Consider the following 55300-nt stretch of genomic DNA (forward strand, 5'->3'; position numbering starts at 1 on the left):
TCACGGTTCCCGCCTGCTTCGGCCGCCTGAGCGCATCGCCGCCCGCTTCCTCCCGATCGATCATCCTTCATCGTCGGCACCGCCTGCGGGGTCAAGCGCCCTGCGGCATGGCGGCGGTTGCCCGCCGCCGAACAGCCGTCCTATGAAGCAGCATGACGACGATGGCCCCGACGGGCACGCCTCCGGATGCGATCCTGCTCGACCTGCGCGGCCTGAAATGCCCGCTGCCGGTGCTGCGGGTGCGCAAGGCGCTGATCGCCGCGCGGGCCGGCGCGCTCCTCGTCGTGGAATGCACCGACCCGATGGCGGCGATCGACCTGCCGAACCTCGTGCGCGAGACCGGTGACATCGTCGAGTTACAGGGGGATGCGGACGGCGTCCTCGTCTTCCATATCCGCAAGGCGGCCTAGCCGCGAGCCAACGGAGTCCAACGACGTGACCGTCTCCCAAGCCGATGTCCTGCGGGCCCTCCAACTGGTGAAGCTGCCGGCGAGCGGGCAATCGCTCGCCGCCTCCGGCCGCATCGGCGACATCCTCGTCGATGGCGGCAAGGTGATCTTCGCGATCGGCATCGACGCAACCGAGGCCGCAGCGATGGAGCCGGTGCGCAAGGCGGCCGAAAGCGCCGTCGGCGGCCTGCCAGGCGTGACGCAGGTTCTGGTCGGGCTGACCGCCGACAAGGCCGGCCCCTCGGCCGGGATGCAGGCCCGCCAGCAGGCGCAGCGCCCCGGACCGGGCGGACCGCCCAAGCCTGCCGGCGTGCCGGGCGTGAAGCAGATCATCGCGGTCGCCAGCGGCAAGGGCGGCGTCGGCAAGTCGACCACCGCCGCCAATCTCGCCGTGGCGCTCTCGACGCTCGGCCTCAAGGTCGGCGTGCTCGATTCCGACATCTACGGGCCGTCCATGCCGAAGGTCTTCGGCATCACCGGCAAGCCGCAGATCGTCTCGGGCCGGACGCTGGCGCCGATGGAGGCCTATGGGCTCAAGGTGATGTCGATCGGCTTCCTCGTCGATGAGGAGACGCCGATGATCTGGCGCGGGCCGATGGTGATCTCGGCCATCACCCAGATGCTGCGCGAGGTCGCCTGGGGTGATCTCGACGTGCTCGTCGTCGACATGCCGCCCGGCACCGGCGACGCCCAGCTCACCATGGCCCAGCAGGTGCCGCTGGCCGGGGCCGTCATCGTCTCGACGCCGCAGGACCTCGCCCTGCTCGATGCGCGCCGCGGCGTCGCAATGTTCAGGAAGGTCGCGGTGCCGATCCTCGGTCTCGTCGAGAACATGAGCTATTTCACCTGCCCGGCCTGCGGGCACCGCTCCGACATCTTCGCCCATGGCGGCGCCCGGCACGAGGCCGAGCGGCTCGGCATCCCCTTCCTCGGCGAGATTCCGCTGGCCATGCCGATCCGCGAGACCTCCGACGGCGGTCGTCCGATCGTCGCGAGCGATCCGTCGAGCGCGCATGCAAAAGCCTATGTCGCGCTGGCGCGGCAGGTGCAGGCCAGCCTCGGCGGCGCGGTCCGGGCAGCCCCGCGCATCGTCATCGAGTAGCCCGCGCCGAAAGCCAACGGCCGCTTGACAGGCAGTCCGATTTGTTCTTTTTTTGTTCTAGATTGAAGGACAAGCCCATGGCCATTCATCGCGCCCGCCATATCGGGATCGGCATCGAGCGGCCGGTGGAGGAGGTCTATGCCTTCCTCGCCGAGCCCGCGAATTTCCCGCGCTGGGCCGAAGGCCTCGGCCATAGCTTCGTGCCGGTCGAAGGCATGACGTGGCGCGCCGAGACGCCGATGGGCCCGATGCGCATCCTGTTCAGCGAGCCGAACAACCACGGCGTGCTCGACCATGCCGTCCTCCCCGAGCACGGACCGGCCATGCACAATCCGATGCGGGTCGTCGCCAATGGCGACGGGGCCGAAATCGTGTTCACGCTGTTCCAGCGCGACGGCATGTCCGACGATGAGATGGCGCGGGACGCGGCCATGGTGACCCGCGACCTCGCGGCGCTGAAGGCGCTGCTGGAAGGCTAGGCGGACGTCAGGATGCGCCTGCCGCCAGCCGCTCGGCTTCGGCAAGCTCCTCCGGCGTGTTGATGTTAAAGAAGGGATCGATCGGCTCGATCACCCATTCAGCGACGGCAACGCCATGGCCTTGCGTCCAGCGGCCGAGCCGGCGCTCGCCTTCGGCCAGCGTCCGACGCAGATCCTCCCGCAGCGCGACCGGCCAGAGGCCGATGGCGTGATGCTGTCGTCCGCCCGAGGCGGCGCAGGCGAGCGGCGTGCCGGCGGCGGCCCTTGCCTGGTGCAGGCGCGCGGCGAGATCGCCGGGGATGAACGGCGTATCGGCGGCGACGCTGAGCAGCCACCCGGCTTGCGGCCGATGAGTTGCGGTCCAGTCGAGCCCGGCGAGGATACCCGCGAGGGGGCCGGCGAAATCGGGCACGGAATCGGCGACGACCGGCAGGCCGAAGCCGGCAAGCCGCACCGGATCGCCATTAGCGTTCAGGACGAGATCGTCGCATTGGCCGCGCAGGCGATCGATGACATGGGCGAGGATCGGGCGGCCGGCGAGCGGCTTCAGTGCCTTGTCGCCACCGCCCATCCGCCGGGCAAGACCGCCCGCGAGGATCAGGCCGATCGTCGGCGCCCCAGCCATCGGGTCGATCAGGCCGCGACGGCCGTCACGGCCTGCACCCAGCGCTCCACCGCGTCTTCATCGACAGGCAGTTCGAGCCAGTCGTCACCGGCGAAATCGCGCCAGGCCGGCAGGAAATCGCGGCGCACGGCGATCAGAAGCGGCAGGCCCGCGAGCGACACCCCCGCGATCTCCTGGCGCAACCCCTCGCCCGCCGCCTCCTGCTTGCCGAAGCGGTTGACGATGACGAGATCGGCGCGCCCGGCCAAGGCGTCGGAAAAGGCGACGGCGGCGGCGGCGAGCCCGGACGCATCGAGATGGCAGCCCGAAGCGCCAGCCCCGAGATCCTGGCTGATCGGAAAACGCCGGCCACTGGCGACATCCTCCAGCGACATCGCCATGCAACGGTCGTCACAGGTCGCGTCATTATGCTGGACGACGCCGCCGAGACGCAGGCCCTGCCGCTTCAGCCTGTCGACGAGCCCGTGCATGAAGGCATCGATCGGAAAACCGCTCGCGAAGGGGATGGCTGCCAGCATGGTCATGCCGGTTTTTCTCACGAACGCCGCCGCTTCGCCAGAGCCCCGGCGTCGCATCGCTTGTGCGCTGCAAGGACGCCAGCGGAGACCATCATGCTCCGCGCCTCCGATTTGACGACGTCAAAACAGCTTGCAGTGTTGCGCCGCACCTACAGTCGGGCGCCGTTCCGCCCGCTAGGGTGGCAGCGGCTCATCCCGGGCGGCCGGGCAGGCCGAGAGGCTGTCAGGACCCCGCCGGAACGCATGATCCGCAACAATGCCCAAGCCCCGCTCGACCCGGCGACCGATGCCGCGCTGCTGCTGCGGCGCATCGGCTTCGGCACGCTGGCGCTCGTCCTGCCCCTGGCCGCGCTGGTTTCGCGCCGGGCCGCCGTCGTGCTGGTGCCGATCGGCATCGCGCTGCTGATCATCGCGACGCTGATCGAGGAGCCGCGCAAGTTCGTCGGCACGCTCCGCGCGCTTCTGGTCAGCCGCCCCGGCATGATCCTGCTCGGCCTGATCGCCTGGGCCTTCCTGTCGCTGATCTGGAGCCCGTTTCCGGGCGCCGCCGTCGAGAAGGCCGGCAATCTCATGCTGGCAGCCGTGCTCGGTTTCGTCGGCCTCTCCGCCCTGCCCGAGCGGATGCGCTCCTCGAATCTCAATCTCGTCGCGCTCGGCACCGGCAGCGCCGGCATCTTCGCGCTCGGGCTGATCGCTGTGGCGGCACTGCGCCATGCCGAGACGCCGCCCGGCGCTGTCGAGCGCGGCGTCTCGATCATCCTGATCATGGCCTGGCCGGCGCTGGCCTGGTTGCTCTCGCGCGAGCGCGGTCTCAGCGCGCTCGGCCTCGCGCTGGTCGTGACGCTGCTGGCGCTGACCCGCTTCGAGGACGGCGAGACGATCGCCATGATCTTCGGTGCCGTCGCCTTCGGCGCAGTCACCGCCAATCCGGAGCGCGCCACGAAGATCATCGCGGCGATCGTCGCCGGGCTGATGCTGTTCGCGCCAATCCTGCCTTTCCTGATGGCACCGCTGGTCGCGATCCTGCCCGACAGCGCCGACGACTTCGCGCAGATGCTCTCGATCTGGGCCGACGTCATCCGCCAGTCGCCGATCGAGCTGATCACCGGGCACGGGCTCGACACCGTCGTGCGCGGCCAGATGAACGGCACCCTGCCCCAGCCCGCGCCCGCGACCCTGCTGTTCGAAACCTGGTACGAACTCGGGCTGGTCGGAGCAGCAGCCGCCGCCGCCTGCCTCTATTTCGCGATCCGCGCTGCCGGGCGCATGACCGGCGCCCTGGCGGCCGGTGGCGTCGCCGCCTTCACCACGGCCTTCGCGCTCAGCGTCTTCGGCTTCGCGCCGCTGCTGCCCTGGTGGTTGATGACGCTCACCGCCGTGATGCTGCTGTTCGGCGCCATCGCGCGGGGCCAGTATCGCACCGACCGCCCGGCCGTGCCGCTACCGACGCGCCCGGTCAACCATACGCGCCCCAAGGCGAGCCCGCCGCCGGCTCCCTGACGGCAGCCTCGCTCGCCCCCCAGCGGCTCAGCCGGCGCTTGACGGCCGGGCATCCGCCGCGCTCTCGTGCCGCCGAGCCGGAATCGCCGCGGCAGAGGACCACAGCGCCATGACTTTCGACGTCACCGCATTCGACGTCACCCTTGCCGACGTCCAGGCCGCCGCCGCGCGCATCGCCGGCAAGGTCCGCCGCACGCCGACCTATTACAGCGCGGGGCTGTCCGCGCGGCTCGGCGTCGAGACCTGGGTGAAGGTCGAGAGCCTGCAGCTCGGCGGCTCGTTCAAGGTTCGCGGCTGCTACAACAAGCTGATGGGGCTCAGCGACGCCGAACTGGCGCGCGGCGTCGTCACCGTCTCGGGCGGGAACCATGCGATCGCCGTGTCGCTGGTCGCGCGCGCCGTCGGCACGCGGGCGCTGGTGCTGATGCCGAAGGCGACGCCGGCCCTCAACATCCGCCTGACCGAGGAGGCCGGCGGGCAGGTCGAACTCTGCGAGGATTCCGTCGCGGCCTTCGCCAAGGCGGAGGACTACGCCGCGCAAGGCATGACGAATGTCCATTCCTACGATGACCCGGCCATTATCGCCGGCCATGGCACGCTCGGCCTCGAACTGGCGGCCGATGCCGGCGGGCGGCTCGACCATGTCTTTATCTCGATCGGTGGCGGCGGTTTCTCGGCGGGTGTCGGCACCGCGCTCAAGGGCCTCGACCCGGCCGTGCGCCTGCACGGCGTCGAGACGGAGGGCGCAACGACGATGACGCAGGCTCTGGCGGCCGGCGAACCTGTCGCGATCCGGCCGACCTCGATCGCCCGCACGCTCGGCGCCCCCTTCGCGACGAAGCGCACCATGGCGGCGGCCCGGCAATTCCTCGAGGAGATCATCGTGGTGCCCGACGCCGAGGCCGTCCGCGAGCTCGTCTGGGTGCTCCAGAACGGGCGGGTGCTGCTGGAACCGGCAGCGGCCTGCGTGGTCGCCGCCGCTCTGGCGCGCAAGGACAGCTTCCGGCCGGGCGAGCGCGTCTGCCTCGTGCTCTGCGGCTCGAATGTCGCGCTTGAGGATATCGAGGGCTGGCGCAAGAGCTTCGGCGTCTGAACGCCTGTCCGGAACCGGCTATGAACGACCGATCGATCCCGACACTGCAGACGCAGCGTCTCGTGCTGCGCCCGATGACTGAGGCTGATTTTCCCGCCTATGCCGCCTTCCTCGCTTCGCCGCGTGCGGCGGGGCTCGGCGGGCCATTGTCACAGCGGCAGGCCTGGGGGCTGTTCTGCCACGACATCGCCTGCTGGACGCTGTTCGGCCATGGCGGGCTGATGATCGACCGGCGCGCGGACGGCCTCTGCATCGGGCAGGTCGGCATCAGCCATGGCCCGCTCTTTCCTGAGAAGGAGCTGGGCTGGCTGCTCTATGAAGGCCATGAGGGTCAGGGCTACGCGACCGAGGCCGCCATCGCGCTGCGCGACTGGGCGGGACAGGCGCTCGGAGTTGCCGAGCTGGTCAGCTATATCGCGCCGAACAACGCAGGCTCGGCCGCCGTGGCGGAGCGGCTCGGCGCCGTCCGCGACCTCGTGGCCGACAGACCCGACCCGAACGATCTGGTCTATCGGCACAGGCTCGTCGCCGCGCCCCGCTAAAGCGCGCGGCGGACTTCGTCAGTTACTGTTGCGGGCGAGCCGGGCGTAGCGGCTGCGCTTGCTGGCGGAAGCGTAACGGCTGCGCTTGTGGCCGTACCAGGACAGCTCGCGCTCGCCGACATCGGCATGGACCAGACCGTTGGAATAGGTACCGACACCGCCGACATTGTCGATCGCGCGTGCGGCGGCGGCTGCCTTGCGCGAAGAGGTCGCCATTGGCCGGAAATCGATCGCCCGGCCGCTATAGTGCTGCGAGTGGCGGGCGTGGCGGCCCCCGCAGGTCGAGGTGATCTGGATCGGGCCGATCTTCGCGACGAGCTCGGCGATCATCGCCTTCGTCTCAGGCTTGAGGCAGCCGAGACCTTTGACCTGCGGCTGAAAGGAAATTTTCTCGGGCGTGACATCAGCCAGGGCGGCCGCAGGCAAGAAACCACACAGTAACGCAAGCAACGACAAGCGACGCATCATCTACCAGACTTGTAAGGAGGAATTGGAATGGATCAGGCCAGATAATCTCGATGGCCCGAGCGGATGCCGCCTCCGCTAATCGTCAAGCAAGGCCAAATCATGGCTGCAGCCTTTCCAGATTATTTCACTACCGTTACCCAGATCGCTCCGCACCCCTCGCAGATCGTCAGTGACCTTCCGATATGGCCACAGCCATTCCGCCAAGGCCCATCCCCTGCGCGCCACCGGCTTGGACAGGCGATGCGAGGCTGGGCTAGCCTGCGCGACGGCACCCGCTTTCTGCGCGGTCGCCCCATGCCATCTCAGAGGATACGATGCCCAAGACCGACATCATCGCGGCGCTCACCCCGGAAATCACCGCGATCCGCCGCGACATCCATCGCCACCCCGAGCTGATGTACGACGTCCACCGGACTGCCGGCCTCGTCGCCGACAAGCTCCGCGAATGGGGCGTCGACGAAGTCGCCACCGGCGTGGGCCAGACCGGCGTGGTCGGCGTCATCAAGGGCAAGGGCCAGGATTCCGGCCGGGTCATCGCCATGCGTGCCGACATGGACGCACTGCCGATCCATGAGGAAACCAATCTCCCGCACCGCTCGACCGTGCCCGGCAAGATGCATGCATGCGGCCATGACGGCCATACCGCCATGCTGCTCGGCGCCGCCAAGTACCTGAGCGAGACCCGCGATTTCGACGGCACCGCCGTGCTGATCTTCCAGCCGGCGGAAGAAGGCGGCGCCGGCGCCAAGGCGATGATCGACGACGGGCTGATCACCCGCTTCGGCATCCAGGAAGTCTACGGCATGCACAACAAGCCGGGCGTGCCCGTCGGCAAGTTCGAGATCCGCAAGGGCCCCGCGATGGCCGCGGCCGACCAGCTCCACATCAAGATCGAGGGCCTCGGCGGCCACGCCGCCGCGCCGCATCGCGTCAACGACCCGATCGTCGCCTCCTGCGCGCTCGTCTCGGCGCTGCAGACGGTCGCCTCGCGCAATGCCGACCCGCTCGAGTCGATCGTCGTCTCGGTGACCGCGCTGAATGCCGGCGAGGCCTTCAACGTCATTCCGCAGACCGCGGAGATCAAGGGCTCGGTGCGCACGCTGACGCCGGAGACCCGCGACCTCGCGGAGAAGCGCATCGCCGAGATCGTCGAGGGCGTGATGAAGGCCTTCGGCATGAAGTACCAGCTCAACTACCGCCGCGGCTATCCGGTGACCTTCAACCATGCCGGCCAGACCGACTTCGCCACCAGCGTGACGAAGGAGGCCTTCGGCTCGGACTCGATCAACACCGAGGTGCCGCCGACCATGGGCTCCGAGGACTTCTCCTACATGCTGGAGGAGCGCCCCGGCGCCTTCATCAATATCGGCAACGGCGACTCCGCTGGCCTGCACAACCCGGCCTACGAGTTCAACGATGCGGCGATCCCGGTGGGCGTGAACTACTGGGCGAGCCTCATCGAGATCGCCATGCCGCAGCGCAGCTGACGGCGAGGCGATGAGCGACATCGATTGTCTGGTGATCGGGGCCGGCGTCGTCGGCCTCGCGGTTGCCCGTGAGCTGGCGCTGGCCGGACGCGAGGTCGTCATCGCCGAAGCCACTGAGGGCATCGGCACCCAGACCTCGGCCCGCAATTCCGAGGTCATCCATGCCGGTATCTATTATCCGCCCGGCTCGCTGAAGGCCCGCGTCTGCGTCGCGGGCCGTGAGCTGCTCTATCGTTACCTTGGAGAGCGCGGCCTGCCGCACAAGGCCTGCGGCAAGCTGATCGTCGCCACCTCCGAGGCGCAGAAGCCGGCGCTGGAGACGATCATGACCCGCGCCAAGGCTTCGGGCGTCGATACGCTGCGCTGGCTCTCCAGCGCCGAGGCCAAGGCGATGGAGCCGGAGGTCCGCTGCGAGATTGCCCTGCTCTCACCCGAAACCGGTGTGGTCGACAGCCACGCTTTGATGCTCTCGCTGCTCGGCGAATGCGAGGCGGCAGGCGGCTCGCTCGCGCTGAATACGCCGATCACCGGTTGGCGGCGCGAGGCTGATGGATTCAGCGTCGATTTCGGCGGGGACGATCCGGCTACCTATAGCGTGCGGACCATGGTCAATTCGGCCGGCCATGGCGCGCCGAAGCTGCTCGGCCTGCTCGACGGCTTCCCGCCTGAGCATGTGCCGGTGCAGCACTATGCCAAGGGCAATTACTTCGCACTGACGGGCAAGCAACCCTTCCGCCATCTCGTCTATCCCGTGCCGGAGGCGGCCGGTCTCGGCATCCACGCCACGATCGACATGGGCGGGCGGGTCAAGTTCGGGCCCGATGTCGAATGGGTCGAGCACGATCAGGACCTTGTGGTCGATCCGGCGCGGGCAGAAAAATTCTACGCGGCGATCCGCACCTATTGGCCGGCACTGCCGGATGGCGCGCTGGTCGCGGATTACGCGGGCATCCGGCCGAAGCTGCATGGGCCGAGCGAGCCGATGCCGGATTTCCGCATCGACGGGCCGGAGGTGCATGGCGTGCCGGATCTGGTCAACCTGCTCGGCATCGAGAGCCCGGGCCTGACGAGTTCGCTGGCGATCGCGGAAATGGTGCGGGAGAAGCTGTCATAGGGTGTCATCCCATGCGCGCTGCAGCGTGAAACGCTGCTGCGCAGACACGGGACCGTGTGACGAGAGGGCGCCTTATTCTGAGAACGATCCCGTGTCTGCGCAGCGGCATTCGCATGCCGCAGCGCGCACGGGATGACACTCCTTCGCTCTCGCGCCTCGCTTGTTTTCCCGCGCTTACGCCCGCGCCTTCAGGAAAGCCTCCTTCGCCTCGCGCGCCAGCGTCTCGATCCGCTTCCAGTCCCCCGCGGCGATCGCATCGGCCGGAACCAGCCAGGAGCCGCCGACACAGATGACCTGCGGCAGGGCGAGATAGTCGCTGAGGTTCTTCAGGCCGACGCCACCGGTCGGGCAGAAAGTCATCTGCGGGAACGGGCCGGAGAGCGCCTTCAGGGCCGGTGGGCCACCGGCCTGCTCGGCCGGGAAGAATTTCGCGGTGGTGCGGCCGGCAGCGACCGCGCGCATGCAGTCGGACGCCGTGGCGACGCCCGGCAGCCAGGGCAGGCCGGCCTTGCGCAGGGCCTCGTCGACGCTCTCGCTGAAACCGGGGCTGACCACGGCCTGCGCGCCGGCATCCTTGACCTGCTGGGCCTGTGCCGGCGTCACGACCGTACCCGCCACGGCCAGCGCCTTCGGCACCGATTTCGCGATGGCCGCAAGGGCTTCCATCGCGGCCGGGCGGCGCAGCGTGACCTCGACGACATCGATGCCCCCGGCAACCAGTGCATGGGCGAGGTCGACGGCGCGCGAGGCGTCCTCGATCACCACGACGGGGATCACGCCGCAGCTCTTCAACCGGGCAATCGCGGCAGTCTCGTCCATGGTCTCGTCTTTCAATCGATTTGAGCAGGAAATCCGGCTCTACTCCTTCGCCCAGTAGACGTCGAGCCCTCGCGGGCTGCCGAGCAGAAGATCGACCGGCAAAGGCCTGTGCTCGCGTTCCGCAGCCGCCTGAAGCACCGCCTCCTTGGCGGCGCCCGAGACGAGCAGGCTCGCCCAGCCGGCGCCGAGCAGGCGCGCGGGCGAGAGCGAGAGCCGCGGCGGCAGGCCCGGCGGGCGCGCGACGACGATGCCGCTATCGGGCACGGCGTTGAAGGTCGCTTCCGCACCCGGAAAGAGCGAGGCGATATGGCCGTCCGCGCCCATGCCGCTGACGAGCAGGTCGATCCCGGGCAGTTCCGCGAGCTTCGCGCAGAGCAATGCGGCGGCGGCCTCGATGTCGCTGCCATGTTCGTGGAACGACAGGAAGGCCGCGCGCCCCTTGGCCAGCGGCGCGAATTGCGCCCGGATCATGCGCTCGTTCGAAGCGGCATCATCGGCCGCGACGAAGCGCTCGTCGGTCGGCAGCAGCGTGACCTGTTCCCATGGCAAGTCATGCCGGCCGAGCGCGGTGAGGAAGCCCGCCGGGGTCGAGCCGCCGGGCACGGCAAGAAGCGCCCTGCCCTGCCCTGCGAGCAAGTCCTTCAGCCGGACCGCGACAGCCTCCGCCAGCGCCTCCGACGCATCGGCCAGCGTGGCGAAGCGGTGCCAGGCGAGCGGGCCGGCCATCAGACCAGATCCGGATCGGCCCAGGAGCGGCCGTCGCGCTCGATCAGGCCGATCGCCTGCGACGGGCCCCAGGAGCCGGCGGCATAGCGATGCGGATGCGGGTAGTAGTCCTGCCAGCCGGCGATGATCGGATCGACCCAGGTCCAGGCCTGCTCGACCTCGTCGCGATGCATGAACAGCGTCTGGTCGCCGCGGATCACGTCGGTCAGGAGGCGCTCATAGGCATCCGGCGTGCGTTCGTCGAAGGCGGTGGAATAGCGCAGGTCGAGCTGGCGCGGCACGATCTTGAGCCGGCCGGAGCCCGGCACCTTCATCATGAGCTGAAGCTGCACGCCGTCGTTCGGCTGCAGGCGGATGAAGAGGCGGTTGGCGTCGAGCCGGTCGCAGGAGCCGCCGCCGAAGATCGAATGCGGCACGGGTTTAAAGGTGACGGCGATCTCGGAATAGCGCTGCGCCATGCGCTTGCCGGTGCGCAGGTAGATCGGCACGCCGGCCCAGCGCCAGTTGTCGACCTCGCAGCGGATGGCGACGAAGGTCTCGGTGTTCGAGCCGTGACCGAGTTCCTCGGAATAGCCACGCACGCGCTGGCCGTCGATCTGCCCGGCCCCGTACTGGCCCCGCACCGTGTAGCGCTGGACATCCGGCCCGACGATGGGGCGCAGCGCCTTCAGAACCTTGATCTTCTCCTCGCGGACGGCGCCGGCCTCCAGCATGTTCGGCGGCTCGATGGCGAAGAGGGTCAGCAATTGCATGAGATGATTCTGGACCATGTCGCGCATATGCCCGGACTTGTCGTAATAGCCGGCGCGCTGCTCCAGCCCGACCGTCTCGGCCACCGTGATCTGAACATGGTCGATATCGCGGCTCGACCATGAGCGCTCGAACAGCGTGTTGGCGAAGCGCAGGACGAGCAGGTTCTGCACCGTCTCCTTGCCGAGATAATGATCGATCCGGTAGGTACGGCTTTCCGGCAGGATGCGCGCGACGGCATCGTTGATCGCCCGCGCCGAGGCGAGATCGCGGCCGAGCGGCTTCTCCAGGATGACGCGCGAGGTCGGCGTCAAAATCTCGGCCTTGGCGAGGTTCTCGCAGATCGGAATGAAGAGATCGGGCGGCGTCGAGAGGTAGAAGGAGCGCACGCGCTCGCTCTCGCCGAGCGCCTGCTTCAGCGCGCCGTAGGTCTCCGGCTTCACCGCATCGAGCATCACCATGGTCAGGCGGCGCAGGAAGGGCTCGACCTGATCCTTCGGGATGCCCTCCTCGTCGAGGCGCTTGGCGATCTGCCTGGGCAGGCCCTCGACATCCTCCTCCTTGCGGACGATGGCGAGGATGCGGCTCTCGCCGGGCAGGACGCCCTCGCGATTGCGCTGGGCCAGCGCCGGAAAGAGCTTGCGCAGGGCAAGGTCGCCACTCGCACCGAAGATCACGAGATCGAAGGGCGGAACCGGCGTCCGCTCGGGGGCGGTCTCAGGCCGAAGCGCGTTGTCCACGATGGCGTCCATCAATCCAGTAACTCCGTCAGGCGGTGCCGGTTCGCTGGGGCATTCCCGACGCGTCATCCCGGGCTTGCCCCGGGATCCATCGTAGAACGCATCGCCCTATGATGGATCCCGGATCGGCGCCGCTTCGCGGCTTGTCCGGGATGACGGCGCGGTCCCCCCATCAGAACCACAAATCTAGCGTAAGGCTGCGACCAGAGTGAGACGGTTTTGCCGCGCTGCAAAGAGGGGGCGGCGCAGAGCCGCTCCCCTCGCAGTTCAGCCCGCGCGCCTAAAGCCCGCGCTCGCGGTCAGCAATTGCTGGGCATAGGCCGTCTGCGGCTGGCGCGCGGCCAGGGTCTCGACCGTCATCTCCTCGACGGCGCGGCCGAACTGCATGACGAGCAGGCGCTCGCACATATGGCCGACCACCGAGAGATCGTGGCTGACGAGGATATAGGTCAGCTTGCGCTCCTGCCGCAGCGCCGCGAGCAGGTTCAGCACCTCCGCCTGGATCGAGACGTCGAGCGCCGAGGTCGGCTCGTCCAGCAGCAGGATCGAGGGTTCGAGCACGAGGGCACGCGCGATCGCGACACGCTGGCGCTGACCGCCCGAGAGCTGGTGCGGATAGCGGAAGCGGAACGAGGCCGGCAGGCCGACATCGGAGAGCGCCTTGCCGATGCGGGCCTCGGCATTGTCGAGACCGTGGATGGCGAGCGGCTCGGCCAATGTATCGTCGACCGTCTTCTTGGGGTGCAGCGAGCCGTAAGGGTCCTGGAAGACCATCTGGACGTTGCGATAGAAGGCCTTGTCGCGGGCCTTGGGCTGCACGGCGCCCTCGATCGCGACGGTGCCGCTCCATTCCCGGTTGAGGCCGGAGAGCACGCGCAGCACGGTCGACTTGCCCGAACCGGACTCGCCGACGAGGCCGTAGCTCTCGCCCTTGCGGACTTCGAAAGAGAGGTCCTTCACGACATGGGAGTCGCCGAAGGAGACGTTGAGCTTGTCGACGGAGATCGCTGTGTTCGTCATGCCAGCCACGCCGGGTCACGGTTGAGGGTGGCGAGCTTCGCCCGCGGATGGCCGAGATCCGGCAGGCATTCGAGCAGGCCGAGCGTATAGGGATGGCGGCGGCTGCGGGCCGCCGGATCGGCGAGTTCGGCCGCCGGCAGCGTCTCCATGACCTTGCCGCCATACATGACGATGACGCGATCGCAGAAGGACTGCACCAGATGCAGGTCGTGGCTGATGAAGATCAGCCCCATGCCGCGCTCGGTCACGAGATCGTCGAGAATCTTGAGGATTTGAAGCTGGACGGTGACGTCCAGCGCCGAGGTCGGTTCGTCGGCGATCAGGACCTCGGGCTCGGCGATCAGCATCATCGCGATCATGACGCGCTGGCCCATGCCGCCCGAAACCTCGTGCGGATAGAGGTCGTAGACGCGGGCGGGCTCGCGGATCTGCACCTGCTCCAGCATGGCGAGGCTGCGCTCGCGCGCCTCCTTCGCCCCGGCCTTGCGGTGGATGCGATAGGCCTCGGCGATCTGGCTGCCGACGGTCTCGACCGGGTTCAGCGAGAATTTCGGGTCCTGCATCACCATGGAGATATGGCGGCCGCGGAGCTTGCGGCGCGCGCCCTTGTCCATGGCCGTCAGGTCCTGGCCGCGGAAGCGCATGCGGTCGGCGCTGACGACGCCGGGATGCGGGATCAGGTCGAGGATGGCGCGGCCGGTCATCGACTTGCCCGAGCCGGATTCGCCGACGATGCCGAGCCGCTCGCGGCCGAGCGTGAAGGAGAGGCCGCGCACGGCCCGGACGATGCCGGTCGGCGTGTGGAAATCGACCTTGAGATTGTCGACTTCGAGAAGAGGCTGCTCGCTCGCCATCGGCTTACCTCGCATCCATGACGTCGCGGAGCCCGTCGCCGAGCAGGTTGAAGCCGAGCGCGACGATGCAGATCGCGACGCCGGGGAAGGTCGCGACCCACCACTGGTCGAATATCTGCTCGCGGCCGGCCGAGATCATCGCACCCCATTCCGGCATGGGCGGCTGCGCGCCGAGACCGAGGAAGCCGAGACCGGCAGCGGTCAGGATGATGCCTGCCATGTCGAAAGTGGTGCGCACGATCAGCGAGGACATGCACATCGGCACGACATGCTTCCAGATGATGCGCGCCTGCGAGGCGCCCTGCAGGCGCATCGCAGCGATATAGTCCTGATTGCGGATCACCATCGTCTCGGCGCGGGCGACGCGGGCATAGGGCGGCCAGGTCGTGATCGCGATGGCGATGATGGCGTTGACGATGCCGGGGCCGAGCGCCGCAACGAAGGCCAGCGCCAGGACGAGACGCGGGAAGGCGAGGAAGACGTCGGTGATGCGCATCAGCAGACGGTCGACCCAGCCGCCGTAATAGCCGGAGATCGCGCCGATCAGCAGGCCGAAGGGGCCGACCGTGACGACGACCAGCAGCACGATGACCAGCGTGATCCGCGTGCCGTAGACGATGCGGCTGAAGATATCGCGGCCGAGCGCGTCGGTGCCGAACCAATTCGTCGCCGAGGGCGGCATGAGGCGCTTGTCGAGCGCCTGGGCGATCGGGTCGAAGGGCGCGATCAGAGGTGCGAAGGCAGCGATCAGCAGCAGCAGGACGATGATGGCGAGGCCCGCCACCGCCATCGGATTGCGCTTGAAGGCAAGCCATTGCCGGTAGAGCTGGCCGAGGCGGGCCTGACGGCGCGACTCCGGGCTGTCGCTAATCAGCCAGGCATGCAGTCCGGCGGAGGAGGTGTCACTCATAAGTCCGCCTCCTCAGCGCACGCGCGGATCGGCCAGGCGGCCGATGATGTCGGTCAGGAGATTGACCGCGATGAAGACGACGCCGACCACCAGCGTGCCGCCGAGAACCGCATTCATGTCGGCGTTGAGCAGCGCGTTGGTGAGGTAGCGGCCGAGGCCCGGCCAGGCGAAGATCGTCTCGGTCAGCACCGAGCCCTCCAGCAGATGCATGTAGGAGAGCGCGATCACGGTGAAGAGCGGCACGGCGGCGTTGCGCAGCGCATGGCGCCAGATCACGGCGGTCTCGGAGACGCCCTTCACGCGGGCGGCGATGACGTATTGCTGCTGCAGCTCGGTGATCATGAAGCTGCGCGTCATCCGGCTGATATAGGCGACCGAGAGCAGGCCGAGCACGAGCGCCGGCAGGATCAGGTGCGAGAAAGCGTCCCAGAACGCCTCCCACTCGCCCTCCAGCGCGGCGTCGATCATGATGACGCCGGTGCGGGTGGTGACGATGTCCTGCCAGACGACCGAGATGCGCCCCGGGCCGGAGACCCAGCCGAGCTTGGCATAGAACAGCAAGAGCGCCATCAGGCCGATCCAGAAGACCGGGACGGAATAGCCGACAAGGCCGACGACGCGGGCGACCTGATCCTGCCAGCGCCCCTGGTTGACGGCGGCGAGGATGCCGAGCGGCACGCCGATGAGGACGCCGATCAGCGTGCCGAGCGTCGCGAGCTCCAGCGTCGCCGGGAAGACGCGCTTGATGTCCTCGGTGACCGGGTTCGAGGTCAGCACGGAGGTGCCGAGATTCCCGGTGAAGACCTTGCCGATATAGATGGCGAATTGCTGCCAGAGCGGCTTGTCGAGGCCGAGCTCGATGCGCGCCGCCTCATAGGTCTCGGGCTTGGCGTTGTCGCCGACGACCGCGAGCACCGGGTCGATCGGGATGACGCGGGCGATGAAGAAGGTGACCAGCAGCAGGCCGAACATGGTGATGACCACGGTCGTCAGCTCGCGCGAGAGCGCGCGGCCCCAGCGCCGCAGCCTGCCCGGCGCGGCGGCCTTGCCTGTGGGAGCTTGCGTCACGGCTGTCATGACCCGCCTCCGTTTCCAGTGTTTTTCGTCGGAGCGCCGGAACAGGTCACCGGCGTTTCACGCCGTGCCGAATTCGGGCCATGTCCGGGATGAGCATGAAAGGAAGCCCGCCGCGACCTTTCGGGATCGCGGCGGGCTCCTGAGCCGGAAGGCTCAGTTCTTGACGATGGTGGCGTAGCGGTTGGTGTCGGAGCTCGGTCCGATGACCCAGCCGTTCACGTTCTTGCGCTCGGCCGAGACCTCGATCTGCTGGAACATGATCACGAAGGGCGAGACCTTCTGGTGGTCGCGCTGCAGGCCTTCATAGGTGGTCTTGCGCTTGCTCGCGTCGGCTTCCAGCACGGCGCTCTGGGTGACCTTGGTCATGTCCGGGATGGCCCAGGCATTGCGCCAGGCCAGCGTCTTTGACTTCGCTTCCTCGCCATTGTCCTCGTTGATGGCGAAGGTCTCGGCATTGGTGTGCGGGTCGAGATAGTCCGGGCCCCACTGGCCGATATAGATGTCGTGGGTGCGGGCGCGGTACTTGGTCAGGGTCTGCTTGCCGTCGCCGGGGATGATCTCCAGCTTGACGCCGGCCTGGGCCCAGGTCGCCTGGATCGCCTGCGCGATGTCGGTGATCGGCGCGATCGAGCGGGTGTCCATGGTGACGGTGAAGCCGTTGGCGAGGCCGGCCTTGGCGAGCAGCTCCTTCGCCTTGGCGACGTTGAGCTGGTAGGGCTTGTCCGAGATCGCGCCGAGGAAGCCCTGCGGCAGGAAGGACTCGTGGCCCTTGTAGGTGCCCTCGAGGATGTTCTTCTCGATCGAGGCGTAATCGACCAGCAGCTTCAGCGCCTCGCGAACCTCGGGCTTGGCCAGGTTCGGGTTCTTCTGGTTCAGGCCGAGATAGAGGATGTAGCCCTTGTCGCCCTGAACGATCTTGAGCGCCTCGTTGTTTTTGACCGCCGCGAGCTGGTCCTTGGAGAGGTTGCGGGCGATGTCGACGTCACCCTTCTCGACGAGGAGGCGCTGCGAGGCCGGCTCGGCGACATGGCGCACGACGATGCGCTTGCTCTTCGGCGCGCCCTTCCACCAGGTCTCGTTGGCGTCGAGCGTGTACTGCTCGTTCGGGCGATAGCTGCGAACCTTGTAGGCGCCGGAGCCGGCCGAGTTCAGCTTGAGCCAGCCATTGCCCCAGTCCCCGTCCTTCTCGTTGGCCTTGACCAGCTTCGAGTCGACGATCGCGGCGACGCCGGAGGTCAGGCAGTTGTAGAAGAAGGTCGGCGCGTAGGGCTTCGAGACCGTGATCTGGACGGTGTTCTCGTCGACGGCCTTGACCTTGTCGAGCACGTTCTCGGCGACGAAGCCGAACTGGCGCAGGATGAAGCCCGGCGACTTGTTGAGCGTGACCGCGCGCTGGAAGGAATAGACCACGTCGGCCGCCGTCACCGGGTTGCCCGAGTGGAACTTGACACCTTTGCGCAGCTTGAAGGTGTAGGTCAGGTTGTCAGGGCTGACGGTCCAGCTCTCGGCGAGATCCGGAATTAGCTCGTTGTTCTTGGAAATGTCGATGTTGATCAGCTTGTCGTAGACATTCGCGCCGACCTCGACGCCCGAGAACTCGAAAGCCTCGGCCGGATCGAGCGTGATGATGTCGTCGATCTGCTTGGCCATGACGATCGTGTCCTTCGGCGTCTGCGCGAAGGCCGTCGTCGACATCAGGGCGGCAAAGGCCGAAACCGCCATCAATTTGGCTACGTGACGCATCGGATTCCCCATCATTTCGTGTTGCGCGGGCAATCGCCGCCCGTTGGGCGCTATCTGCAACCAGTCCATCGCGGCTGTCCAGTCGACCAACGGCGATGGAAAGGGCGGATCGGCGCATTTTGCACATCTCTTGAGCAGGGTTGCCGGGCTGTCGCGCCATCCAGGAACAGGCGATGCCTTGCGCACGCCGGTGGCCTCGCTAACCTGACGTTGCAGGCGGCTATCGCCTCAGACTAGGGGGCGAAACTTGGCCATCATCGCCGCGCTGAACCATGTCACGCATTACCGCTATGACCGGCCGGTCACGCTCGGGCCGCAGATCGTGCGCCTGCGGCCGGCGCCGCATTGCCGGGCCGGGATCGAGAGCTATTCGCTGAAGGTGACGCCGGCGCAGCATTTCGTGAACTGGCAGCAGGACCCGGCCGGAAACTGGCTGGCGCGCTATGTCTTCCCGGAGCCCGTGACGGAATTCCGGATCGAGGTCGATGTCGTCACCGAATTATCGATCATCAATCCGTTCGACTTCTTCGTGGAGACGCAGGCCGAGACCTTCCCCTTCGCGTATACGCCTGAGCAGACCGAGGAGCTCGCGCCCTATCTGGTGACGGAGCCGGCCGGGCCGCTGCTCGAAGCCTTCCTCGCCGAACTGCCGCGCGAGCCGGTCAACACGGTCAATTTCATCGTCGATATCAACGCGCGCCTGCAACAGCGTATCGCCTATGGCATCCGCATGGAGCCCGGTGTGCAGGAGCCGGAGCATACGCTCTCGATCGGGTCCGGCTCCTGCCGCGACACGAGCTGGCTTCTGGTCCAGGCGCTCAGGCATCTCGGCCTCGCGGCGCGCTTCGTCTCCGGCTACCTGATCCAGATGAAGGCGGATATCGATCCGCTCGAAGGCCCGCGCGGGACGGACAAGGACTTCACCGACCTGCATGCCTGGGCCGAGGTCTATATCCCCGGCGCCGGCTGGGTCGGGCTCGATCCGACCTCCGGCCTGCTCACCGGCGAGGGTCATCTGCCGCTGGCGGCGACGGCGCATTACCGCGCGGCCGCGCCGGTCTCTGGGCTGGCGAGCTATGCCGAGACGACCTTCGACTTCCAGATGAACGTGACGCGCGTGCATGAGGTGCCGCGCATCACGCTGCCCTTCTCCGATGCGTCCTGGGGCGAGCTCGACGCGCTCGGCGACAAGGTCGAGGCCGATCTCAAGGCCCAGGATGTCCGGCTGACGATGGGTGGCGAGCCGACCTTCGTCTCGATCGACGATCAGACCGGCGCCGAATGGAACATCGCCGCCGTCGGGCCGACCAAGCGGCAACGCGCCGACACGCTGATCCGACGGCTGCGCGAGCGTTTCGCGCCGGGCGGGATGCTGCATTACGGCCAGGGCAAATGGTATCCGGGCGAGAGCCTGCCGCGCTGGGCCTTCGCCCTGTACTGGCGCCGGGACGGCCAGCCGATCTGGCGGAACGCCGATCTCATCGCCCGCGAACCGGAGGCGCAGACCGGCGGCGACCGCGAACTGGAGATCAGCGCCACCATCCGCGATGCCGAGGCCTTGGCGCAGGGGCTCTCCGAGAAGCTTGGCCTCGGCGCCGATTACGTGATGCCGGCCTATGAGGATACCGGCGTCTGGCTGCTCAAGGAGGCGCAGCTTCCCGACAATGTCGATCCGCTCGATTCGCGCCTTTCCGACCCGGAGGAGCGCTCGCGGATGGCGCGGGTCTTCGAGCTCGGGCTCGGCAATCCCCGCGGCTACGTCATTCCCGTGCAGCGCTGGCAGGCCGGCGCCAGCGACCGCCGCTGGCGCTCGGAGAAATGGAAGCTGCGGCGCGGCAAGCTCTTCCTCGTGCCGGGCGACTCGCCGGTCGGCTACCGCTTGCCGCTGGGCTCGCTGCCGGTCGTGCCCAAGGCCGAGTATCCGCATATCCATCCGCAGGACCCGATGGAGCCGCGCCCGCCGCTGGCGGCCGCCGGGCCGGCGGGAGCGAGCTGGACCGATCATCCAGAGGCAAGGCCGGCCGAACCGACCTCCACGGAGGAGCGGCCCGGCCCGGCCCAGATGAGCATCGGGGCGGCCGCTGCATCGGGCCCGGTCCAGGACCGGCGCGAGCAGGAGATCGGCGGCGATCACGTCCGCACCGCGCTCAGCCTCGAAATCCGCGACAACGTGCTCTGCGTCTTCCTGCCTCCGGTCGAGCGGCTGGAGGATTATCTCGACCTCGTCGCCTCGGTCGAAGCGGTGGCGGAGGAGCTCGGCCAGCCCGTGCATATCGAGGGCTATGCACCGCCCTTCGACCCGCGCCTCGATGTGATCAAGGTCACGCCCGATCCCGGCGTGATCGAGGTCAATATCCACCCGGCGACGGACTGGCGCGAGGCGGCGGCGATCACGCAGGGCGTCTACGAGGAGGCGCGGCTGGCGCGACTCTGCGCCGAGAAATTCATGGTCGACGGCCGCCATACCGGCACGGGCGGCGGCAACCATGTCGTGCTCGGCGGCGTGACGCCGGCCGACTCGCCCTTCCTGCGCCGGCCGGACCTTCTGAAGAGCATCATCCTCTACTGGAACCGGCACCCGTCGCTGTCCTACCTGTTCTCCGGCCTGTTCATCGGCCCGACCAGCCAGGCGCCGCGCATCGACGAGGCCCGGCAGGATCAGCTCTACGAGCTGGAGATCGCGCTGGCGCAGGTGCCCAGGCCCGGCGAAGCGCCGATCCCGCTCTGGCTGGTCGACCGATTGTTCCGCAACCTGCTGGTCGACGTTTCCGGCAACACGCACCGTACCGAAATCTGCATCGACAAGCTCTATTCGCCAGATGGCCCGACCGGGCGGCTCGGGCTCGTCGAGTTCCGCGGCTTCGAGATGCCGCCGGATGCGCGGATGTCGCTCGCCCAGCAATTGCTGCTGCGCGCGCTCATCGCCTGGTTCTGGCGCGAACCGCTCGACGGCAAGCTGGTCCGCTGGGGCACCGCCCTGCATGACCGCTTCATGCTGCCGGAAATGGTCTGGCAGGATTTCAAGGATGTGCTCGGCGATCTCCAGCGCGCCGGCTACGCCTTCGATCCCGTCTGGTTCGAGGCACAGGCCGAGTTCCGCTTCCCCTTCTTCGGCAAGGTCGCGCATGGCGGCGTCGAGATCGAGATCCGGCAGGCGCTCGAGCCCTGGCACGTCATGGGCGAGGAAGGCGCGATCGGCGGCACCGTGCGCTATGTCGATTCCTCGATCGAGCGGCTGCAGGTCAAGGCGACCGGGCTGGTGCCGGGCCGCCATCTCGTCACCTGCAACGGAAGGCGGCTGCCGATGACGGCGACCGGGGTCTCGGGCGAGGCGGTCGCGGCGGTGCGCTTCAAGGCGTGGCAGCCGGCCTCGGGCCTGCATCCGACGATCCCCGTGCATGCGCCGCTGACCTTCGACATCGTCGATCTCTGGTCCGGCCGCTCGCTCGGCGGTTGCGTCTACCATGTCGCCCATCCCGGGGGTCGCAATTACGAGACACCCCCGGTCAATTCCTACGAGGCGGAGGCAAGACGGCTCGCGCGTTTCGAGGCGATCGGTCATAGTCCCGGCCCTCTGGCGATTCCGCCGGAGGAACGCAGCGCCGAATTCCCGCTCACGCTGGACCTGAGGCGCCCGACAGGGATTTGACGCGAAGCATGCCGGTGCAGGGCCGCATCCGATCGGGACGCAGCAGGGCCGAGCGGCGCGCGGCGCTGCTCGCCGGCTATCGCCCGCTGCCCGGCGTCTTCGACGAGTTCATCGACGAGAACGGCGAGGTGCGCCCGCATTGGGAGCCGTTCCTCTCGGCCTGGTGCGCGCTGTCGCCTTCGGAGCTGACCCAGCGCTTCGGACTGGCCGACCGGCATGTCCGCGATACCGGCGTCTCCTATCGCGTCCATGGCGATATCGATGAGCGCGACCCGGGCGTCGGCGAGCGGGCCTGGCCGTTGTCCCATGTGCCGCTCGTCATCCCCGAGGCGGAATGGCAGGTGATCGCGGCTGGCGTCACGCAACGCGCCGAACTGCTCTCGACCGTGCTCGACGACATCTACGGGCAAGGCGAGCTGATCGCGGAAGGCCACCTGCCCGCCGCCGTCGTCACCGGCAGCCCCGATTACCTGCGCCCGCTGCACGGCATCAACGGCGGCGGCACGCTCCAGCTCTATGCCGCCGATCTCGGCCGTGGGCCGGACGGGCGCTGGTGGGTGCTGCAGGACCGGACGCAGGCGCCGTCCGGCACCGGCTATGCGCTGGAAAACCGGCTGGCGCTGGCGCGCGCCTTCCCGGACATGTTCCGCAACATGAATATCGAGCGGCTGGCGGCCTTCTTCCAGAGCTTCCGTGCGGGGCTGGTCGCGCGCTCCAAGCGCGTCGAGCCGCGCATCGCCCTGCTGACACCTGGTTCGCTCAACGAAAGCTATTTCGAGCAGGCCTATCTCGCGCGCTATCTCGGCTTCCTCTTGGTCGAGGGCGGCGACCTGCTGATGCGGGAAGGCCGGGTGCATGTGCGCACCATTGCCGGCCTGAAGCGCGCCGACGTGATCTGGCGACGCATCGACGGCGATTTCGCCGACCCGCTGGAGCTCAATTCCGGTTCGGCGCTCGGCGTCGCCGGGCTGGTCGAGGCGGTGCGTCAGGGCCAGGTCCATGTCGCCAACGGGCTCGGCTCCGGCGTCGTCGAGGCGCGCGCGCTGATGGGCTTCCTGCCGGCGCTCGCCCGGCAGGTGCTCGGCCAGGACCTGATTCTGCCGAACATCGCGACCTGGTGGTGCGGCCAGCCGCAGGAGCGCCAGACGGTGCTCGACCGGCTCGGCGAGATGAGCGTCGCGCCGGCCTTCCGAGGCGCCGGCAATGGCGTGGACTCGACGCAGGTCGTCGCCGGGGAATTGCCCGAAGCGGAGCGCGCGGCCCTGCGCGAGCGCATCGAAGCGCGCGGCATGGATTATGTCGGGCAGGAGGTCGTGCGCCTTTCGACCATGCCCGTCTTCCAGAACGGCAGGCTCGAACCGCATCCGATGACGCTGCGCGTCTTCGCCGCCGCGACGCCGGACGGCTGGAAGGTGATGCCCGGCGGCTTCTGCCGCATCTCGGACGAGCCCGATGCGCGCGCGGTCAGCATGCGCAACGGCGTGCGCTCCAGCGATGTCTGGGTCACCTCGGAAGAGCCGGTCGCGCAGGTCAGCCTGCTGCCGACGCCGGACCGGATCAGCATCCGCCGCGTCACCGGCACATTGCCGAGCCGTGCCGCCGACAACCTGTTCTGGCTCGGGCGCTATCTGGAGCGTGGCGAGGCGATCCTGCGGCTCGTGCGCGCCCTGCTCGGCCGACTGATCGATCCGGACCCGGCGCCGGGGCGCAACGACACCGTGCGCCAGCTCGCCGGCATGCTCGTTGCTTGGGGCGCAGCTCCGGGCGGGCAGGAGAAGCGGACGCCGGCGGCGCAGGCCTATGCCGCGATCTACAGCCTCGACGATTACGGCTCCGCTGCCGCATCGCTGCGCGAGGCACGGCGCACGGCCTCGGTCATCCGCGAACGCCTCTCCGTCGATGCCTGGCGGCTGTTCGGCGACCTGCAGCATCAGCTCGATCCCGAGGAAGGCCGCAAGCCGAGCGAGGGCGAGACCTATGAAATCGCCGACCGGGCGCTGAAATCGCTCGCCGCCTTCTCCGGCCTCGGCCAGGAGAACATGGTGCGCGGCAATGGCTGGCGCTTCCTCGATATCGGCAGGCGGTTGGAGCGCGGCATCGCGACCTGCCGTTTCGCCCGGCAACTCGCGGACAGCAACGCCTCCGGCGACAACCTCGACGCCCTGCTCGACCTGACGGATTCGCAGATCACCTATCGCTCGCGCTACCTGCTCGGCGCCAGCCTGCAGCCGGTGCTCGATCTCGTCATGCTCGACCCCTACAATCCGCGCTCGGTCGCCTTCCAGGTCGAGCGGCTCGACACCGAGATCGCCAACCTGCCGACGCTCTCCGATGACGGCATGCTGGAGGCGCCGCGCCGGCTGGTGCTGCGGCTGGCGGCCGATTGCCGGACGATGGAGGCGAGCCGGCTCGACCGGACCAGCATCCTGCTGTTCGAGCAGTTGCTGATGGGGCTCTCGGGCGCGATCGCCGACCGCTATTTCCTGCAGAACAGCGGCCCCGAAGGCTCGCGGATGACGAGCATCGCGTGATCTACGAGCTACGCCACGTCACCACCTACGGCTATAGCCGGCCGGTGCCCTTTTCGCGCTGCATCCTGCGCTTGCTGCCGCGCGACGGCAGCGGCCAGCGCGTGCTGAAGAGTGAATTGCTGATCACGCCCCGCCCGGCCGAGCGCAATGACGGGCTCTGCTTCTTCGGCAACCACATGACCACGATCACGATCACCAAGCCGCATCGCGAGCTGAAGCTGGAGATGCGGGCGCGGATCGAGGTCGACCGGCCGCCGCCGCCCCATGCCGGGCTGACGCGAAACTGGGAAGATGTCGCGGCGCTGGCGCTCGACTCCCGGAGCCTCGCACCGGATTCGCCGGCGCATCACCTCTATCCCAGCCGGCTCGTGCCGCATGTTCCCGCCGTGATCGACTATGCCCGGTCGAGCTTTTCAGCCGGCCGGCCGGTGCTGGAGGCGGCCTGCGACCTGATGGCCCGGATCAGGCGCGACTTCACCTACGATCCCGAGGCGACCGAGGTGACGACGCCGCTGGCCGAGGCTTTCGCCCAGCGCCACGGCGTCTGCCAGGATTTCGCGCATATCATGATCGCCGGCCTCAGGGGGCTCGGCCTGCCGGCGGCCTATGTCTCCGGCTATATCCGCACCATCCCGCCGCCGGGCCAGAAGCGGCTCGAAGGCGCCGATGCCAGCCATGCCTGGGCGATGCTGTGGTGCGGGCCGGAGATCGGCTGGGTCGGGCTCGACCCGACCAATGACCTGATCGTCGCGGACGACCATATCGTCACCGCCTTCGGCCGCGACTATGCCGATGTCGCCCCGCTCGACGGCGTGGTGATCGGGCCGGGCACGCAGAAGGTCGGCGTCGCCGTGGACGTGGTCCCGGTCGGCTGAGCCTCAGGCCGCCGTTTCCGCTGCCTGTGGCTGCGGCGAACGGGCATGCGCCTCGCCCCAGCTCTTCAGCGCCAGGATCACCGGCTCCAGCGTCCGCCCCTTGACCGACAGGCTGTATTCCACGCGCGGCGGCACTTCCGGATAGACCACGCGAACGATCAGGCCGTCCGCCTCCAGCTCGCGCAACTGCGTGGTCAGCATGCGCTGGGTGACGCCGGGAATGCGCCGGCGGATTTCGTTGAAGCGCAGCGTGCCGCCCATCAGGTGATAGAGCGCGATGCCCTTCCACTTGCCGCCGATCAGGCCGAGCGCCGCCTCGACGGGGCAGCCGGCCGAGCAATAGGGCTCCTGGAAGCGCGGCGGCATGACAGTATCCTTTTCGACACTATAAGCTGAAATTGTGCGTTCTTGCGCCTTCTGAAGGTTATGCGCATCTCGGCTGCATCGCAATGCAGGAGAGACGCCATGCGCGCCGTCGGATACCGCCAGTCGCAACCCATCGCCGCCGAGACCAGCCTGATCGACCTCGGCCTGCCCGAGCCGAAGGCCACCGGCCGCGACCTGCTGGTCGAGGTCAAGGCCGTCTCGGTCAACCCGGTCGATACCAAGATCCGCGTCCGCAGCCAGCCGGCGGAAGGTCAGGCGAGCGTGCTCGGCTGGGATGCGGCCGGCATCGTCAAGGCGGTGGGGCCGGAGGTGATCGGCTTCAAGCCGGGCGATGCCGTGTTCTATGCCGGAGCCATCGACCGGCCGGGCTCGAATGCGGAATTCCACCTCGTCGACGAACGCATCGTCGGGCCGAAGCCGAAGAGCCTCGGCTTCGCGGAGGCTGCCGCCCTGCCGCTGACCGCCATCACCGCCTGGGAGATGCTGTTCGACCGGCTCGACATCCGCAAGCCCGTGCCGGGCGCGGCGCATGCGCTGCTGATCATCGGCGGCGCGGGCGGCGTCGGCTCCATCGCGATCCAGCTCGCGCGCCAGCTCGGCGACGTCACGGTGATCGCGACCGCCTCACGGCCGGAGACCCGCGCCTGGGCGCTGGAGCTCGGCGTGCATCATGTCATCGACCACACCAGGCCGCTGGCCGAGCAGGTCGCCGCACTCGGCATCGGTGCGCCGGCCTTCGTGTTCTCGACGACCCATACCGACACTCATCTGGAGGGCATCGTCGAACTCATGGCGCCGCAGGGCCGGTTCGGCCTGATCGACGACCCGAAGGTGCTCGACGCCAATCCGCTGAAGCGCAAGAGCCTGTCGCTGCACTGGGAGCTGATGTTCACCCGCTCGCTGTTCCACACCGCCGACATGGGCGAGCAGGGCAAGCTTCTGGCGGAGGTCTCGCGGCTCGTCGACGAAGGCAAGGTTCGCACGACGCTGGCCGAGCATTTCGGCACGATCAGCGCCAGCAATCTCAAGCGGGCGCATGCGCTGATCGAGAGCAACCGCGCCAAGGGCAAGATCGTGCTGGAAGGGTTCTGAACGAAAAGGGCCGCGCCTTCCGGCGCGGCCCTTCAACCCGCTTCGGTTCCGAGCTGATCACGCCAGCGTATAGGCCGTCTTGACCGTGGTGTAGAACTCCTTGGCGTAGGCGCCCTGCTCGCGCGGGCCGTAGCTGGAGCCCTTCCGGCCGCCGAACGGCACGTGATAATCGACGCCCGCCGTCGGCAGGTTGACCATCACCATGCCGGCCTCGCTGTTGCGCTTGAAATGCGTCGCATGCTTGAGCGAGGTCGTGCAGATACCCGAGGAGAGGCCGAACTCGGTGTCGTTCGCGACCGCCAGCGCCTCGTCATAATCCTTGACGCGGACGATGTTGGCGACCGGCCCGAAGACCTCCTCGCGCGAAATGCGCATGGCATTGGTCGTCTCGGTGAAGAGCGCCGGCGCAAGGTAGAAGCCGGGGGTGTCGCGCTTCAGCAGTTCGCCGCCGAAGACCAGCTTGCCGCCCTCGTCCTTGGCGATCTGGATGTATTTCAGGTCCTGATCGAGCTGGCTCTGGTCGACGACCGGGCCGATATGGGTGCCGGCCTTCAGAGCATCGTCGACGACGACGGTCTTGAGGCGCTCGATGCAGGCCTCGACGAACCTGTCGTGGATGCCGGCCTGGACAATCAGGCGCGAGGAGGCCGTGCAGCGCTGGCCGGTCGAGAAGAAGGCACCGTTGACGGCCACCTCGACGGCGACCTTGAGGTCGGCGTCGTCGAGCACGACGAGCGGATTCTTGCCGCCCATCTCGAGCTGGACCTTCTTCATCGGGTTGCCGGCGATGCAGGCCGCCGCGACCTTGCGGCCGGTGCCGACCGAGCCGGTGAAGGAGATTGCGGAGACGTCCTTGTGCTCGAGCAGCGCCTGGCCGACGACCGAGCCGCGGCCCATGACGAGGTTGAGCGCACCCTTGGGCAGGCCGGCGCGCTGCAGGATGTCGACCAGCGCCCAGGCCGAGCCCGGCACGAGATCGGCGGGCTTCAGGACGACGCAATTGCCCCAGGCGAGCGCCGGGGCGATCTTCCAGGCGGGGATCGCGATCGGGAAGTTCCAGGGCGTGATCATGCCGACGATGCCGACCGCCTCGCGGGTGATCTCGACGCCGACGCCGGGGCGCACGGACGGAACCATCTCGCCGCCGAGGCGCAGGCATTCACCGGCGAAGAAGGCGAAGACCTGGCCGGCGCGAGTCGCCTCGCCGATGCCCTCGCCAAGGGTCTTGCCCTCCTCGCGCGAAAGCAGGCGGCCAAGCTCGTCCTTGCGGGCGAGGATTTCGTCGGAGGCCTTCTTCAGGATGTCGTAGCGCTCCTGCGGGGTGGAGCGGCTCCAGCCCGGGAAGGCAGCCTTGGCGGCGGCGACCGCGTTGTTCAGGTCCTCGACCGAGCCCTGCACATACTCGCCGACCACGTCATTGGTGTTCGAGGGATTGATGTTGCGCGAGGCATTGGCCCCACCGGCCCATTCGCCGGCGATGAGGTTCTTGAAAGGCGCGTTCATCTCGTTCTCCCACGACACAGGTTCGTGGTTCGGGTGTTAGCGCCTTTGGACCGTCAAGGCCAATACCCCTTGGTCAATCGGCGACCCATCGGCGCTATTTTGCTACCTTTGGTTGCTGCGCCGCTATTTTTCCTTGATCGACAACCCGTTCTTGCCGACCGAAATCTCGATCCCGTCCGGCTGCTTCTTCTCCTGATAGAGTGAGTAGCCGGTCACGGTGAGGGCCGCGACGAGGATGAGGACCAGCACGGCCAGGAGATTACGCGATAGAGCCATGGACAATTCCCGATGATGGCGGCCGGGCCGCGAGCCCATACCCAACGCCGGGCCGGTCGCGATGTTCCAGCGAGAGCCGGGAACGTTGCCTGCCACGCGGCGTTGGCATGACGCACAGGCCGGTTTCCATGCGGGGCCGGCCGTGACAGGATCGCACCGGCAGGAGGTTGCCATGCCAGACACCGAACTGCAGGATCGCATCTGGAACGCGCTGGCGGCGCACCCGGTCTACATGGTTTCACTCGTCAGCGATGGCGATATTAGGACCCGGCCGATGTCCGGCCATCTCGACCGCGACCATCACCGCCTGCTCTTTATCACGCACCGGCATACCGGCATCATCGGGGCGGCGCTGCGCTCGCCCTCCGTCAGCGTTGCGATCAGCCATGAGGACCGCAATTTCTACGCGGCGATCTCCTGCTCGGCCTCGGAAGTCCCGGGCCGCGAGACGCTGCGGCAGGTCTGGACGCCGATGGCGAGCGCCTGGTTTCCGAACGGCCCCGACGATCCCGACGCGACGCTGCTCGCGCTGACGCCGACATCGGCCGAGATCTGGGACGGGCCGTCGAGCAGCGTGCTCGTCGCCTTCAAGCTGGCAACGGCCAAGATTCTCGGGCGCACGCCCGATCTCGGCGTCAACGCCACGATCGACATGCGCTGAGCCCCGATCGGCTCAGGCCGGATCGGATTCGGCCATCCGGCGGCCGAGCCAGGCCGTGGCGACACTCGACCAGACGATGCCGAGGGCCCAGCCACCGAGCACGTCGGACGGCCAGTGCACGCCGAGATAGATGCGGCTGAGCCCGATCAGGCCGACCATGACCACGGCCATGACCATGCAGAAGCGCGCGATATCGGCCCGCCGCGAGGCGAGACCGACGAAGCCGGCAATGGTCAGCAGCGTCACGGCCGAGAGGAAGGCATGGCCGCTGGGAAAGCTCGCGGTGAAGGTCAGGGCGGCATGCTCGACGATATCCGGCCGCTCGCGGGCGATCGCGATCTTCAGGCCGGTGCTCGCCAGAAATGCGGCGACGAGGCTGACGACGAGGCCGATCGCGAGATGGCGATAGCCGCAGAGCCAGAGCGCCAGCGTCGCCGTCAGCGCCATGAAGAACAGGCCGATGAAGCTGCCGAGCGCGGTCATGTCGCGCACGGCCTCCTGGAACCAGGCCGGCCCGAGCGGGACCGCCGGATTGGCCGCGTCGCGGAACAGCATGATCAGCGTCGTATCGAGGGAGAAGCTGCGCCCGGAGACGATCAGCAGCGCGAGCCCGAGGAAGACCAGAGCGGCGGCAGCGGGAACCAGGATACGAGGCTGGTACAAGAAAGGCGGTCTCCGGGAGGGATCGGGCGAAAGATTACCGGCACGGGGCGCTGTCGAACAGGCGGCGTTCTGCCGCCGCGATCCGGCCGCGTTCAATGGCTGGCGGGGCGCGCGGCGATGACCCGCAACGCCTTGGGCAGCAAGCCGTAGCTCAGCGTCCCCGCCTTGCGCTCGACCTCGCCGTCGAAGGTGATGTGGCCGCGCCGCTTGTCGCGCCGGATCATCGTCACCGCATCGCCGGTGAAAGAGGTCAGGTTATGCGAGTCGCGCCAGTGACCCGACACCACCGAAAGCGCCGCCTTGCTGCGCGAATAGAGCCCGCCGGCATTGAGCACATGGACCTCGAAGAGGCCGTCGTCGAGCCGGGGACGACGCCAGTCCGCACCCTCGAAACGGTTGACAGTGACCAACACGGCATCGGCCTCGACGATGCGATGGTCGTCGCCAACGGTGATGTCGAGCATGACCGGACGGGTGAAGAGGATCGAGCGCGTCGCGGCGATGCCGAAGGCGGCGGCGCGGCTGAAGGGGAAGCGGCGGCGGGCATATTCGCGCTCGCGCGCCATCAGGCTGAAAAAGCCCATGCCGGAGAGCGAGTGGAACAGCCGGTCGTTGACCCGGCCGACATCCATCTCGACCGGCTCGCCCCGGCAGAGCGCCGCGACCTGCTGCTCGAGCGTGCCGAACAGGCCGAGATCGCGGCCGAGCACGTTGACCGTGCCCATCGGCAGGATGCCGATCGGGCGATCGGCCTGGATCAGGACCGGCAGCGCGCCGTTGATCGTGCCGTCGCCGCCGGCCAGGACCGGCAGCGCATGCTTGTCCTCGATCGCGAGCGAGAGCGCGTCGTCGATCTCGCGCGGCGGAACGAGGCGGACATCCACGCCGCAGCCATGGTTGGCGAAGGCTGCTTCCAGCCGCGCCGCAAAGGCATCGGCGCCGGCTTCGAGAACCGTTCCGGCGCGGGCATTGACAACGATCGTGTAGCGCATGGTGCTGGCGTAGATATGTGGCGCTCGACCAGGCGCAAGGGCGCTTACGCGGCGGCCGGGCGCGCGTCGAACTGTTCCGGCATCGGCGGCATCAGCGGCATGGGCACGTCCTCGACCTCCTCGGTGACGACCTCGAAGCGCTGCAGAGTGTGCGTCCCGAAGGAGCTGATCATCGCGACATCGGTCGCGTCGCGACCACGCGCGATGACGACGCGGCCGATGCGCGGTTCGTTGTGCCGGGCATCGAAGGTGTACCAGCGCCCGCCGAGGAAGACCTCGAACCAGGCGTTGAAATCCATCGGCGCGGGATTGGCGGGCACGCCGATATCGCCGAGATAGCCGTTGCAGTAGCGCGCCGGGATGTTCATGCAGCGGCAGAGCGCGACGGCGAGATGCGCGAAATCGCGGCAGACGCCGATCCGCTCCTCGAAAGCCTCGGCGGCGGTGCGGGTATTGCGGGCGAAATGATAGCCGAAGGTCAGGTGATTGTGGACGAAGTCGACGATCGCCTGCACGCGCGACCAGCCCGGCTGGACCTGCCCGAACAGGCTCCAGGCCTGATCGTAGAGCTTGTCGGTCTCGCAATAGCGGCTGCCGAGCAGGTAGACGAGGGCCGAGTCGGGCAGGCGCGAGGGCGAGACCTCGCGAGCGGACGGATTGACGATGTCGGGCTCGCCGGAATCGTGGACGATCCCCTCCGATTCCAGGCGGATGCCGCCGGCGGGCGCAACCATGCGACGGCGAATATTGCCGAAGGCGTCGAGGTCCTGCGTCATCGCGATCCCGATGGAGGGATCGGCGAGCGCGGTCAGCTTCATCTCGTCCGGCGTCGTCAGATCGTGCCGGCGCGACGGGTGCACGTCGAGCAGCGTGATCAAGGGCATGTCATGGGCACAGACCAGCTCGATCCGATAGCCGTAGCGGATGCGCATCTCGCCTTCTCCTGATTGAGGGCCGGGACCGCTGCGCGAACTCGCCGCTGCGGATCATCGGGTGTCGTGATCCCCCGGCGGATAGACGCGCGAAGGGGCCCTGCTGTTCCCGCGCATCTGCGAAAATGAAGCTTGAGCACCCGCTCAGCCCTCATCCTGAGGAGCAGCCGGAGGCTGCGTCTCGAAGGATGATCCAGGAGGCTCCGGAAGCATCTGGAGCATCCTTCGAGACGGCCCTTACGGGCCTCCTCAGGATAAGGGCTCGCGGAGTTAGCGTTTGTGCTCCGGCGGACACCCCAAAAAGAAGATGCGGGCCTTTCGGCCCGCATCCCGCCGCCACGACGGTTCGGCTGGGGGGATAGCAACCGCCGCGACCTGCGCCCTGATCGTTTCCGCGCTTCCCCGAAACGCGGAAACGATTCAAATCTTTGATTGATCGCGTTTCTTCGCGCCAACCGTCGCGGCTACATCATCCAGTAGGGCATCGTGCCGTAGTAGTCGTGGACGCGCTTGCCATAGGCCTTGTCGTCCCAGTCAGGCTCGCCCTCGCTGTCGTACATCGGCGCGGCCTCGAGCTGCTCCTTGGTGAGCGGCACGACATAGCCGCCGCGCTGCGTGTCGTAGTCGAGCACGCTCCACGGGATCGGGTGGTATTTCTCGCCCAGCCCGAGGAAGCCACCGAAGGACATGATCGCGTAGGCGACCTTGCCGGTCAGCTTGTCGAGCATCACGTCGTAGATCTCGCCGAGATGGTCGCCGGCCGTGTTGTAGACATCGGTTCCGGCGACGCGGGCACCCGCGATCAGCGGGTTGGCTGTCGCAGCGGCGGTCATGGGAACATCGGTCATCATCTTCCCCCTTGTTTCGCGATGGGATGCCGGAGAAAGCGCCCTCCGGCGGGACTTGTCTCTCCAACCGGCGCTGCGGCGATAGGTTCCGGTCAGCCGCGAATTTTCGCGGCCTTTGTGCCGACACAAAGCCCTCTCCAAAGTTGAAGACCGATGGAAGACGCCGATGGCGACCTGTCGCCCGGCGGAACCTTCGTCGCCCAACGCTGTTTGGTGCTTCGAGCGACCTGCCATCTCACGGAAGAGAGAGATCATGATCATCAAGAAGCTGCTGCTCGTCGCGGCGCTCGGCGCAGCACTGGGCGCCTGTACCGCCCGCGAACAGAATGCCGGCACGGGTGCGCTGATCGGCGCTGGCGCCGGCGCCATTATCGGCGGCGCCGCTACGGGGCGTGCCGGCGGCGCGCTGGCAGGTGCTGCCATCGGCGGCGCGAGCGGCGCGATCATCGGCGGCGCGGCGACGCGTCAGAGCTGCTACGGGCGCGACGAATGGGGCCGCCGTTACGTCTACGACTGCTGAGGCAGCATCCCATCCCAATGAAGGCCCGCCCCACTGGCGGGTCTTTTCTTTTGCACAGATTGCGGGACGCCCCTGCCCTCAGGCGGCGCCGTACGGCCCGAAACGCCCGACGAAGCGATGGCGGAAGCCGGGATAGAGCAGGCGCACGGCCGTGACCGGCTGCGACTGGTTCCAGGTCCGGCGCTCGACCAGCAGGCAGGGCTCGCCCTCGGCGATCTCCAGCAGGGCGGCCTGCTCTTCACCCGCCCCGATCGCGCTGATCGCATGCTCGGCTTGCGACCAGAGGCTGTGCTGCAAGAGCCAGTCGCCCGGCGGGGTCTCGGCGAAATCCTCGTCCGCGAGCCCGTTAACACCGGCCGCGTGGATGACGCGTTCCTCCAGCACATGCGGCTTGCCGTCGGCGCGGTGCAGCACGATGAGATGCGCGACCTTGTCCGAGCGCTTGAGTCCGAAAAGCTCGGCGACCTCGGGCGAAGGCCGGCCATCGGTGCGCGCCAGCACCTCATAGGCATAAGCCTGGCCGAGCTGGCGCACCTCTTCCGGGATCGAGAGGATGTCGAGCATGGCGTGGCTCGCCGGCGGGGTCGCGACCACCGTTCCCGAACGGCGGCGGCGGACGATCAAGCCCTCGCGGGCGAGCTGCACAAGCGCCCGATGCACAGTCATGCGCGAGGCGCCGAGCTGCTCCATCAGGGCATGCTCGGGCGGCACGCTGGTGCCCGGCGGCCATTCCCCGCTGACAACGAGATCGCGGATCGCCCGCCGGATCTGGTCATAGACCGGCCCGGCGCCGTCCAGTTTCACCGCGTCGAGCCGGGTTTCCGTCATCGTCGTCCCTGGTTAGTCCGTCGCGAGCAGGCGTCGCATCACGCCGGCAAAGCGCGCGCGCACCGAATCGCGGGCGGCATGCCGCCCCTCGGCCACCACCCTCCTGCCACCGACGACGACATCGCGCAAAGGCATGGCGTTGGCGGCGAAGATCGCGCTGTCGATGGCCTCAGCGCCGGAGCGGCCGACAAGCGCCGGATGATCGATGTCGAGCGTGATGAAATCGGCGCGGTGGCCCGGCGCGATGGCGCCAATGGCGCGGCCGCAGGCGCGGGCACCGCCAGCACAGGCAGCCTGCCAGAGCGCGAGGCCGGTCGAAGCCTTCTCTTCCGCGAAGAGCGCGCGGCGACGATCACGCAGGCGCTGCGAGTATTCGAGCTGGCGCAGTTCGGAGCCGGCATCGATCTGGATGTTGGAATCGCTGCCGACACCATAGGCGCCGCCGGACTGCGCATAGCGGATGCCGTCGAAGATGCCATCGCCGAGGCTGGACTCCGTGATCGGGCACAGGCCCGCGACCGCGCCGCTGCGGGCGATGCCGTCACGCTCGGCGTCGGTCAGATGCGTCGCGTGGATCAGGCACCAGCGCTTATCGAGCGGGATCGTGTCCATCAGCAGTTCGACCGGGCGCTTGCCGGTGATCTTCAGGCTCGCCTCGACCTCCGGCACCTGCTCGGCGACATGGATATGGACGGGATCGTTCGGGCGCAGCGACGAGACCCAGCCGAGATCGTCGAGCGCGACGGCGCGCAACGAATGCGGGGCGACGCCGAGCCGCGCGTCCGGCAGGTCGCGGATCGCGGCGAGGCTGCCCTCCAGCAGGCGCTGATAGGCGTCACGCTCGTTGACGAAGCGGCGCTGGCCATGGACCGAGGGCGCCTGGCCGAAATTGCCGAAGCGATAGAGCACCGGCAGCAGAGTGAGGCCGAGGCCGGTTTCCTGCGCGGCAGAGGCGATCGCCTGCCCCATCGTCGCGATATTCGCGTAGGCGCGTCCATCCTTGTCGTGATGGAGATAGTGGAACTCGGCGAGCGCGGTGAACCCGCCTTCCAGCATCTCGACGAAGGCCTGCGCGGCGATCGCCTGCACATCATCGGGATCGAGCCGGTCGAGGAAGCGATACATCACCTCGCGCCAGGTCCAGAAGGAATCCTCCGGCGCGCCGCGGCGCTCGGACAAGCCGGCCATGCCGCGCTGGAAGGCGTGGCTGTGCAGGTTCGGCATGCCGGGCAAGGCGATTCCGGCGAAGCTGTTTTGATCCCCCGCCGGCTTCACCCCTGCTTCGACGGATGTGATCGTGCCGTCGACAACGGTCAGCTTCACATCGCTGGCAAAACCTTCGGGCAGAAGAGCCTCGGCCAGATGCAGGGTCTCGGTCACCGTTTCGCTCCGTCGCTCATTGGCGTTTAATTGCATATGCAAATAACACTTGCTATTTGCATATGCAATTAGATATCATGGCTTCAATTCAAAGAGTAGCGGGAGGACGCACGGTGGCGAAAGCGCCTGGTGAGACGATTGTCTGCGACAAGCTCTGGACGAATGCGCGATTGGCAACGATGTCGCCTGCGGTCGATGCGCCCTATGGTGCGATCGAGGGCGGCGTCATCGCCGCCCGTGACGGCCGCATCGTCTATGCCGGCCCGCGCAGCGCGGCGCCGGCCTTCCAGGCCGCCGAGACCATCGATTGCGCCGGCCGCTGGATCACGCCCGGCCTGATCGATTGCCACACCCATCTCGTCTATGGCGGCGACCGGGCGCATGAGTTCGAATTGCGTCTTCAGGGCGCGACCTATGAGGAGATCGCACGGGCCGGCGGCGGCATCCTTTCCACCGTCAAGGCGACGCGCGAAGCGAGCGAGGACACGCTCTTCGCTTCCGCCGATAAGCGCCTCGCGGCGCTGATGGCCGAAGGCGTCACCACCGTCGAGATCAAGTCAGGCTACGGGCTGGAGCAGCAGGCGGAACTCAAGCAGTTGCGCGTCGCGCGCCGCATCGGCCGCGAGCGGCCGGTCACCGTGCGCACCACCTTCCTCGGCGCCCATGCCGTGCCGCCGGAATACAAGGGTCGCTCGGGCGACTACACCGCGCTCGTCTCCGGGCCGCTGCTCGATGCCGTCGCGACTGAGGGACTGGCCGATGCGGTCGACGTCTTCTGCGAGGGCATCGCCTTCTCGCCGGACGAGACCAGGGCCGTGTTCGAGGCCGCCAAGACCAAGGGCCTCGCGATCAAGGTCCATGCCGAGCAGCTCTCCAACCTGCATGGCGCCAAGCTCGCCGCCGAGATGGGCGCGCTGTCCGCCGACCATCTCGAATATCTCGACGAGGATGGCGTCATCGCGATGGCCAAGGCCGGCACGGTCGCGGTCGTGCTGCCCGGCGCCTTCTATTTCCTGCGCGAGACGCAGAAGCCGCCGATCGAATTGATGCGCAAGCATGGCGCGGCGATCGCGCTCGCGACCGACGCCAATCCCGGCTCCTCGCCCCTGACCTCGCCTTTGCTCGTGCTCAATATGGCCTGCACGCTCTTCCGCATGACGCCGGAAGAGGCGCTGGCCGGCCTCACCCGCCATGCCGCCAAGGCCCTCGGCCTCCAGGACGAGGTCGGCACGCTGGAAGCCGGCAAGCGTTGCGATCTCGCGATCTGGGAGATCGAGCGTCCCGCAGAACTCGCCTACCGCATCGGTTTCAATCCCCTTCACACCCGCATCTGGAACGGACAATGACCACGGTTTCGCTGAACCCGGGCGCAGCCCACCTCACCGACTGGCGCGCGATCCTCGACGGCGCCGTTGCCTCGCTCGGCGGCGAGAGCGCCAAGAACATCGCCTCCGGCCAGAAGATCGTCGAGGAGATCGTCGCCGCCGGCACGGTGACCTACGGCGTCAATACCGGCTTCGGGAAGCTCGCCAGCGTGCGCATCGCCGATGCCGATCTCGCCAAGCTCCAGAGCAACCTGATCGTCTCGCATGCGGTCGGCACCGGCCCTGCCCTGCCTGACGGCGTCGTCCGCCTGCTGCTGGCGATGAAGGCCGCGAGCCTGGCGCGCGGCGCCTCCGGCGTGCGCCCCGTCGTGATCGAGGCGCTGACCAATGCGCTCAAGGCCGATGCCCTGCCGGTGATCCCCGCCAAGGGCTCGGTCGGCGCCTCCGGCGACCTCGCCCCGCTCGCCCATATGACCGCGGCCCTGATGGGCTACGGCGAGATCCGCCTGAAGGGCGAGACCCTGCCGGCCGCCGAGGCGCTGAAGCGCGCGGGTCTTAGCACCCTCGCGCTCGGCGCCAAGGAAGGCCTCGCGCTGATCAACGGCACGCAGGTCTCGACCACGCTCGCCATGACCGGGCTAGCCGCCATCGCTCGCGTCTTCGACGCCGCGCTCGTCGCCGGCGCGCTCTCGGTCGATGCGCTGAAGGGCTCCGACACCCCGTTCGATCCGCGCATCCAGAGCCTGCGCGGCCAGCCCGGCCAGATCAAGGTCGCCAAGATCCTGCTCGACCTGATCGCCGGCAGCGCCATCCGCGAGAGCCATCGCCATGGCGATACGAAGGTGCAGGATCCCTACTCCCTGCGCTGCCAGCCGCAAGTGATGGGCGCCGTGCGCGACCTCATCGGCAATGCCGCCGCGACGCTCTCGATCGAGGCCAACGCCGTCACCGACAACCCGCTGGTGCTCGGCCCCGGCGAGATCGTCTCGGGCGGCAATTTCCACGCCGAGCCGGTTGCCTTTGCCGCCGACATCCTGGCGATGGCCGTCTGCGAGATCGGCAATCTCTCCGAGCGGCGCATGGCGCTGCTGGTCGACCCCGTGATGAGCGGCCTGCCGCCCTTCCTCGCCCGCGACGCCGGCCTGAACTCGGGCTTCATGATCGCGCAGGTCACCGCTGCCGCTCTCGCTTCCGAGAACAAGCAGAAGGCCTACCCCGCTTCGGTCGACACCATCCCGACCTCGGCCAACCAGGAAGACCATGTCTCGATGGCGACGCATGGCGCCTTCCGCCTGATCGACATGGCGAAGAATGCCGCCAGCGTCATCGGCGTCGAATTGATGGCCGCGGCGGAAGCGATCGAGCATCACCGCCCGCTCAAGACCAGCCCGCGCCTGGAGCCGGTGCTCGCCCTGCTGCGCAGCAAGATCGCGCCGCTGACCGAGGATCGCTATCTCGCGCCCGATCTGGCGGCCGCGACCGAGTTCGTGCTCTCCGGCGCCGTCGGCAAGGCGGCGGGCCTCGACAGCTTCGCCGAGTGCAGCGCATGAGCGCCGAGATCGTCACGGTCACGCGGGGCTCGTCCCCGCTGATCCTCTCGATGCCGCATCCCGGCACCGGCGTTCCGCCGGAGGTCGCGGCGCAGCTCAACGCGCGTGGCAAGCTGGTCGAGGATACCGACTGGCATATGCGCCAGCTCTACAGCTTCGCCGCGCCTTTCCAGCCGACCATCGTCGAGGCGCAGCTCTCGCGCTTCGTCATCGACCTCAACCGCGACCCGGCCGGCGTCTCGCTCTATCCGGGCCAGGCGACGACCGAGCTCGTGCCGACCACGACCTTCGACGGCGCGCCGATCTGGCAGACCGCACCCGACGCGAGCGAGATCGAACGGCGCAAGGCAGCCTATTTCCAGCCCTATCACACCGCGCTCGCCTCCGAGATCGAACGGGTCAAGGCCGAGCACGGCTATTGCGTGCTCTGGGACTGCCACTCGATCAAGTCGGTGATCCCGCGCCTGTTCGAGGGCACGCTGCCGACGCTGAATCTCGGCACCAATTCCGGCCAGAGCTGCGCCGCCAGTGTCGAGGGCAGCGCTATCGCCGCGATGGCCGGGCATCCCTTCACGCAGATCGCCAATGGCCGCTTCAAGGGCGGCTGGATCACGCGCCATTACGGGCGCCCCGCCGAGCGCGTTCACGCGCTCCAGATGGAAATCGCGCTCTCGGCCTATCTCTCCGAGGAGAACGCGCCCTGGACCTTCGACGCACCGAAGGCCGCCGCCTTGCAAACCGCCTTGTCAGCCATCATCGCCGCCGCCCTGGACGCGGCCAAGACTCTCGCACGGAGCCATTCATGACTCGCCTGGACAATACCCGCGTCATCCGCCCCGCCACCGGCACCGAGCTCAGCGCCAAGAGCTGGCTGACGGAAGCGCCGCTGCGCATGCTGATGAACAACCTGCATCCGGACGTCGCCGAGAACCCGCAGGAGCTCGTGGTCTATGGCGGCATCGGCCGCGCCGCCCGCTCCTGGGAGGATTTCGACCGCATCGTCGCGACGCTGCGCCAGCTCGAGGCCGACGAGACCCTGCTCGTCCAGTCCGGCAAGCCGGTCGGCGTGTTCCGCACCCACAAGGATGCGCCGCGCGTCCTGATCGCCAACTCGAACCTCGTGCCGCACTGGGCCAACTGGGATCATTTCAACGAGCTCGATAAGAAGGGGCTCGCAATGTACGGCCAGATGACGGCCGGCTCCTGGATCTATATCGGCACCCAGGGCATCGTGCAGGGCACCTACGAGACCTTCGTCGAGGCCGGCCGCCAGCATTACGGCGGCAGCCTCAAGGGCAAGTGGGTCCTGACCGGCGGCCTCGGCGGCATGGGCGGCGCCCAGCCTCTGGCCGCGGTGATGGCCGGCGCCTCCTGCCTCGCCGTCGAGTGCAACCCGGACTCGATCGATTTCCGCCTGCGCACCCGCTATCTCGACGAGAAGGCCGAGACGCTCGACGAGGCGCTGGAGATGATCGCCCGCTGGACCAAGAACGGCGAGGCGAAATCGGTCGGCCTGCTCGGCAACTGCGCCGAAATCCTGCCCGAGATGGTTCGCCGCGGCATCCGCCCCGACATGGTGACCGACCAGACCTCGGCGCATGACCCGATCAACGGCTACCTGCCGAAGGGCTGGACCATGGGCCAGTGGAAGCAGGCGCGCGAGGCCAATCCGAAATCGGTCGAGACCGCGGCGCGCGCCTCGATGCGCGAGCATGTCGAGGCGATGATCGCCTTCCAGGACATGGGCATCCCGACCTTCGACTACGGCAACAACATCCGCCAGGTCGCCAAGGAAGAAGGCCTCGAGAACGCCTTCGCCTTCCCGGGCTTCGTGCCGGCCTATATCCGCCCGCTGTTCTGCCGCGGCATCGGCCCGTTCCGCTGGGCTGCCCTCTCGGGCGATCCGGAGGACATCTACAAGACCGACGCCAAGGTGAAGGAGCTGCTGCCCGACAACAAGCACCTGCATAACTGGCTCGACATGGCGCGCGAGCGCATCGCGTTCCAGGGCGTGCCGGCGCGCATCTGCTGGGTCGGTCTCGGCGATCGCCATCGCCTCGGCCTCGCCTTCAACGAGATGGTCAGGAACGGCGAGCTCAAGGCTCCCGTCGTGATCGGTCGCGACCATCTCGATTCCGGCTCGGTCGCCTCGCCGAACCGCGAGACCGAAGCGATGAAGGACGGCTCGGACGCGGTCTCCGACTGGCCGCTGCTCAACGCCCTGCTCAACACGGCGTCCGGCGCGACCTGGGTCTCGCTGCACCATGGCGGCGGCGTCGGCATGGGCTTCTCGCAGCATTCGGGCGTCGTGATCTGCGCCGACGGCACGGATGACGCGGCCGCGCGTCTCTCGCGCGTGCTGTGGAACGACCCTGCGACCGGCGTGATGCGCCATGCCGATGCCGGCTACGACATCGCGCTGGACTGCGCCCGCGAGAAGCAGCTCAACCTGCCGGGCATCCTGGGCTGAGCGATCTTGTCATTCCGGGGCGGCGCGCAAGCGCCGAGCCCGGAACCCATGAACACCGCCTTTTTCCGTCATGGTCGGGCTTGTCCCGACCATCCACGTCTTCTTTCGTGCCGTGCGGTGTTCAAGACGTGGATGCTCGCCACAAGGGCGAGCATGACGAGCTGGAACCATGTCGTGTTCATGGGTTCCGGGCTCAGGCCTATCGGCCTGCCCCGGAATGACGGCGTTTATGAACTTCAAGGTCTAGGAGCCCTCCATGCGCATCATCCGCGCCGCCGATTGCAAGGTCATGCCGTGGAAGAACGGCGGTGGCACCACGACCGAGATCGCCGTTTCTCCAGAGGGAGCCTCCCTGAGCCAGTTCGACTGGCGCATCTCGATGGCGCATGTGGGCGCAGACGGGCCGTTCTCGTCCTTCCCCGGGATCGATCGGACGCTGTCGGTGCTGACCGGCAACGGCATTCGACTGGCTTTCAGTGACGCCGAGACGGTGGCGCTCGACCGCGCGACCGCGCCGTTCTTCTTCGCCGCCGACCGGGCGGTGGATGGCGTGCTGGTCGACGGGGCGATCGACGATCTCAACGTGATGAGCCGGCGCGGAGCCTGGCGGCACCGGGTCGAGCGTTTGTCTGGGGCTGGTTCTCTCGCTGCGGACCAAGGCTTGCTGGTGCTGGTCGCCCGCAAAGGCGATTGGCTGGTGAGCGGCGCGAGCTTAGCCGCCGGCGACAGTGCAATCCTCGACGCGCCGGGACATGTCGAGCTTACGGTGGTGAGCGGCGATGAGGCTGAGCTTTATGCGGTTTGGCTGACGGCGTCATAGACAGCCGCGGGATCCCCTCTCCCACACGGGAGAAGGGTTCTCCGCGCCCTACTGGAACTTACGCGGCCTGACGCGGCTGCGGGCCGACATAGACCGATTGCGGACGGATCAGGCGGCCGCCGGCGATCTGCTCCTTGGCGTGGGCGAGCCAGCCTGTCGTCCGCCCCAGCGCGAAGACGCAGGTGAAGGAATCCGGCGTGAAGCCGAGCGCCTCCAGCAGCAGCGCGGTGTAGAACTCGACATTGGTTTCCAGCGTGCGGTTCGGCTTGCGCTCGCGCAGGATGGCGAGCGCCGCCTGCTCGACCGCCTCGGCCAGCGCGAGGCGCCCGCTATCGGCGCCGAGACGGCGGATCGCGCCCTTCAGCGCATCGGCGCGTGGATCGCGAACGCGATAGATGCGGTGGCCGAAGCCCATCAGGCGATCGCCGCGATCGAGCGCCGTCTCCAGCCAGGCGCGCGCATTGCCGGGCGCGCCGATCGCATCGAGCATCTCGATCACCGGGCCGGGCGCGCCGCCATGGAGCGGGCCTTTCAGCGCGCCGATGCCGGCGAGCACGGCCGAAACCAGCCCGGCGCGGGTCGAGGCGACGACGCGCGACGCGAAGGTCGAGGCATTGAGGCCGTGATCGGCGACGGTGACGAGATAGGTGTCGAGCGCAGCGGCCTGCTGCTTCGTCGGCGCCTTGCCCGTCAACATGCGCAGCGTATCGGCCGCCTGCGACAGGGAGGGATCAGGCGCAACCGGAGCGAGACCTTGGCGCAACCTCAACGAGGCGGCGGTGAAGACGGCCGGGGCCGCCAGAAGCCGCAGCACCGTGCCGGCATCCTCGCCATCAGGAATGAGCGCCGTCATCGCCCGGATCATCTCGACCGGCCCGAGCGTCACCGGGACAACGGCCTTCTTCACGACCGTCTCGAACAGGTCTTGCCGGGCCGCGCCGAGCGCCGCGGGCAAGCCCTTCATGGCGGGCAGATCCGGCACGAAACCGTCGAGCATCAGCGCGGCCATCTCCTCGAAGGAGGTATGGCCCGCGAGCTCATCGAGACTGTGGCCGCGCATCACCAATCGGCCCGCCGCCCCATCGACTTCCGAGAGCACGGTATGGGCGGCAACGACATCTTCAAGGCCATCGGACATGGCGGGTTCTCCTCAACATCTGAGGCCTTGAAGATTGATAGCTTCATCAGTAGAATCAATCTTGAACAATATAATCAATATATTTTCCCATGACCGACTGGCTGACGGCGCAACAGGTAATGCAGCGGCTCGGGCTGAAGCCGCAGACGCTCTACGCCTATGTCAGCCGAGGGCTGATCGAGGCGCGCGGCGATGCCGGCGACTCGCGCCGGCGGCTCTACCGGGCCGAGGATGTGGCGCGGCTGGAGCATCGCAAGGCGCGTGGGCGGAAACCCGCTGCGATCGCCGAGGATGCGATCGCCTTCGGCGAGCCGATCCTGGCCTCGGGCATCGCCACGATCCAGCGCGGCAAGCTCTGGTATCGCGGGCAGGATGCCGAAAAGCTGGCCGAGACGGCAAAGCTTGAGGATGTCGCGCGGCTGCTCTGGGATTGCGGCTCGCAGCGCTTCCCGCCGCTATTCACGATCGTGCCGGAGGCGCCGGCCCGGCAGCGAATGTTCGCGGTGATCGCCGCGCGCGCCGCCAGCGATCCCGCCATGGCCGGGCGCACCAAGAAGGCGCTTTATCTGGAAGCCGCCTCCGTCATCGATTCGCTGGTCGATGCCATCGCCGGGCGGCCGGGACAGGGGCCGATCCATCACCGGCTGGCGCAGGCCTGGGGTTGCGACGAACGCGGCGCCGACCTGATCCGCCGCGCGCTGGTGCTGCTCGCCGACCACGAGCTGAACGCCTCGACCTTCGCGGTCCGGGTCGCCGCCTCGACGCGCGCCTCGCTCGCCGCCAGCATCCTCGCCGGGCTGGCGACACTGTCGGGGCCGCTGCATGGCGGGATGACGCCACGCGTGCTCGGCCTGATGCGCGAGATCGCGAGCGAGGGCGTGGAGATGGCGGTTTCGGCGCGGCTTGCGACCGGCATGCCCCTGCCCGGCTTCGGCCATCCGCTCTATCCGGATGGCGATGCGCGGGCCCGCGCGCTGCTCGCGGCGTTCACGCTCCCGCCGGCCTATGAGGAGACGCGCCGGGCCGTCACGGCGCTGACCGGCGAGGAGCCGAATATCGATTTCGTGCTGACGGCGATCGCGAGCGAACTCGGGCTCCGGCCGGATGTCCCGTTCCAGTTGTTCGCAGCCGCGCGCTGCGCCGGCTGGATCGCGCATGCGCTGGAACAGGGCGAGACCGGACGCCTGATCCGGCCTCGCGCCCGCTATGTCGGGCCGGAGCCAGCCTAGGCCGACTCGAATCACCTTTTGTCATTCCGGGGCTTCGCGCAGCGAAGAACCCGGAACCCACGACCGGCGAGCCACTCGCAGCCGAACACCTGATGTTCCGCCCAGTCGTGGGTTCCGGGTTCGCGCCTGTGGCGCGTCCTGGAATGACAAGTGCGGAGCTTGTCTAAGCCGCCTTCCGCCCAAGCTCCCCCTCACGCTCCGCGATATAGCCGCGCGTGATCGGCAGGCCGTCGAGCTTTTTGGCGAGCTGGAACTGGAAGACGACGAGGTCGTCATGCCGGAAGCTCGCCTCGCAGGCCGCGAGGTAGAACTCCCACATCCGGGCGAAGCGCTCGTCATACATCGCCACCGCCTCGTCGCGGCGGGCGAGAAAGTTCTCGCGCCAGATCTTCAGCGTCTCGGCATAGTGCAGACGGAGCACCTCGACATCGGTGATGACGAGCCCCTCCTGCTCGACCGCCGCCGCCACCTCCGACATGGCGGGGATATAGCCGCCGGGGAAGATGTATTTGGCGATGAAGGGATTGGTCGCACCGGGCGGTGACGAGCGGCCGATGGTATGGACCAGCGCCACGCCGTCATCGCTGAGCAACTCCCGGATCTTGCGGAAATAGTCGCGGTAGTAGCCGACACCGACATGCTCGAACATGCCGACCGAGACGATGCGGTCGAACGGTTCGTTCAGGTGCCGATAATCCTGCAGCCGGAATTCGACCGGCAGGCCGGAATCGACACCGCGCCGCTGGGCGATGGCAAGCTGCTCCTCGGACAGCGTGATGCCGGTGACCGAGGCGCCGGTCTCGCCGGCGATCGAGAGCGCCATGCCGCCCCAGCCGCAGCCGATATCGAGCACGCGCTGGCCCGGCCGCAGATCGAGCTTGCCCATGATGTGGCGCTTCTTGGCGATTTGCGCCTGCGCCAGGCTCATGCCGGGCTCGGCGAAATACGCGCAGGAATACTGCATATCCGGATCGAGGAAGAGCCGGAAGAAATCGCTCTTCAGATCATAGTGATGCGCGACATTGCGCCGGGCGAGCGCCGGCGTATTGTGCTGGTGGAAGCGCCGCACAGCCGTGCGCAAGCCTTCCAGCACCTTGCCCCAGCCCTTGGGGCGGGCGCGGTGCACGGCGGCGACCAGCGCGTCGAGCAGGTCGTAGAGCGAGCCCTGCTCGACCACGACGCGCCCGTCCATCACGGCCTCGCCCAGGGCGAGTTCGGGATTGAGCGCGAGTTTCAGTTCGGTCGGCGAATCCACGATGCGCATGCGCAGTCGCGGCGCGGCACCCTGCCCGACGGATTGCAGGGTACCATCGGGAAACACGACATCGATACGTGGCTCGATCGCGAGCCGAGACAACATCCTGGCAATCAGCGAATGCATTGGCCCCACCTTCGGCAGCGCCCCTTTCGCTGAAGATGGCAACGCGATGCGCCGTCGTAACGGCCCCTCAGCGCAAGGCAGCCACACGCCTGCGACATGACAACGCAGGCGATGCGGTTCGGTTCCGCTAGGGAAGCATGGCTGGCGGCCGGCTAGTGATCCGCCGCGATGACCTCGGCGCGGATCTCCTCGACCAGCCGCTCCTTCAGGGCGACGAATTCCGGCGTCGTCTTGATGGTGTAGGGCCGCGGATGAGGCAGATCGACCGGGATGTCCGCCTTGATCCGGCCCGGGCGCGCGCTCATCACAACGACGCGGGAGCCGACGAAGATCGCCTCCTCGATATCGTGGGTGACGAAGAGCACGGTCTTCTGCTCGCGCTCCCAGATGCCGAGCAGCATTTCCTGCATCAGCGCCCGGGTCTGATTGTCGAGCGCGCCGAAGGGCTCGTCGAGCAGCAGGATCTTGGGGTCGTTGGCGAGCGCGCGGGCAATGGCCGTGCGCTGCTGCATGCCGCCCGAAAGCTGCTTCGGGAAATGGCTGGTGAAGCTGCCCAGCCCGACGCGCACCGCCCAGTCGCGGGCGATCTTCATGCGCTCGGCCTCCGGCATACCTTTCTCGCGCAGGCCAAAGGCGATGTTCTGCTGCACCGTCAGCCAGGGGAAGAGCGTGTAGCTCTGGAAGACGAAGCCACGATCGGCACCCGGCCCCGCGACGGTTGCGCCATCCAACAGGACGCGGCCTTCGCTCGCGGTCTCCAGCCCGCCGATGATGCGCAGCAAGGTCGACTTGCCGCAGCCGGAGGGGCCGAGGATCGTGATGAAGTCATTGTCGGCGACAGTGAGCGAGGTCGGCATCAGGGCGCGGGTCGGCTCACCGCCGCGCTGCGCCGGAAAGACCTTGCCGACATTCTCGACGAGAAGCTTGCTCATGTGCGCGCCCATGGAAACAGGCGCTGGTTGACCGCCTTGAAGAGGAAATCGGAGACCAGGCCGATCAGGCCGATCACGATGATGCCGAAGATGATCTGTCCCGTGTTCAGCAGCGCCTGGCTGTCGGTGATCATATGGCCGATGCCGGAGGACGAGCCGATCAGCTCGGCGACGATGACATAGGTCCAGGCCCAGCCGAGGACGAGGCGGAAGATCTCGGCGATCTCGGGCGCCGCATTCGGCAGCATCACGCGGCGCACGACGGAGCTGTCGGTTGCACCCAGCGTATAGGCGGCATCGACGAGGTCGCGCCGGATCGAGCCGACCGAGACCGCGATCATCAGGATGAGCTGGAAGACCGAGCCGATGAAGATGACAAGCAGCTTCTGCGTCTCGCCGATGCCGGCCCAGAGGATCAGCAGCGGAATGAAGGCAGAGGCCGGCAGATAGCGCGCGAAGGAGACGAAAGGCTCCAGGAACGCCTCGATCGGCTTGTAGGCGCCCATCAGGATGCCGATCGGCAGGGCGACGATGACGGCGAGGATGAAGCCGCCGACGACGCGCCAGATCGTCATCATGATGTCGAAGCTGAAGCCGTAGCGCACCATCAGGTTGTAGCCCTCGCCGACCATGGTCAGCGGATCGGCCAGGAAGAGGCGCTGGACATAGCCGCCGAAGGTCGCGACCGACCAGAGCGCGACGAAGAGCGCGAAGAAGGCCAGGCCATAGCCGATGCGGGCCGAGGCCGAGACGGGTTGCAAAGGTCTCATCGCGTTGTCGTTCCGGTCACGGCCATGGCCAGTTGCTTCCAGGGTTCGATCGACCAGAAGCCGGCTGCGGCGCCGGAGGTCGAGGGGAGGACGTAGATGTCGGCATCGGCCAGTCCCTGCGCCTGCGGCCCGTAGGCAAGCCGCCCCTCATTGATCCCGAGGGCGGCCTGGGCCGCACGCTTGCCGTTGAAGGCAAGGATGCGGGGCCGGTTCGCAGCGATCCGCGCCGTGAAGCCGGCCACGTCGAAATGGCCGCCGCGCAGCGCGGAATCCGGTCCTGATGTGCGCTTGGCGACATCGGTCAGGCCGATGCGATAGCGCAGCAGGGTCCGGAACTCCTCCGGCTGGAGCCTCACCGGGACGAGCCCGATCTCATGAAGCACCGGCCAGAACTTGTTGCCCGGCCCGGCATAGTAGGCGCCGCGCCGGGCCGAGGCAGCGCCAGCCTGCGTGCCGCAGAAGACGACGCGCAGGCCGGGCTCCAGAACATCCGGGAGGATGTCGCCGATCACGCAGCGGCTGTTACTTGCCAGCGTTCACTTGCCGGCGACGAATTTCGTGTCGACCAGCGTGGCGAGATCGGGCTTGGCCTTGATCAGGCCGATCTCGAGCAACAGGTCGGCAGCCTTGGCCGAAAAGGCCTGCCAGTCGCCGGCGAAGAACGCCTTGTTGCCCTCGGCATCCGACCAGCGCAGGAATGCCGCCGACTTGCCGAACTGCTCGCCGGTCTGCTTCACGTCGGCGCCCATGATCTCATAGGCCTTGGCCTGGTCCTTCTTGATCATCTCCAGCGCCTCGAAATAGCTCTGGGTCAGCGCTGCCGCGGCCTTGTCGTTGACGAGGAAGGCCGGGGTGCAGCCGAAGGTGTCCATCACCATCGGATAGTCGAGGGTCGTGGCGATGATCTTGCCGGCATCGGGCTTGTCGCGGACGGAGGAGAGATAGGGCTCATAGGTCATGGCGGCGTCGTTCTGGCCAGCGATGAAAGCCTGCGCGGCCGGGCCGGGCTCCATGTTGACGACCTTGACGTCCTTCACCGAGAGGCCGTTCTCCTTGAGCATCCAGGCCAGCGCGAAATAGGGCGAGGTTCCGGGCGCGGAAGCCGCGACAGTCTTGCCCTTGAGGTCCTTGATCGCGGCGACATCCTTGCGCACGGCCATGCCGTCGGCGCCGTAGCTCTTGTCGAGCTGGAAGATCTGCTTCGTCTTGATGCCGGCCGCGTCCCAGACGATCCAGGTCTCGACGGTGGTCGCGGCGCACTGGATGTCGCCCGAGGCGATGGCGAGGTGGCGATCCTTCTGCGGGATTTTCTTGATGGTCACATCGAGGCCGTTCTTGGCGAAGATGCCGGCCTCCTTGGCGAGCACCAGCGGCGCGAAGCCGGTCCAGCCGGAAATGCCGATATTGACCTTGGTCTGCGCCTGGGCGCCCCCCGCTGCGAGACACGCTACGAGGCCGAAGCCGAGGGCCGCGCCGACGCGCTTGAAAACTGCCATGGTTGAAACCCTTCCCCTGTTTTTAGGCTGACGCCTCACCCAGACGCCTAAACGCCCTTCGTGCTGCGATGCAACCTTCGTTCCAGACAAGCCTAATTGCATATGCAAACACGTCAAGCGGCCGATCAGCGCCGCTTGGGAAAGTCATGACATTCTCTCGTTTGACAGGGCAGAGGGAATTTCCTCCTCTTCCGCCCGCCGGCGCGTAGACGCCCTTATTTCTTTGAGTCGAGGTTTCCCGATGAACGGCGCCGACCGCCTGTGCGACACGCTTCTGATCAACGGCGTCGATACCTGCTTCGCCAATCCCGGCACGTCCGAGATGCATTTCGTCGCGGCGCTCGACCGCAAGCCGGAGATGCGCTGCGTGCTCGGCCTGTTCGAGGGCGTGGTGACCGGTGCGGCCGACGGCTATGCCCGCATGGCCGACAAGCCGGCGGCGACGCTGCTGCATTGCGGCCCCGGCATGGCGAATGCGCTTGCCAACATGCACAACGCGCGGCGCGCCCGCACGCCGATGATCAACGTCGTCGGCGACCATGCGACCTACCATCTCCAGCATGACGCGCCGCTGACCAGCGATATCGAGAGCCTGGCCGAGCCGATGTCGCATTTCGTCCGCCGCATCGCGACGCCGGAGGATGTCGGCCCGGCGATCGGGGAAGCCTATGTCGCCTCGCTGACGCTGCCCGGCGTCACCACCGTGATCCTGCCGGCCGACTGCGCCTGGGGCAGCGTCGAACCCGCCACGCTGAAGCCGACGGAACTGCCGGCGCTGAAGAGCGTCGACGGCGCGACCATTCGCGAGGTCGCGGCCGGCCTGCGTAAGCACGGCGCCCGCGCCGCGATCATGCTGACCGGCCTCGCGCTCCGCGAGAAGCCGATGGAGATGGCCGCCCGTATCTGCGCGGCGACCGGCGCCCAGATCTTCAGCCAGATGTCGAACGGGCGCATCCAGCGCGGCGCCGGCCGCGTCGCCATGCCCAAGGTGTTCTACCCGATCGACAAGGCGCTCGAGCAGCTCAAGGACGTCGATTACCTCGTGCTCGTCGGCGCGCAGGTTCCGGTCGGCTTCTTCGCCTATCCCGGCAAGCCCGGCCGCCTGATCCATGATGGCTGCCAGGTCGCGACGCTGTCGATCCCCGGCGACGACCTGCCGGCTTCGATCACCGCCCTCGCCGAGGAGATGGGCGCGACCAAGACCGCCCCGCTCTACATCGCCCCGGCGCGCAAGGAGCAGCCCGGCCTGCCGACCGGCAAGCTCGACGCGGACAAGGCCTGCGCCATCGTCTCGGCCCTGCTGCCGGAGAACTGCATCGTCTGCGACGAGTCGGTCTCGTCCGGTCGCAGCTTCTACTACGACTGCCATAGCGCGCCGCAGCACGACTATATCCAGCTCACCGGCGGCGCGATCGGCGAAGGCATCCCGCTCGCCATCGGCGCGGCCGTCGCCTGCCCCGACCGCAAGGTCATCGGCATGCAGGCCGACGGCTCCGGCATGTACACGGTGCAGGGATTGTGGACGCAGGCGCGCGAGAACCTCGACATCGTCACCGTCGTCTTCGCCAACCGGACCTACCAGATCCTGCATGGCGAGATGCGCGCCGTCGGCGTCAACGATTTCGGCCGCAACGCCACGCTGATGCTGAACATTGACGAGCCGGCGCTGGATTGGGTGCTGATGGCCAAGGGCATGGGCGTCGAAGCGGCGCGCGCCACGACGGCCGAGGAGTTCACCAGCCTGTTCAAGGCGGCGCTCGGCCGCAAGGGGCCGTTCCTGATCGAAGCGGCGATCTGAGCGACATCGAGCAGCGCTGAAGAGCGTCATCCGGAAAAGGCGCCTTCTCGTTGCCCGGTCCCGTGTCTGCGCCGCAGCACTGACGTGCCGCAGCGCGCACGGGAAGACAGGTGCCCCGGAGAAGACAGGCGCTACTTGAACTCGCCCAGGAAGGCGTCGAGGCAGTCGCCGATCGCCTCGATGGCGTAACCACCCTCCTGCACCACGAGCGTCGGCAGGCCGAAGCCCTTCACCTGCCGGCCGATCGTGCCGAAGTCCGAAGCCTCCAGCTTCAGCACCCCGATCGGGTCGTCCTTGTGGGCGTCGTAGCCGAGCGCGATCACCACGACCTCGGCGCCGAAATCGCGGATCGCCTTGCCGGCCTCGGCGACGGCAGCCTCCATCGCGGCCCCGCCCGCACCATGCGCCAGCGGCAGGTTCAGGTTGAAGCCCTCGCCCGGGCCGTTGCCGCGCTCGTCGGCATAGCCGGTGAAGAACGGGTAGTAGTTGGTGGGATCGGCATGGACCGAAATCGTCAGCACGTCATTGCGGCGGTAGAAGATTTGCTGCGTGCCGTCGCCGTGATGGGCGTCGACGTCGAGGATCGCGACCTTGCCGAATTTCGAGCGCAGGCGCTGGGCCGCGATCGCCGTGTTGTTGAGATAGCAGAAGCCGGTGGCACGGTCGGCACGAGCATGGTGCCCGGACGGGCGGCAGAGCGAATAGACGGCGCGCTCGCCGGCCAGGATCGCATCCGCGGCTGAGACGGCAGTCTCGGACGAGCGCAGCGTCGAATGCCAGCAATGCTCGCCGATCGGCACCGAGAGATCGCCGAGATACCAGCCGAGCTGGCCGATGAAGCCGGTCGGACGGCAGGGCGGGCGGACATCCTCGTCCGGGCGTCCGCTCCAATAGGGGAAGGTGCTCGGCCAGACCTCCGGCCCGCGCTCGGCCGGCAGGTCCTGCCAGCGTGCCCAGGCGGTTTCGAGGAATTTGACGAAGCCGGCATCATGGATCGCCAGGACCGGGTCCGTGCCATGCGCCGCCGGCTTCTCCGGCGTGATGCCGTGCTTCCTGAGCGCACCGAGCAGGCGCTCCGTCCGCTCCGGCAGGTCCTTGGGAGCCACGACCTTGCCGAAGCGCATATATTGCTGGGGGTCGTGAAGGGCTTGGTCGGGGTGATAGAAGGCGCGCATCAGGCGAAGAATCCTCGTCAGATCGCGAGGCGACCGTCAGCCCCGCAAACGGATGCTAGCAACCGCCGCCGCGCCGGTCAGCCATGACGATGCCGCCCGCCCCTGCGTGGGAGGCGGGACTACCGCTCAATGCGGCGAAAGCAGCGCGACGAATTCGCGCGCCAGGGCGTCGATCGAATGGCGCTCCGGACGGTACCAATCGGTCGAGCCGTTGAGCGCGCCGAGCAGGAAGAGCCTGAGCACATCCGGCGAATTGCCGGCCGGCATGCCGCCCACCTCCTGCCATTCGGCGATCAGGCGCCGCCAGACATCCTCATAGGCGCGGCGCACGGCCCGCACGCTCTCCGGAACCGGCGCCGCACCGAAGGTGAAGACCTTGATGCTCGCGGAGGTGTAATCGCCATGGCCGTGCAGCGCCGAAAGATGCGCCCGGATCGCCGCTTCCAGCCGCACGCGCGGCGAGGCGCCCTCCTCCGCGGCCAGCGCCGCGACGACCGCCTCGTGGACGAAGCGCACGCCGTCATTGACGACGGCCTCGACGATCTCCTCCTTCGAACCGAAATGGTAGTAGAGGCTCGCCTTGCGGATACCGACGGCCTCGGCGATCTCGCGCAAGGTGGTCTGATGGTAGCCGCCGCCGCGCAGCAGCCGCGCGGCATGGTCGAGGATCTGGCGGCGCGAGCCGCCTTCGGCGGTTGGCCGCGTCGTTTGCGCTTCACTCATAGGGTGTCATCCCGTGCGCGCTGCAGCGTGAAACGCTGCTGCGCAGACACGGGACCGTCCTCCGGAAAAGGCGCCCTCTCGTCACGCGATCCCGTGTCTGCGTCGCGGCACTGCGCGCCGCAACGCGCACGGGATGACACTCTATGAGTGACGCTCCGATCACAGCCGCTTCGCCACTTCCTCGAGCATGACCTCGGTGGCGCCGCCGCCGATGGCCTGGACGCGAGCATCGCGGGTCATGCGCTCGATCGCGCTCTCGCGCATATAGCCCATGCCGCCATGGAACTGCAGGCAGTCGTACATGACTTCGTTGACCAGCTCGCCGCAATAGGCCTTGGCCATCGAGACCTCGCGGGTTGCGTCGAAGCCCTGCGCGTCGAGCCAGGCGGCGTGGTAGACGAGCTGGCGGCCGGCCTCGACCTTGCCAGCAAGCTCGGCCAGACGCTGGCGGATCGCCTGCTTCTCCCAGAGCGGCGCGCCGAAGGCCTTGCGCGTCCGGACATAGTCCAGCGTCAGGTCGATGGCGGCCTGCGCCTCGCCCATCGCCATGGCGCCGATCACGGTGCGCTCGTTCTGGAAATTGCTCATGATCGCGTAGAAGCCGCGCCCTTCCTGCCCGAGCAGGTTTTCGGCCGGCACCTTGCAGTCGACGAAGGAAAGTTCGGCGGTGTCCGAGGAGCGCCAGCCATGCTTGTCGAGCGCGCGCGAAACCGAGAAGCCGGGCGTGCCCTTCTCGACGACGAAGATCGAGACCGATTGCGAGGGCCGTCCTTGCGGGTCCGTCTTGGCGGCGACGCAATAGAGATCGGCATGGACGCCGTTGGTGATGAACATCTTGGCGCCGTTGAGGACGTAGTGATCGCCCTCGCGCCGCGCCGTGGTGCGAATGCCCTTCACGTCCGAGCCGGCATCGGGCTCGGTGACGGCGACCGCGACGATCTTTTCGCCAGCTATGATGCCCGGCAGGTACTTGTCCTTCTGGGCCGGGTTGCCGGCATTGGCGATATGGACCGAGGCCATGTCGGTATGGACCAGCGCCGTGATCGCGACGCCGGAGAAGGTCGAGCGGCCCAGCTCCTCGGCCAGCACGACGGTCGCCATCGTATCCATCTCGGAGCCGCCATATTCGGCGGGGTAGCGGATGCCGAAGAAGCCGAGTTCGCCCATCTTGCGCAGCACGTCGCGCGGGACGAAGCCGTCCTCCTCCCATTGCAGGGCATGCGGCTTGATCTCGGTCTCGACGAAGCGGCGAACCTGATCGCGCAGCGCCTCATGCTCCTCGGTGAAGTAGGGCGAGCGGTGCGCGCCTTCCGCGACAATCTTTCCGCCTGACGACATCGCCTTCTCCCGTCTTTGCGCAGCGCCATCGGCGAGCTACCTGCCGGACGGTAGGTGAATGGCTCGCCGAGATCAAGCTACCCGCAGTTCGCGGCGATGTCAGGCGACGTCGTCCCAGTGCGCGACCATGCTGCGGCCCTTGCCGGCGCGCTTGGCGCCGTAAAGCGCCTGGTCGGCAGCGCGCGTCAGCACCTCGGCCGTCCAGTGGCCGGCATCCTGCTCCGGCTTGACGGAGACGCCGACGCTGGCGCCGACCGTCACGAACTGCCCCATCAGCATGATCGGCGCCATGACGACCGACACCGCCCGGTCGGCAACCTCGGAAAGCGCGACCGCATCCTCGACGCCGCGCACGAGCAAGGCGAACTCGTCGCCGCCCAGCCGCGCCACGATGTCGCCCGGCCGGACGACGCCCTTCAGGCGCATCGCGATCTGCTTGAGCAGATCGTCGCCGGCCTGATGGCCATGGCGGTCGTTGACCAGCTTGAAGCCATCGAGATCGAGCAGCAGGAGCCCGAGCGCCTCGCCGCTTTCGCCGGTTTCATCGAGAACACGGTCCAGCCCCCGGCGGTTCAGCAGCCCGGTCAGCGGATCATGGCTCGCGGCGAAATCGAGTTCGCGCCGCACCATCAGCAACTCCTCGAACTGGCCGATGATATGGTCCGAGCTTTCGTAGATCGAATAGAGATAGACCAGCAGAAGCACGCTGAGCGCCTGATAGAGCGGGTCGCCGGAGGCCAGGAAGGCAACGACCAGCGTGCCGATCGCGATGGTCGAGAGTACGGCGCAGATCCAGTAGCGCAGCGTGCGCAGATAGGACCCGGCCGTCAGCGCCATGGTGAGCCCGAGGCTGAGCACGAAGCCGCCGGCATGGTCGGCGGCGGCAGCGGCCAGGGTCAACGCGGCGATGACGAGCGTGAAGGCGAAGGCGGTGTAGGCGTAGCCGGCTTCCCAGCGTCGCGCCTCCGCCAGGGTCAATTTGCGCGCGGGATCGCGCCGCTTGAAGCCGACGATATTGGCGATCCGCGCCACAGTCGTGACGACGCCGGCCCCGGTCAGCCACCAGAAGATCGTCTCGCCGGTCTGCACGGCCATGATGGCGGAGCCGACGATCAGCCCGGCCGCGATGCAGAGGATCTGAGGCAGAGCCGCGAAGAGACGCGAGATGATCTCGATCTCGATATCCGCGGGCAACTGCGCGGCGCGTTTGCGGGGCCTCATCAGCAGATGCATGGCGCATGGCTCTACGCGCGAGGCTCTAAGAACCCGTCAGCCCGATCCCCGGCATTTTACCGATCAGGCGCCGATGGCCATGCCCGTCATGAAAAAGCGGGGCCAGCAAGGCCAGCCCCGTTCCAAGTTGCAGATGGGGAGGTCGGTCGCTGGTCGTCAGTTGCAGCCGCAGCCGTGGCCGAGACCGCCGAGCAGGCCGCCGACGATGCCGTTCTTGCTGACGACCGCCTTCACCGGGGCGGCGATGCCGACCTTGTTGCCGTTGGCGATGCCGTTGCCGCTGAGGACGCTGACATTGTTGAGCGCATTGATCTTGACGCCCGACACCGCCGTCGTCACCGGGACGACGATGCCGCCGAGAAGAGAGCCACCGCGCCCGCCGGCCATGGCCGGGGAAACGGCGAAAGCTGCAACCGTAGCGAGAATAATCGCGTATTTCATCTTGCTTCTCCCTGTCTTCGCCTCCGGGCCGGAAGCGATAAAACACGTATAAGTTGCAACAACCAACATAAACAACCTTATCCAAACATTAACCATACCGAGTAAAGTTAATCGACAACTTGAAGTATATTTTCAATTCAACTCCGAATTCATTCTCATTTAGCCCAATATAAACTTTAATCTAAACTCGCCAATTCTTGCGTAATTCGTAATTTATTAACCACGATAATCCATGATCTCACAAGCATTGGTGGGACCATGGCGATATCGGCACGCATCATCACCCTGTTGATCATCACCCTTCATGCTCCCCTGGCTTTCGCGACAG

At 67.5% G+C, this 55300-nt stretch carries 54 protein-coding genes (2 of these 54 only partly in view); 22 read left to right on the top strand and 32 right to left on the bottom strand.

All coding sequences use genetic code 11. The features are described from left to right. Position 1 carries a 1-nt sliver of a molybdopterin molybdotransferase MoeA gene (locus tag WFK61_RS01825; RefSeq protein ID WP_442896248.1) on the bottom strand. The gene continues 1241 nt to the left of window position 1, outside the view, so a 1-nt sliver of its 1242-nt coding sequence is all that appears in the window; its start codon straddles the left edge of the window (only 1 of its three bases is visible, at position 1); the stop codon falls past the left edge of the window. Positions 2–152: 151 nt separating this feature from the next. Here WFK61_RS01825 and WFK61_RS01830 point away from each other — a divergent pair, with 151 nt between their 5' ends. From WFK61_RS01830 to WFK61_RS01840, 3 genes are all read left to right on the top strand, one after another. Further along, positions 153–410: a sulfurtransferase TusA family protein gene (locus WFK61_RS01830; protein WP_336809824.1), complete on the top strand. Its 258-nt coding sequence runs from the start codon at positions 153–155 to the stop codon at positions 408–410. Between the two features lie 25 nt (positions 411–435). Further along, positions 436–1551 carry an Mrp/NBP35 family ATP-binding protein gene (locus WFK61_RS01835; RefSeq protein ID WP_336809825.1) on the top strand — a complete coding sequence of 372 codons (1116 nt, stop codon included), beginning with the start codon at positions 436–438 and terminating at the stop codon, positions 1549–1551. A 77-nt stretch (positions 1552–1628) separates the two neighbouring features. Then, on the top strand, positions 1629–2030 hold the full coding sequence (locus WFK61_RS01840; protein WP_336809826.1) for an SRPBCC family protein: 402 nt from the start codon (positions 1629–1631) through the stop codon (positions 2028–2030). A 7-nt stretch (positions 2031–2037) separates the two neighbouring features. Here WFK61_RS01840 and mobA read toward each other — a convergent pair whose 3' ends face one another. Then, complete coding sequence (gene mobA / locus WFK61_RS01845) at positions 2038–2655, bottom strand: molybdenum cofactor guanylyltransferase MobA (RefSeq protein WP_336809827.1); 618 nt, start codon at positions 2653–2655, stop codon at positions 2038–2040. Positions 2656–2663: 8 nt separating this feature from the next. Then, positions 2664–3179, bottom strand: coding sequence for a DUF2478 domain-containing protein (locus WFK61_RS01850; RefSeq protein WP_336809828.1), 516 nt, complete (start codon positions 3177–3179; stop codon positions 2664–2666). Positions 3180–3416: 237 nt separating this feature from the next. Here WFK61_RS01850 and WFK61_RS01855 point away from each other — a divergent pair, with 237 nt between their 5' ends. The 3 genes from WFK61_RS01855 (at position 3417) to WFK61_RS01865 (ending at position 6308) form a co-directional block, all read left to right on the top strand. After that, positions 3417–4673, top strand: coding sequence for a peptide ABC transporter permease (locus WFK61_RS01855; RefSeq protein ID WP_336809829.1), 1257 nt, complete (start codon positions 3417–3419; stop codon positions 4671–4673). Between the two features lie 109 nt (positions 4674–4782). Next, positions 4783–5766: a threonine ammonia-lyase gene (locus WFK61_RS01860; RefSeq protein ID WP_336809830.1), complete on the top strand. Its 984-nt coding sequence runs from the start codon at positions 4783–4785 to the stop codon at positions 5764–5766. 20 nt (positions 5767–5786) lie between these two features. Further along, complete coding sequence (locus WFK61_RS01865) at positions 5787–6308, top strand: GNAT family N-acetyltransferase (protein ID WP_336809831.1); 522 nt, start codon at positions 5787–5789, stop codon at positions 6306–6308. An 18-nt stretch (positions 6309–6326) separates the two neighbouring features. Here the strand turns inward: WFK61_RS01865 and WFK61_RS01870 are convergent, their stop codons facing one another. Next, entirely contained in the window at positions 6327–6638 is a 312-nt protein-coding gene (locus WFK61_RS01870) for a DUF882 domain-containing protein (RefSeq protein ID WP_257732379.1), read from the bottom strand. Between the two features lie 452 nt (positions 6639–7090). Here WFK61_RS01870 and WFK61_RS01875 point away from each other — a divergent pair, with 452 nt between their 5' ends. Together WFK61_RS01875 and WFK61_RS01880 are read left to right on the top strand one after the other, a co-directional pair. After that, positions 7091–8263 carry a M20 aminoacylase family protein gene (locus WFK61_RS01875; protein ID WP_336809832.1) on the top strand — a complete coding sequence of 391 codons (1173 nt, stop codon included), beginning with the start codon at positions 7091–7093 and terminating at the stop codon, positions 8261–8263. A gap of 10 nt (positions 8264–8273) precedes the next feature. Beyond that, positions 8274–9377 carry an NAD(P)/FAD-dependent oxidoreductase gene (locus tag WFK61_RS01880; RefSeq protein WP_336809833.1) on the top strand — a complete coding sequence of 368 codons (1104 nt, stop codon included), beginning with the start codon at positions 8274–8276 and terminating at the stop codon, positions 9375–9377. 174 nt (positions 9378–9551) lie between these two features. On the opposite strand, the gene eda is transcribed toward WFK61_RS01880, so the two are convergent. The 8 genes from eda to WFK61_RS01920 form a co-directional block, all read right to left on the bottom strand. Continuing rightward, on the bottom strand, positions 9552–10196 hold the full coding sequence (gene eda, locus WFK61_RS01885; protein WP_336809834.1) for a bifunctional 4-hydroxy-2-oxoglutarate aldolase/2-dehydro-3-deoxy-phosphogluconate aldolase: 645 nt from the start codon (positions 10194–10196) through the stop codon (positions 9552–9554). 39 nt (positions 10197–10235) lie between these two features. After that, on the bottom strand, positions 10236–10922 hold the full coding sequence (pgl, locus tag WFK61_RS01890; RefSeq protein ID WP_336809835.1) for a 6-phosphogluconolactonase: 687 nt from the start codon (positions 10920–10922) through the stop codon (positions 10236–10238). Continuing rightward, positions 10922–12424 (bottom strand): glucose-6-phosphate dehydrogenase, encoded by a 1503-nt coding sequence (zwf, locus tag WFK61_RS01895; protein WP_336809836.1) that lies wholly within the window; start codon positions 12422–12424, stop codon positions 10922–10924. The genes pgl and zwf overlap by 1 nt, the downstream gene beginning before the upstream one ends. Positions 12425–12679: 255 nt before the next feature. Then, the gene (locus WFK61_RS01900; protein WP_336809837.1) at positions 12680–13432 is read right to left on the bottom strand and encodes an ABC transporter ATP-binding protein; all 753 of its coding nucleotides are present in this window, start codon (positions 13430–13432) and stop codon (positions 12680–12682) included. Beyond that, positions 13429–14286 carry an ABC transporter ATP-binding protein gene (locus tag WFK61_RS01905; protein ID WP_336809838.1) on the bottom strand — a complete coding sequence of 286 codons (858 nt, stop codon included), beginning with the start codon at positions 14284–14286 and terminating at the stop codon, positions 13429–13431. The genes WFK61_RS01900 and WFK61_RS01905 overlap by 4 nt, the downstream gene beginning before the upstream one ends. A 4-nt stretch (positions 14287–14290) precedes the next feature. Next, complete coding sequence (nikC, locus tag WFK61_RS01910) at positions 14291–15196, bottom strand: nickel transporter permease (RefSeq protein ID WP_336809839.1); 906 nt, start codon at positions 15194–15196, stop codon at positions 14291–14293. 12 nt (positions 15197–15208) lie between these two features. Further along, positions 15209–16273, bottom strand: a complete 1065-nt coding sequence (locus WFK61_RS01915; RefSeq protein ID WP_336809840.1) for an ABC transporter permease — start codon at positions 16271–16273, stop codon at positions 15209–15211. Between the two features lie 153 nt (positions 16274–16426). After that, complete coding sequence (locus WFK61_RS01920) at positions 16427–18028, bottom strand: ABC transporter substrate-binding protein (protein WP_442896249.1); 1602 nt, start codon at positions 18026–18028, stop codon at positions 16427–16429. A 235-nt stretch (positions 18029–18263) separates the two neighbouring features. Between WFK61_RS01920 and WFK61_RS01925 the strand changes: the two genes are divergently transcribed. The 3 genes from WFK61_RS01925 to WFK61_RS01935 are packed head-to-tail and all read left to right on the top strand — an operon-like array spanning position 18264 to position 25071. Then, complete coding sequence (locus WFK61_RS01925) at positions 18264–21665, top strand: transglutaminase family protein (protein ID WP_336809842.1); 3402 nt, start codon at positions 18264–18266, stop codon at positions 21663–21665. Between the two features lie 8 nt (positions 21666–21673). After that, a complete protein-coding gene (locus tag WFK61_RS01930) occupies positions 21674–24196 on the top strand; it encodes a circularly permuted type 2 ATP-grasp protein (RefSeq protein WP_336809843.1) in 2523 nt (840 codons plus the stop codon). Then, on the top strand, positions 24193–25071 hold the full coding sequence (locus WFK61_RS01935; protein ID WP_336809844.1) for a transglutaminase family protein: 879 nt from the start codon (positions 24193–24195) through the stop codon (positions 25069–25071). Before WFK61_RS01930 ends, WFK61_RS01935 begins: the two co-directional genes overlap by 4 nt. Positions 25072–25074: 3 nt before the next feature. On the opposite strand, the gene WFK61_RS01940 is transcribed toward WFK61_RS01935, so the two are convergent. Then, a complete protein-coding gene (locus tag WFK61_RS01940; protein WP_336809845.1) occupies positions 25075–25437 on the bottom strand; it encodes a winged helix-turn-helix transcriptional regulator in 363 nt (120 codons plus the stop codon). 99 nt (positions 25438–25536) lie between these two features. On the opposite strand from WFK61_RS01940, the gene WFK61_RS01945 reads away from it, so the two are divergent. Next, entirely contained in the window at positions 25537–26550 is a 1014-nt protein-coding gene (locus tag WFK61_RS01945; RefSeq protein WP_336809846.1) for a zinc-binding alcohol dehydrogenase family protein, read from the top strand. A gap of 57 nt (positions 26551–26607) precedes the next feature. Here WFK61_RS01945 and WFK61_RS01950 read toward each other — a convergent pair whose 3' ends face one another. Next, a complete protein-coding gene (locus WFK61_RS01950; protein ID WP_336809847.1) occupies positions 26608–28053 on the bottom strand; it encodes an aldehyde dehydrogenase family protein in 1446 nt (481 codons plus the stop codon). A 123-nt stretch (positions 28054–28176) separates the two neighbouring features. Next, positions 28177–28329 (bottom strand): hypothetical protein, encoded by a 153-nt coding sequence (locus WFK61_RS01955; protein WP_336809848.1) that lies wholly within the window; start codon positions 28327–28329, stop codon positions 28177–28179. 172 nt (positions 28330–28501) lie between these two features. Between WFK61_RS01955 and WFK61_RS01960 the strand changes: the two genes are divergently transcribed. Continuing rightward, positions 28502–28990 (top strand): pyridoxamine 5'-phosphate oxidase family protein, encoded by a 489-nt coding sequence (locus tag WFK61_RS01960; protein ID WP_336809849.1) that lies wholly within the window; start codon positions 28502–28504, stop codon positions 28988–28990. A gap of 12 nt (positions 28991–29002) precedes the next feature. Here WFK61_RS01960 and WFK61_RS01965 read toward each other — a convergent pair whose 3' ends face one another. The 4 genes from WFK61_RS01965 to WFK61_RS01980 form a co-directional block, all read right to left on the bottom strand. Further along, the gene (locus tag WFK61_RS01965) at positions 29003–29653 is read right to left on the bottom strand and encodes a phosphatase PAP2 family protein (RefSeq protein WP_336809850.1); all 651 of its coding nucleotides are present in this window, start codon (positions 29651–29653) and stop codon (positions 29003–29005) included. A 92-nt stretch (positions 29654–29745) separates the two neighbouring features. Continuing rightward, entirely contained in the window at positions 29746–30645 is a 900-nt protein-coding gene (locus tag WFK61_RS01970; protein WP_336809851.1) for a diacylglycerol/lipid kinase family protein, read from the bottom strand. Between the two features lie 44 nt (positions 30646–30689). After that, positions 30690–31577, bottom strand: a complete 888-nt coding sequence (locus WFK61_RS01975) for a transglutaminase-like domain-containing protein (RefSeq protein ID WP_336809852.1) — start codon at positions 31575–31577, stop codon at positions 30690–30692. A gap of 464 nt (positions 31578–32041) precedes the next feature. Next, on the bottom strand, positions 32042–32428 hold the full coding sequence (locus WFK61_RS01980) for a PRC-barrel domain-containing protein (protein ID WP_442896244.1): 387 nt from the start codon (positions 32426–32428) through the stop codon (positions 32042–32044). 250 nt (positions 32429–32678) lie between these two features. Between WFK61_RS01980 and WFK61_RS01985 the strand changes: the two genes are divergently transcribed. Continuing rightward, a complete protein-coding gene (locus WFK61_RS01985; RefSeq protein ID WP_442896245.1) occupies positions 32679–32945 on the top strand; it encodes a glycine zipper domain-containing protein in 267 nt (88 codons plus the stop codon). Between the two features lie 78 nt (positions 32946–33023). Here the strand turns inward: WFK61_RS01985 and hutC are convergent, their stop codons facing one another. Next, positions 33024–33773 carry a histidine utilization repressor gene (gene hutC / locus WFK61_RS01990; protein ID WP_336809854.1) on the bottom strand — a complete coding sequence of 250 codons (750 nt, stop codon included), beginning with the start codon at positions 33771–33773 and terminating at the stop codon, positions 33024–33026. A gap of 12 nt (positions 33774–33785) precedes the next feature. Next, complete coding sequence (locus tag WFK61_RS01995; protein WP_442896250.1) at positions 33786–35189, bottom strand: formimidoylglutamate deiminase; 1404 nt, start codon at positions 35187–35189, stop codon at positions 33786–33788. A gap of 143 nt (positions 35190–35332) precedes the next feature. Between WFK61_RS01995 and hutI the strand changes: the two genes are divergently transcribed. The 5 genes from hutI (at position 35333) to WFK61_RS02020 (ending at position 41318) form a co-directional block, all read left to right on the top strand. Continuing rightward, positions 35333–36499 (top strand): imidazolonepropionase, encoded by a 1167-nt coding sequence (gene hutI, locus WFK61_RS02000; protein ID WP_336810094.1) that lies wholly within the window; start codon positions 35333–35335, stop codon positions 36497–36499. Next, positions 36496–38028 (top strand): histidine ammonia-lyase, encoded by a 1533-nt coding sequence (gene hutH / locus WFK61_RS02005; protein WP_336809856.1) that lies wholly within the window; start codon positions 36496–36498, stop codon positions 38026–38028. Before hutI ends, hutH begins: the two co-directional genes overlap by 4 nt. Beyond that, positions 38025–38834, top strand: coding sequence for an N-formylglutamate deformylase (gene hutG / locus WFK61_RS02010; protein ID WP_336809857.1), 810 nt, complete (start codon positions 38025–38027; stop codon positions 38832–38834). The genes hutH and hutG overlap by 4 nt, the downstream gene beginning before the upstream one ends. Next, positions 38831–40498, top strand: coding sequence for a urocanate hydratase (gene hutU / locus WFK61_RS02015; protein WP_336809858.1), 1668 nt, complete (start codon positions 38831–38833; stop codon positions 40496–40498). The genes hutG and hutU overlap by 4 nt, the downstream gene beginning before the upstream one ends. A 256-nt stretch (positions 40499–40754) precedes the next feature. Next, a complete protein-coding gene (locus WFK61_RS02020) occupies positions 40755–41318 on the top strand; it encodes a HutD/Ves family protein (RefSeq protein ID WP_336809859.1) in 564 nt (187 codons plus the stop codon). Positions 41319–41376: 58 nt separating this feature from the next. Here WFK61_RS02020 and WFK61_RS02025 read toward each other — a convergent pair whose 3' ends face one another. After that, positions 41377–42456, bottom strand: a complete 1080-nt coding sequence (locus WFK61_RS02025; protein WP_336809860.1) for a citrate synthase/methylcitrate synthase — start codon at positions 42454–42456, stop codon at positions 41377–41379. Between the two features lie 89 nt (positions 42457–42545). Between WFK61_RS02025 and WFK61_RS02030 the strand changes: the two genes are divergently transcribed. Beyond that, positions 42546–43685: a citrate synthase family protein gene (locus WFK61_RS02030; protein WP_336809861.1), complete on the top strand. Its 1140-nt coding sequence runs from the start codon at positions 42546–42548 to the stop codon at positions 43683–43685. A gap of 163 nt (positions 43686–43848) precedes the next feature. Here WFK61_RS02030 and WFK61_RS02035 read toward each other — a convergent pair whose 3' ends face one another. The 5 genes from WFK61_RS02035 to WFK61_RS02055 form a co-directional block, all read right to left on the bottom strand. Continuing rightward, positions 43849–45045: a cyclopropane-fatty-acyl-phospholipid synthase family protein gene (locus WFK61_RS02035; protein WP_336809862.1), complete on the bottom strand. Its 1197-nt coding sequence runs from the start codon at positions 45043–45045 to the stop codon at positions 43849–43851. Between the two features lie 173 nt (positions 45046–45218). Further along, on the bottom strand, positions 45219–45998 hold the full coding sequence (locus WFK61_RS02040; protein ID WP_336809863.1) for an ABC transporter ATP-binding protein: 780 nt from the start codon (positions 45996–45998) through the stop codon (positions 45219–45221). Next, on the bottom strand, positions 45995–46768 hold the full coding sequence (locus WFK61_RS02045; RefSeq protein ID WP_336809864.1) for an ABC transporter permease: 774 nt from the start codon (positions 46766–46768) through the stop codon (positions 45995–45997). Before WFK61_RS02045 ends, WFK61_RS02040 begins: the two co-directional genes overlap by 4 nt. Continuing rightward, the gene (locus WFK61_RS02050) at positions 46765–47280 is read right to left on the bottom strand and encodes a mismatch-specific DNA-glycosylase (RefSeq protein WP_336809865.1); all 516 of its coding nucleotides are present in this window, start codon (positions 47278–47280) and stop codon (positions 46765–46767) included. The genes WFK61_RS02045 and WFK61_RS02050 overlap by 4 nt, the downstream gene beginning before the upstream one ends. A 24-nt stretch (positions 47281–47304) precedes the next feature. Then, positions 47305–48264, bottom strand: coding sequence for an ABC transporter substrate-binding protein (locus WFK61_RS02055; protein ID WP_336809866.1), 960 nt, complete (start codon positions 48262–48264; stop codon positions 47305–47307). A 241-nt stretch (positions 48265–48505) separates the two neighbouring features. Between WFK61_RS02055 and WFK61_RS02060 the strand changes: the two genes are divergently transcribed. Continuing rightward, positions 48506–50062 (top strand): acetolactate synthase large subunit, encoded by a 1557-nt coding sequence (locus WFK61_RS02060; protein WP_336809867.1) that lies wholly within the window; start codon positions 48506–48508, stop codon positions 50060–50062. A 131-nt stretch (positions 50063–50193) separates the two neighbouring features. Here the strand turns inward: WFK61_RS02060 and WFK61_RS02065 are convergent, their stop codons facing one another. From WFK61_RS02065 to WFK61_RS02085, 5 genes are all read right to left on the bottom strand, one after another. Next, on the bottom strand, positions 50194–51237 hold the full coding sequence (locus WFK61_RS02065; protein ID WP_336809868.1) for a histone deacetylase family protein: 1044 nt from the start codon (positions 51235–51237) through the stop codon (positions 50194–50196). A gap of 126 nt (positions 51238–51363) precedes the next feature. After that, on the bottom strand, positions 51364–51960 hold the full coding sequence (locus tag WFK61_RS02070; protein WP_336809869.1) for a TetR/AcrR family transcriptional regulator: 597 nt from the start codon (positions 51958–51960) through the stop codon (positions 51364–51366). A 159-nt stretch (positions 51961–52119) separates the two neighbouring features. Next, positions 52120–53298: an acyl-CoA dehydrogenase family protein gene (locus WFK61_RS02075; RefSeq protein WP_336809870.1), complete on the bottom strand. Its 1179-nt coding sequence runs from the start codon at positions 53296–53298 to the stop codon at positions 52120–52122. Between the two features lie 99 nt (positions 53299–53397). Continuing rightward, positions 53398–54531: a diguanylate cyclase domain-containing protein gene (locus tag WFK61_RS02080; protein WP_336809871.1), complete on the bottom strand. Its 1134-nt coding sequence runs from the start codon at positions 54529–54531 to the stop codon at positions 53398–53400. Between the two features lie 156 nt (positions 54532–54687). Continuing rightward, complete coding sequence (locus WFK61_RS02085; RefSeq protein WP_336809872.1) at positions 54688–54972, bottom strand: hypothetical protein; 285 nt, start codon at positions 54970–54972, stop codon at positions 54688–54690. A gap of 258 nt (positions 54973–55230) precedes the next feature. Here WFK61_RS02085 and WFK61_RS02090 point away from each other — a divergent pair, with 258 nt between their 5' ends. After that, positions 55231–55300 carry the 5' end (the start) of a hypothetical protein gene (locus tag WFK61_RS02090; RefSeq protein WP_336809873.1) on the top strand. The gene runs 1109 nt beyond the window's last position, so only the first 70 of its 1179 coding nucleotides appear in the window; the start codon lies at positions 55231–55233; its stop codon lies beyond the right edge, outside the window.

The organism is Allobosea sp. MMO-172 (assembly GCF_037147855.1).
Classification (GTDB): Bacteria; Pseudomonadota; Alphaproteobacteria; order Rhizobiales; family Beijerinckiaceae; genus Allobosea.

Coding starts and splice junctions, on each gene's coding strand:
- WFK61_RS01830 (WP_336809824.1), top strand. CDS start 153: ATGACGACGATGGCCCCGACGGGCACGCCTCCGGATGCGATCCTGCTC.
- WFK61_RS01840 (WP_336809826.1), top strand. CDS start 1,629: ATGGCCATTCATCGCGCCCGCCATATCGGGATCGGCATCGAGCGGCCG.
- mobA (WP_336809827.1), bottom strand. CDS start 2,655: ATGGCTGGGGCGCCGACGATCGGCCTGATCCTCGCGGGCGGTCTTGCC.
- WFK61_RS01850 (WP_336809828.1), bottom strand. CDS start 3,179: ATGACCATGCTGGCAGCCATCCCCTTCGCGAGCGGTTTTCCGATCGAT.
- WFK61_RS01855 (WP_336809829.1), top strand. CDS start 3,417: ATGATCCGCAACAATGCCCAAGCCCCGCTCGACCCGGCGACCGATGCC.
- WFK61_RS01860 (WP_336809830.1), top strand. CDS start 4,783: ATGACTTTCGACGTCACCGCATTCGACGTCACCCTTGCCGACGTCCAG.
- WFK61_RS01865 (WP_336809831.1), top strand. CDS start 5,787: ATGAACGACCGATCGATCCCGACACTGCAGACGCAGCGTCTCGTGCTG.
- WFK61_RS01870 (WP_257732379.1), bottom strand. CDS start 6,638: ATGATCGCCGAGCTCGTCGCGAAGATCGGCCCGATCCAGATCACCTCG.
- WFK61_RS01875 (WP_336809832.1), top strand. CDS start 7,091: ATGCCCAAGACCGACATCATCGCGGCGCTCACCCCGGAAATCACCGCG.
- WFK61_RS01880 (WP_336809833.1), top strand. CDS start 8,274: ATGAGCGACATCGATTGTCTGGTGATCGGGGCCGGCGTCGTCGGCCTC.
- eda (WP_336809834.1), bottom strand. CDS start 10,196: ATGGACGAGACTGCCGCGATTGCCCGGTTGAAGAGCTGCGGCGTGATC.
- pgl (WP_336809835.1), bottom strand. CDS start 10,922: ATGGCCGGCCCGCTCGCCTGGCACCGCTTCGCCACGCTGGCCGATGCG.
- zwf (WP_336809836.1), bottom strand. CDS start 12,424: ATGGACGCCATCGTGGACAACGCGCTTCGGCCTGAGACCGCCCCCGAG.
- WFK61_RS01900 (WP_336809837.1), bottom strand. CDS start 13,432: ATGACGAACACAGCGATCTCCGTCGACAAGCTCAACGTCTCCTTCGGC.
- WFK61_RS01905 (WP_336809838.1), bottom strand. CDS start 14,286: ATGGCGAGCGAGCAGCCTCTTCTCGAAGTCGACAATCTCAAGGTCGAT.
- nikC (WP_336809839.1), bottom strand. CDS start 15,196: ATGAGTGACACCTCCTCCGCCGGACTGCATGCCTGGCTGATTAGCGAC.
- WFK61_RS01915 (WP_336809840.1), bottom strand. CDS start 16,273: ATGACAGCCGTGACGCAAGCTCCCACAGGCAAGGCCGCCGCGCCGGGC.
- WFK61_RS01920 (WP_442896249.1), bottom strand. CDS start 18,028: ATGGGGAATCCGATGCGTCACGTAGCCAAATTGATGGCGGTTTCGGCC.
- WFK61_RS01930 (WP_336809843.1), top strand. CDS start 21,674: ATGCCGGTGCAGGGCCGCATCCGATCGGGACGCAGCAGGGCCGAGCGG.
- WFK61_RS01940 (WP_336809845.1), bottom strand. CDS start 25,437: ATGCCGCCGCGCTTCCAGGAGCCCTATTGCTCGGCCGGCTGCCCCGTC.
- WFK61_RS01945 (WP_336809846.1), top strand. CDS start 25,537: ATGCGCGCCGTCGGATACCGCCAGTCGCAACCCATCGCCGCCGAGACC.
- WFK61_RS01950 (WP_336809847.1), bottom strand. CDS start 28,053: ATGAACGCGCCTTTCAAGAACCTCATCGCCGGCGAATGGGCCGGTGGG.
- WFK61_RS01955 (WP_336809848.1), bottom strand. CDS start 28,329: ATGGCTCTATCGCGTAATCTCCTGGCCGTGCTGGTCCTCATCCTCGTC.
- WFK61_RS01960 (WP_336809849.1), top strand. CDS start 28,502: ATGCCAGACACCGAACTGCAGGATCGCATCTGGAACGCGCTGGCGGCG.
- WFK61_RS01970 (WP_336809851.1), bottom strand. CDS start 30,645: ATGCGCTACACGATCGTTGTCAATGCCCGCGCCGGAACGGTTCTCGAA.
- WFK61_RS01975 (WP_336809852.1), bottom strand. CDS start 31,577: ATGCGCATCCGCTACGGCTATCGGATCGAGCTGGTCTGTGCCCATGAC.
- WFK61_RS01980 (WP_442896244.1), bottom strand. CDS start 32,428: ATGATGACCGATGTTCCCATGACCGCCGCTGCGACAGCCAACCCGCTG.
- WFK61_RS01985 (WP_442896245.1), top strand. CDS start 32,679: ATGATCATCAAGAAGCTGCTGCTCGTCGCGGCGCTCGGCGCAGCACTG.
- hutC (WP_336809854.1), bottom strand. CDS start 33,773: ATGACGGAAACCCGGCTCGACGCGGTGAAACTGGACGGCGCCGGGCCG.
- WFK61_RS01995 (WP_442896250.1), bottom strand. CDS start 35,189: ATGCAATTAAACGCCAATGAGCGACGGAGCGAAACGGTGACCGAGACC.
- hutI (WP_336810094.1), top strand. CDS start 35,333: ATGTCGCCTGCGGTCGATGCGCCCTATGGTGCGATCGAGGGCGGCGTC.
- hutH (WP_336809856.1), top strand. CDS start 36,496: ATGACCACGGTTTCGCTGAACCCGGGCGCAGCCCACCTCACCGACTGG.
- hutG (WP_336809857.1), top strand. CDS start 38,025: ATGAGCGCCGAGATCGTCACGGTCACGCGGGGCTCGTCCCCGCTGATC.
- hutU (WP_336809858.1), top strand. CDS start 38,831: ATGACTCGCCTGGACAATACCCGCGTCATCCGCCCCGCCACCGGCACC.
- WFK61_RS02020 (WP_336809859.1), top strand. CDS start 40,755: ATGCGCATCATCCGCGCCGCCGATTGCAAGGTCATGCCGTGGAAGAAC.
- WFK61_RS02025 (WP_336809860.1), bottom strand. CDS start 42,456: ATGTCCGATGGCCTTGAAGATGTCGTTGCCGCCCATACCGTGCTCTCG.
- WFK61_RS02030 (WP_336809861.1), top strand. CDS start 42,546: ATGACCGACTGGCTGACGGCGCAACAGGTAATGCAGCGGCTCGGGCTG.
- WFK61_RS02035 (WP_336809862.1), bottom strand. CDS start 45,045: ATGTTGTCTCGGCTCGCGATCGAGCCACGTATCGATGTCGTGTTTCCC.
- WFK61_RS02040 (WP_336809863.1), bottom strand. CDS start 45,998: ATGAGCAAGCTTCTCGTCGAGAATGTCGGCAAGGTCTTTCCGGCGCAG.
- WFK61_RS02045 (WP_336809864.1), bottom strand. CDS start 46,768: ATGAGACCTTTGCAACCCGTCTCGGCCTCGGCCCGCATCGGCTATGGC.
- WFK61_RS02055 (WP_336809866.1), bottom strand. CDS start 48,264: ATGGCAGTTTTCAAGCGCGTCGGCGCGGCCCTCGGCTTCGGCCTCGTA.
- WFK61_RS02060 (WP_336809867.1), top strand. CDS start 48,506: ATGAACGGCGCCGACCGCCTGTGCGACACGCTTCTGATCAACGGCGTC.
- WFK61_RS02065 (WP_336809868.1), bottom strand. CDS start 51,237: ATGCGCGCCTTCTATCACCCCGACCAAGCCCTTCACGACCCCCAGCAA.
- WFK61_RS02070 (WP_336809869.1), bottom strand. CDS start 51,960: ATGAGTGAAGCGCAAACGACGCGGCCAACCGCCGAAGGCGGCTCGCGC.
- WFK61_RS02075 (WP_336809870.1), bottom strand. CDS start 53,298: ATGTCGTCAGGCGGAAAGATTGTCGCGGAAGGCGCGCACCGCTCGCCC.
- WFK61_RS02080 (WP_336809871.1), bottom strand. CDS start 54,531: ATGCATCTGCTGATGAGGCCCCGCAAACGCGCCGCGCAGTTGCCCGCG.
- WFK61_RS02085 (WP_336809872.1), bottom strand. CDS start 54,972: ATGAAATACGCGATTATTCTCGCTACGGTTGCAGCTTTCGCCGTTTCC.